At 60.9% G+C, this 56,641-nt stretch carries 50 protein-coding genes (1 of these 50 cut by a window edge); 25 read left to right on the top strand and 25 right to left on the bottom strand.

All coding sequences use genetic code 11. The features are described 5' to 3' along the window. The 7 genes from prmA to HBN63_RS10750 all read right to left on the bottom strand — a co-directional run. Positions 1-629: the 5' portion of a 50S ribosomal protein L11 methyltransferase gene (prmA, locus tag HBN63_RS10780; RefSeq protein WP_170049410.1), read on the bottom strand. 250 nt of this gene lie to the left of the window's left edge; 629 of the gene's 879 nt are visible here — the first part of the coding sequence; it begins with the start codon at positions 627-629; its stop codon lies beyond the left edge, outside the window. Between the two features lie 305 nt (positions 630-934). Next, a complete protein-coding gene (gene accC, locus HBN63_RS10775; RefSeq protein ID WP_160085621.1) occupies positions 935-2,284 on the bottom strand; it encodes an acetyl-CoA carboxylase biotin carboxylase subunit in 1,350 nt (449 codons plus the stop codon). A 17-nt stretch (positions 2,285-2,301) separates the two neighbouring features. Further along, positions 2,302-2,763, bottom strand: coding sequence for an acetyl-CoA carboxylase biotin carboxyl carrier protein (gene accB, locus HBN63_RS10770; protein ID WP_160085620.1), 462 nt, complete (start codon positions 2,761-2,763; stop codon positions 2,302-2,304). A 22-nt stretch (positions 2,764-2,785) separates the two neighbouring features. Next, positions 2,786-3,235, bottom strand: coding sequence for a type II 3-dehydroquinate dehydratase (gene aroQ / locus HBN63_RS10765; RefSeq protein ID WP_160085619.1), 450 nt, complete (start codon positions 3,233-3,235; stop codon positions 2,786-2,788). A gap of 120 nt (positions 3,236-3,355) precedes the next feature. Further along, the gene (locus HBN63_RS10760; RefSeq protein ID WP_170049409.1) at positions 3,356-5,122 is read right to left on the bottom strand and encodes a protein-disulfide reductase DsbD; all 1,767 of its coding nucleotides are present in this window, start codon (positions 5,120-5,122) and stop codon (positions 3,356-3,358) included. 137 nt (positions 5,123-5,259) lie between these two features. Further along, positions 5,260-7,224 carry a methyl-accepting chemotaxis protein gene (locus HBN63_RS10755; RefSeq protein WP_170049408.1) on the bottom strand — a complete coding sequence of 655 codons (1,965 nt, stop codon included), beginning with the start codon at positions 7,222-7,224 and terminating at the stop codon, positions 5,260-5,262. Positions 7,225-7,382: 158 nt separating this feature from the next. Continuing rightward, positions 7,383-9,002, bottom strand: a complete 1,620-nt coding sequence (locus tag HBN63_RS10750; protein ID WP_090249544.1) for a PleD family two-component system response regulator — start codon at positions 9,000-9,002, stop codon at positions 7,383-7,385. Between the two features lie 400 nt (positions 9,003-9,402). Here HBN63_RS10750 and HBN63_RS10745 point away from each other — a divergent pair, with 400 nt between their 5' ends. The 5 genes from HBN63_RS10745 to speA all read left to right on the top strand — a co-directional run bounded on the left by HBN63_RS10745 (position 9,403) and on the right by speA (position 13,604). Continuing rightward, positions 9,403-10,383, top strand: coding sequence for a DUF2333 family protein (locus HBN63_RS10745; RefSeq protein ID WP_262498935.1), 981 nt, complete (start codon positions 9,403-9,405; stop codon positions 10,381-10,383). A 3-nt stretch (positions 10,384-10,386) separates the two neighbouring features. Beyond that, complete coding sequence (locus HBN63_RS10740) at positions 10,387-10,923, top strand: NUDIX hydrolase (protein ID WP_170049406.1); 537 nt, start codon at positions 10,387-10,389, stop codon at positions 10,921-10,923. Between the two features lie 60 nt (positions 10,924-10,983). Next, positions 10,984-11,175 (top strand): hypothetical protein, encoded by a 192-nt coding sequence (locus HBN63_RS21870; RefSeq protein WP_090249535.1) that lies wholly within the window; start codon positions 10,984-10,986, stop codon positions 11,173-11,175. Positions 11,176-11,194: 19 nt separating this feature from the next. Continuing rightward, positions 11,195-11,566, top strand: a complete 372-nt coding sequence (locus HBN63_RS10730; RefSeq protein ID WP_167142876.1) for a translation initiation factor Sui1 — start codon at positions 11,195-11,197, stop codon at positions 11,564-11,566. A 124-nt stretch (positions 11,567-11,690) separates the two neighbouring features. Beyond that, positions 11,691-13,604, top strand: coding sequence for an arginine decarboxylase (speA, locus tag HBN63_RS10725; protein ID WP_170049405.1), 1,914 nt, complete (start codon positions 11,691-11,693; stop codon positions 13,602-13,604). A gap of 60 nt (positions 13,605-13,664) precedes the next feature. On the opposite strand, the gene HBN63_RS10720 is transcribed toward speA, so the two are convergent. Continuing rightward, the gene (locus HBN63_RS10720; RefSeq protein WP_170049404.1) at positions 13,665-15,020 is read right to left on the bottom strand and encodes a 3-oxoacyl-ACP reductase; all 1,356 of its coding nucleotides are present in this window, start codon (positions 15,018-15,020) and stop codon (positions 13,665-13,667) included. Between the two features lie 157 nt (positions 15,021-15,177). Between HBN63_RS10720 and HBN63_RS10715 the strand changes: the two genes are divergently transcribed. After that, positions 15,178-16,458 carry an acetyl-CoA C-acetyltransferase gene (locus tag HBN63_RS10715; protein WP_170049403.1) on the top strand — a complete coding sequence of 427 codons (1,281 nt, stop codon included), beginning with the start codon at positions 15,178-15,180 and terminating at the stop codon, positions 16,456-16,458. Between the two features lie 99 nt (positions 16,459-16,557). Here HBN63_RS10715 and ada read toward each other — a convergent pair whose 3' ends face one another. Beyond that, positions 16,558-17,598 (bottom strand): bifunctional DNA-binding transcriptional regulator/O6-methylguanine-DNA methyltransferase Ada, encoded by a 1,041-nt coding sequence (gene ada, locus HBN63_RS10710; RefSeq protein ID WP_170049507.1) that lies wholly within the window; start codon positions 17,596-17,598, stop codon positions 16,558-16,560. Positions 17,599-17,757: 159 nt separating this feature from the next. On the opposite strand from ada, the gene HBN63_RS10705 reads away from it, so the two are divergent. Further along, the gene (locus HBN63_RS10705; RefSeq protein ID WP_170049402.1) at positions 17,758-18,984 is read left to right on the top strand and encodes a hypothetical protein; all 1,227 of its coding nucleotides are present in this window, start codon (positions 17,758-17,760) and stop codon (positions 18,982-18,984) included. Positions 18,985-19,048: 64 nt separating this feature from the next. On the opposite strand, the gene HBN63_RS10700 is transcribed toward HBN63_RS10705, so the two are convergent. Beyond that, complete coding sequence (locus tag HBN63_RS10700) at positions 19,049-19,330, bottom strand: DUF2218 domain-containing protein (protein WP_170049401.1); 282 nt, start codon at positions 19,328-19,330, stop codon at positions 19,049-19,051. 25 nt (positions 19,331-19,355) lie between these two features. Next, positions 19,356-19,997, bottom strand: a complete 642-nt coding sequence (locus tag HBN63_RS10695; protein ID WP_170049400.1) for an NAD(P)-dependent oxidoreductase — start codon at positions 19,995-19,997, stop codon at positions 19,356-19,358. Positions 19,998-20,097: 100 nt separating this feature from the next. On the opposite strand from HBN63_RS10695, the gene HBN63_RS10690 reads away from it, so the two are divergent. Further along, positions 20,098-20,988, top strand: a complete 891-nt coding sequence (locus HBN63_RS10690) for a LysR family transcriptional regulator (protein ID WP_090249512.1) — start codon at positions 20,098-20,100, stop codon at positions 20,986-20,988. Positions 20,989-21,019: 31 nt separating this feature from the next. Here the strand turns inward: HBN63_RS10690 and HBN63_RS10685 are convergent, their stop codons facing one another. After that, on the bottom strand, positions 21,020-21,424 hold the full coding sequence (locus HBN63_RS10685) for a DUF2218 domain-containing protein (protein ID WP_345940478.1): 405 nt from the start codon (positions 21,422-21,424) through the stop codon (positions 21,020-21,022). Positions 21,425-21,769: 345 nt separating this feature from the next. On the opposite strand from HBN63_RS10685, the gene HBN63_RS10680 reads away from it, so the two are divergent. Continuing rightward, positions 21,770-22,657 carry a PA4780 family RIO1-like protein kinase gene (locus HBN63_RS10680; RefSeq protein ID WP_170049399.1) on the top strand — a complete coding sequence of 296 codons (888 nt, stop codon included), beginning with the start codon at positions 21,770-21,772 and terminating at the stop codon, positions 22,655-22,657. An 88-nt stretch (positions 22,658-22,745) separates the two neighbouring features. Here the strand turns inward: HBN63_RS10680 and HBN63_RS10675 are convergent, their stop codons facing one another. Next, positions 22,746-23,615 (bottom strand): neutral zinc metallopeptidase, encoded by an 870-nt coding sequence (locus HBN63_RS10675; protein WP_167142852.1) that lies wholly within the window; start codon positions 23,613-23,615, stop codon positions 22,746-22,748. A 69-nt stretch (positions 23,616-23,684) separates the two neighbouring features. Next, entirely contained in the window at positions 23,685-24,125 is a 441-nt protein-coding gene (locus HBN63_RS10670) for a DUF411 domain-containing protein (RefSeq protein ID WP_160085604.1), read from the bottom strand. 125 nt (positions 24,126-24,250) lie between these two features. On the opposite strand from HBN63_RS10670, the gene HBN63_RS10665 reads away from it, so the two are divergent. Beyond that, a complete protein-coding gene (locus HBN63_RS10665) occupies positions 24,251-24,637 on the top strand; it encodes a DUF4345 domain-containing protein (RefSeq protein ID WP_170049398.1) in 387 nt (128 codons plus the stop codon). Between the two features lie 2 nt (positions 24,638-24,639). Here the strand turns inward: HBN63_RS10665 and trmA are convergent, their stop codons facing one another. Both trmA and HBN63_RS10655 read right to left on the bottom strand, forming a co-directional pair. Further along, positions 24,640-25,728 carry a tRNA (uridine(54)-C5)-methyltransferase TrmA gene (gene trmA / locus HBN63_RS10660; protein WP_170049397.1) on the bottom strand — a complete coding sequence of 363 codons (1,089 nt, stop codon included), beginning with the start codon at positions 25,726-25,728 and terminating at the stop codon, positions 24,640-24,642. Positions 25,729-25,782: 54 nt separating this feature from the next. Continuing rightward, complete coding sequence (locus tag HBN63_RS10655) at positions 25,783-27,075, bottom strand: NCS2 family permease (RefSeq protein WP_170049396.1); 1,293 nt, start codon at positions 27,073-27,075, stop codon at positions 25,783-25,785. A gap of 185 nt (positions 27,076-27,260) precedes the next feature. On the opposite strand from HBN63_RS10655, the gene HBN63_RS10650 reads away from it, so the two are divergent. Beyond that, positions 27,261-27,815, top strand: coding sequence for a DJ-1 family glyoxalase III (locus tag HBN63_RS10650; protein WP_170049395.1), 555 nt, complete (start codon positions 27,261-27,263; stop codon positions 27,813-27,815). 4 nt (positions 27,816-27,819) lie between these two features. On the opposite strand, the gene HBN63_RS10645 is transcribed toward HBN63_RS10650, so the two are convergent. Further along, a complete protein-coding gene (locus tag HBN63_RS10645) occupies positions 27,820-29,049 on the bottom strand; it encodes an MFS transporter (protein WP_170049394.1) in 1,230 nt (409 codons plus the stop codon). Positions 29,050-29,374: 325 nt separating this feature from the next. Between HBN63_RS10645 and HBN63_RS10640 the strand changes: the two genes are divergently transcribed. The 3 genes from HBN63_RS10640 to HBN63_RS10630 all read left to right on the top strand — a co-directional run bounded on the left by HBN63_RS10640 (position 29,375) and on the right by HBN63_RS10630 (position 32,118). After that, entirely contained in the window at positions 29,375-30,814 is a 1,440-nt protein-coding gene (locus HBN63_RS10640; protein ID WP_170049393.1) for a cytochrome ubiquinol oxidase subunit I, read from the top strand. A gap of 2 nt (positions 30,815-30,816) precedes the next feature. Beyond that, on the top strand, positions 30,817-31,824 hold the full coding sequence (gene cydB, locus HBN63_RS10635) for a cytochrome d ubiquinol oxidase subunit II (RefSeq protein WP_167142834.1): 1,008 nt from the start codon (positions 30,817-30,819) through the stop codon (positions 31,822-31,824). A gap of 150 nt (positions 31,825-31,974) precedes the next feature. Next, a complete protein-coding gene (locus HBN63_RS10630) occupies positions 31,975-32,118 on the top strand; it encodes a DUF2474 domain-containing protein (protein WP_090249480.1) in 144 nt (47 codons plus the stop codon). A gap of 9 nt (positions 32,119-32,127) precedes the next feature. Here the strand turns inward: HBN63_RS10630 and HBN63_RS10625 are convergent, their stop codons facing one another. Then, positions 32,128-33,252: a class I SAM-dependent methyltransferase gene (locus HBN63_RS10625; RefSeq protein ID WP_170049392.1), complete on the bottom strand. Its 1,125-nt coding sequence runs from the start codon at positions 33,250-33,252 to the stop codon at positions 32,128-32,130. Between the two features lie 391 nt (positions 33,253-33,643). Between HBN63_RS10625 and HBN63_RS10620 the strand changes: the two genes are divergently transcribed. Both HBN63_RS10620 and HBN63_RS10615 read left to right on the top strand, forming a co-directional pair. Then, a complete protein-coding gene (locus HBN63_RS10620; RefSeq protein WP_170049391.1) occupies positions 33,644-34,639 on the top strand; it encodes a DctP family TRAP transporter solute-binding subunit in 996 nt (331 codons plus the stop codon). Positions 34,640-34,749: 110 nt separating this feature from the next. After that, entirely contained in the window at positions 34,750-35,523 is a 774-nt protein-coding gene (locus tag HBN63_RS10615; protein WP_170049390.1) for a ferredoxin--NADP reductase, read from the top strand. 3 nt (positions 35,524-35,526) lie between these two features. Here HBN63_RS10615 and HBN63_RS10610 read toward each other — a convergent pair whose 3' ends face one another. The 3 genes from HBN63_RS10610 to HBN63_RS10600 all read right to left on the bottom strand — a co-directional run bounded on the left by HBN63_RS10610 (position 35,527) and on the right by HBN63_RS10600 (position 37,830). Next, entirely contained in the window at positions 35,527-36,552 is a 1,026-nt protein-coding gene (locus tag HBN63_RS10610; RefSeq protein ID WP_170049389.1) for a hemolysin family protein, read from the bottom strand. A 113-nt stretch (positions 36,553-36,665) separates the two neighbouring features. Next, complete coding sequence (mscL, locus tag HBN63_RS10605; protein WP_160085591.1) at positions 36,666-37,079, bottom strand: large-conductance mechanosensitive channel protein MscL; 414 nt, start codon at positions 37,077-37,079, stop codon at positions 36,666-36,668. A gap of 67 nt (positions 37,080-37,146) precedes the next feature. After that, the gene (locus tag HBN63_RS10600; protein ID WP_241693733.1) at positions 37,147-37,830 is read right to left on the bottom strand and encodes an EAL domain-containing protein; all 684 of its coding nucleotides are present in this window, start codon (positions 37,828-37,830) and stop codon (positions 37,147-37,149) included. 200 nt (positions 37,831-38,030) lie between these two features. On the opposite strand from HBN63_RS10600, the gene HBN63_RS10595 reads away from it, so the two are divergent. From HBN63_RS10595 to radA, 3 genes are all read left to right on the top strand, one after another. Continuing rightward, positions 38,031-38,270 carry a DUF465 domain-containing protein gene (locus HBN63_RS10595; protein ID WP_090249465.1) on the top strand — a complete coding sequence of 80 codons (240 nt, stop codon included), beginning with the start codon at positions 38,031-38,033 and terminating at the stop codon, positions 38,268-38,270. 87 nt (positions 38,271-38,357) lie between these two features. Continuing rightward, positions 38,358-38,636 carry a DUF465 domain-containing protein gene (locus HBN63_RS10590; protein WP_160085589.1) on the top strand — a complete coding sequence of 93 codons (279 nt, stop codon included), beginning with the start codon at positions 38,358-38,360 and terminating at the stop codon, positions 38,634-38,636. Between the two features lie 68 nt (positions 38,637-38,704). Next, positions 38,705-40,069, top strand: coding sequence for a DNA repair protein RadA (gene radA, locus HBN63_RS10585; protein ID WP_090249458.1), 1,365 nt, complete (start codon positions 38,705-38,707; stop codon positions 40,067-40,069). A gap of 299 nt (positions 40,070-40,368) precedes the next feature. Here the strand turns inward: radA and HBN63_RS10580 are convergent, their stop codons facing one another. The 3 genes from HBN63_RS10580 to HBN63_RS10570 form a co-directional block, all read right to left on the bottom strand. After that, complete coding sequence (locus HBN63_RS10580; protein WP_090249454.1) at positions 40,369-40,740, bottom strand: PilZ domain-containing protein; 372 nt, start codon at positions 40,738-40,740, stop codon at positions 40,369-40,371. 136 nt (positions 40,741-40,876) lie between these two features. After that, entirely contained in the window at positions 40,877-42,130 is a 1,254-nt protein-coding gene (gene glyA, locus HBN63_RS10575) for a serine hydroxymethyltransferase (protein WP_170049388.1), read from the bottom strand. Between the two features lie 125 nt (positions 42,131-42,255). Continuing rightward, positions 42,256-46,443 (bottom strand): EAL domain-containing protein, encoded by a 4,188-nt coding sequence (locus HBN63_RS10570; RefSeq protein WP_170049387.1) that lies wholly within the window; start codon positions 46,441-46,443, stop codon positions 42,256-42,258. 749 nt (positions 46,444-47,192) lie between these two features. Between HBN63_RS10570 and HBN63_RS10565 the strand changes: the two genes are divergently transcribed. The 3 genes from HBN63_RS10565 to HBN63_RS10555 are packed head-to-tail and all read left to right on the top strand — an operon-like array spanning position 47,193 to position 53,733. Continuing rightward, positions 47,193-49,169 carry a class I SAM-dependent DNA methyltransferase gene (locus HBN63_RS10565; protein WP_170049386.1) on the top strand — a complete coding sequence of 659 codons (1,977 nt, stop codon included), beginning with the start codon at positions 47,193-47,195 and terminating at the stop codon, positions 49,167-49,169. Then, complete coding sequence (locus HBN63_RS10560) at positions 49,166-50,530, top strand: restriction endonuclease subunit S (RefSeq protein ID WP_170049385.1); 1,365 nt, start codon at positions 49,166-49,168, stop codon at positions 50,528-50,530. Before HBN63_RS10565 ends, HBN63_RS10560 begins: the two co-directional genes overlap by 4 nt. Continuing rightward, the gene (locus tag HBN63_RS10555) at positions 50,530-53,733 is read left to right on the top strand and encodes a DEAD/DEAH box helicase family protein (protein ID WP_170049384.1); all 3,204 of its coding nucleotides are present in this window, start codon (positions 50,530-50,532) and stop codon (positions 53,731-53,733) included. The genes HBN63_RS10560 and HBN63_RS10555 overlap by 1 nt, the downstream gene beginning before the upstream one ends. Before the next feature lie 20 nt (positions 53,734-53,753). Here the strand turns inward: HBN63_RS10555 and HBN63_RS10550 are convergent, their stop codons facing one another. Then, positions 53,754-53,975 (bottom strand): helix-turn-helix transcriptional regulator, encoded by a 222-nt coding sequence (locus HBN63_RS10550; RefSeq protein ID WP_170049383.1) that lies wholly within the window; start codon positions 53,973-53,975, stop codon positions 53,754-53,756. Between the two features lie 103 nt (positions 53,976-54,078). Here HBN63_RS10550 and HBN63_RS10545 point away from each other — a divergent pair, with 103 nt between their 5' ends. The 3 genes from HBN63_RS10545 to HBN63_RS10535 all read left to right on the top strand — a co-directional run bounded on the left by HBN63_RS10545 (position 54,079) and on the right by HBN63_RS10535 (position 56,450). Further along, positions 54,079-54,669 carry a hypothetical protein gene (locus HBN63_RS10545; protein WP_170049382.1) on the top strand — a complete coding sequence of 197 codons (591 nt, stop codon included), beginning with the start codon at positions 54,079-54,081 and terminating at the stop codon, positions 54,667-54,669. Beyond that, positions 54,666-56,066, top strand: a complete 1,401-nt coding sequence (locus HBN63_RS10540; protein WP_170049381.1) for a DEAD/DEAH box helicase family protein — start codon at positions 54,666-54,668, stop codon at positions 56,064-56,066. The genes HBN63_RS10545 and HBN63_RS10540 overlap by 4 nt, the downstream gene beginning before the upstream one ends. Before the next feature lie 90 nt (positions 56,067-56,156). Further along, complete coding sequence (locus tag HBN63_RS10535) at positions 56,157-56,450, top strand: hypothetical protein (protein ID WP_170049380.1); 294 nt, start codon at positions 56,157-56,159, stop codon at positions 56,448-56,450. Positions 56,451-56,641: the final 191 nt, after the last annotated feature.

The following is a 56,641-nucleotide window of genomic DNA, read 5'->3' as shown; positions in this document are numbered from 1 at the left end:
AAGCGTGCCGGATCGATGTTGTTGCGCCCAGCGTTATCGCGCGAGGCCTCGATGGCCTGGATATCGATATCGGTGCCCACCGCCTGCGGCGCGCCGAGCAGCAGGGCGGCAATTGCCAGGATGCCCGAGCCGCAACCGAAGTCGATCACGCTGCAATCCTGCAGGTTCTGGCCGTCCAGCCATTCCAGGCATAGTGCGGTGGTCGGATGGGTGCCGGTGCCGAAGGCCAGGCCCGGATCGAGCAGCAGGTTGACCGCGTCCGGCTCCGGCGCGGCGTGCCAGCTCGGCACGATCCACAGGCGCTGACCGAAACGCATCGGCTGGAAGCCATCCATCCAGCTGCGCTCCCAGTCCTGGTCGGCGATCACTTCTGCGTGGTGTTCCGGCAATTCGGCGCCGGTCAGCAGTTGCAGGTGAGCAAATACCGCGTTGGCGTCGGTATCGGCTTCAAACAGGGCGAGCAGGTGGGTGTGCGACCACAGTGGTGTGGTGCCCAGGTCCGGCTCAAAAATCGGCTGGTCTTCGGCGTCCATAAAGGTCACCGATACCGCACCGACTTCCAGCAACGCATCTTCGTAGGTTTCCGCCTGCTCAGGGGTTATGGCGAGACGGACTTGTAACCAGGGCATGGGAAACCTCGTGAACGTTGTGGCGGGATGGCGCAAATTGGCGCGCAGCTTACTTGAAGCGGTGGGGCGGCTGCCACCGCTTGCGGTCGGCAGAAACGACAAGGGCCGCCGAATGGCAGCCCTTGTTTGGCATTTCAGTCATGACATCGCGAGCTAGAGCGGGACAAGGCGCTACGTAGTAACAGCCTTTGGCTGGTCAAAGCGCCGAGGAAGCGGAGTTTACGTCTGTAAATGAGCATTCCTCGGGCATTTTTAACGCCCCTTTCTTTTATCGAGAGGGGCCGACGCGCAGCAGGTCATGGGGCTTAGTGCTTATCCATACCCAGTTTTTTCTCCAGGTAGTGGATATTCACGCCGCCTTTGCAGAAGCCTTTGTCGCGGACCAGATCGCGGTGCAGGGGCACGTTGGTCTTGATGCCATCGACGACGATCTCATCCAGCGCGTTGCGCATACGGGCCAGGGCCTCGTCGCGGGTGGCGCCGTAGGTGATCAGCTTGCCGATCAGCGAGTCATAATGCGGCGGTACGGTGTAGCCGCTGTACAGATGCGAATCGACCCGTACGCCATTACCGCCTGGGGCGTGGAAGTGCTTGACCTTGCCAGGGCAGGGCATGAAGTTGTCCGGGTCTTCGGCGTTGATTCGACATTCCAGCGAATGGCCGCGAATAACCACGTCACTCTGCTTGAACGACAGCTTGTTGCCAGCGGCGATGCTGAGCATCTCCTTGACGATGTCGATGCCGGTGACCATTTCCGAAACCGGATGCTCAACCTGTACGCGGGTGTTCATCTCGATAAAGTAGAAGTGGCCATCTTCGTAGAGGAACTCGAAGGTGCCAGCGCCGCGGTAGCCGATCTCGATGCAGGCATCGACGCAGCGTTGCAGCACTTCGGCGCGGGCTTTTTCATCAATGCCCGGTGCCGGTGCTTCTTCCAGTACCTTCTGGTGGCGGCGCTGCAGCGAGCAGTCGCGGTCACCCAGGTGGATGGCGTTGCCCTGGCCGTCGGAGATCACCTGGACTTCCACGTGACGTGGATTGCCGAGGAACTTCTCCAGATAGACCATCGGATTGCCGAACACCGAACCGGCTTCGCTGCGGGTCAGCTTGGCCGATTTGATCAGGTCTTCTTCCTTGTACACCACGCGCATGCCGCGACCACCACCGCCGCCAGCGGCCTTGATGATCACCGGGTAACCGACTTCGCGAGCAATCTGCAGGGCCGTTTCCTCGTCTTCCGGCAGTGGGCCGTCAGAGCCAGGAACCACCGGTACGCCGGCGCGCTTCATGGCGTCCTTGGCCGACACCTTGTCGCCCATCAGGCGAATGGTCTCGGCTTTCGGGCCGATAAAGGCGAAGCCGGAGTTTTCCACCTGTTCGGCGAAATCAGCGTTTTCCGCCAGGAAGCCGTAGCCAGGGTGGATCGCCGTGGCGCCGGTTACTTCAGCTGCGCTGATGATCGCCGGAATATTCAAATAGGACAGCGCGCCAGAGGCTGGGCCGATGCACACCGACTCGTCGGCCAGGCCCAAGTGCATCAGTTCGCGGTCAGCGGTGGAATGCACCGCGACGGTCTTGATGCCGAGCTCTTTACAGGCGCGCAAGACGCGCAGGGCGATCTCGCCGCGGTTGGCGATCAGAACTTTTTCCAACATCGCTGGCTCTCCGTGGATCAAACGATGGTGAACAGAGGCTGGTCGTATTCCACCGGCTGACCGTTCTCGCCCAGGATGGATTCGATCACGCCGCTGGTTTCGGCCTCGATGTGGTTCATCATCTTCATCGCTTCAACGATGCAGAGAATGTCGCCTTTCTTCACGCTCTGGCCGACTTCTACGAAGTTGGCTGACGTTGGGCCGGATGCGCGGTAGAAGGTGCCGACCATTGGCGAGCGCACCACGGTGCCATTCAGCTTGGCGGCAGCGGGGGCGGCGGCTTCAGCGGCGACTGGTGCAGCGGCCACCGGAGCAGCGGCTGGCGCCGGCGCTGGTGCATACATCGGTTGTTGCATAAAGGCCGGCTGCTTGCTGTGACGGCTGATCCGCACGGACTCTTCGCCTTCGCGAATCTCTAGCTCGTCGATACCGGATTCTTCCAGCAGCTCGATCAGTTTTTTGACTTTACGAATATCCATAGTGGTTCAACTCCCGGTGAGGTCAGGGGCGCTTAAGTTCAAGTTGTTCGAGTGCAGCCTCCAGGGCCAGTCGATAACCGCTGGCGCCAAGGCCGCAGATCACTCCCACCGCGACATCTGAAAAGTAGGAGTGATGGCGGAAAGCTTCGCGTTTGTGCACGTTGGACAAATGCACTTCGATGAATGGGATGCTCACTGCCAGCAATGCGTCACGTAATGCGACGCTGGTGTGAGTAAAAGCGGCAGGATTGATCAGGATAAAGTCGACACCTTCGCCTTTTGCGGCGTGAATACGGTCAATCAGCTCGTACTCGGCATTGCTCTGCAGGTACAGCAGATGGTGGCCTGCCTCACGCGCGCGGCGCTCCAGGTCGAGGTTGATCTGCTCCAGGGTGACGGCGCCGTAAACCCCTGGCTCGCGAGTGCCGAGCAAGTTGAGGTTGGGGCCGTGCAGTACCAATAAGGTCGCCATGATCCTTAATCCTTGTTTTTCTACTGGGCAGGACTATGCCGCGACAGCGCAGGGCTGTCCAGTTCTCAGCAATAGTCGACACGATGACCGCAGATTGCGGCAAATATATGACTCGGGGTGTTAAAAACGTTCCCGCGCCGTGCTCAGGCGCGCAGCAAAGGTCGCCGCATCCACCTCACCTACGACACGCAGATCCAGCCATTCGTCACCCTTGGCGTCGAATAGCAGAATGGCCGGCGGGCCGAACAGCTGGTAGCGGTCGAGCAGGGCGCGCTGGGCGGGGTTGCTTTCGGTGATGTCGAAACGCACCAGTTGATAGTCGCCGAGCTGGCGGCCGACTTCCGGGGCGTTGAGCACTTCGCGTTCGATCACCTTGCAGCTGATGCACCAGTCGGCGTACCAGTCGAGCAGCAGCGGCTTGCCGTTGTTCTGTGCGGCAAGCAAGGCGGCATCCAGTTCGGCGGGGGTGTTGATAGTTTGCCACTGACCGGATTGAACCTGAGTGGCTTCGGCGCTGCTGACCATGCGGCCAAGCGGTCGTAGCGGGTCATCCTGGCCTTGCAGTGCGCCGACCCAGGCCACCAGGGCGTAGACCAGCAGCGGCAGGCCGAGCAGTTGCGCGAGTTTCTGGTGATGGGTTTTCGGCGTCAGTTCCAGCGCGCCGAGCCACAATGCGATGCCTGCGGCCAGCAGGCCCCAGAGCGCCAGGCTGACTGGGCCGGGTACGACGCGCTCAAGCAGCCAGATCGCCACGGCCATCAGCAATGCGCCGAACAGATTGCGCACGGTGAGCATCCACGGCCCGGATTTCGGTAACAGAGCACCACCTCCGACGGCGAACAGCACCAGTGGCGCGCCCATGCCGAGACCCAGTGCCAGCAGTTTGAGGCCGCCGCCGAGGGCGTCACCGCTGGCGCTGATGTACAGCAGCGCGCCGGCCAGTGGCGCGGATACGCAAGGTGAGACCAGGACGCTGGACAGCACGCCGAGCGCTGCGGCGCTGAGAACTGTGCCGCCCTGCAGTTTCTGGCTCAGGCGCTGTAACGGGCCGTCGATGGCAGCCGGCAGGCGCAGTTCAAGAAAGCCCAGGCTGGCCGCGCCGAACAGGGCGAAGAAGATCGCAAACGGCACCAGCACCCAGGGCGATTGCAGGCGTGCCTGCAGGTTGAGTTCTGCGCCGAACAAGCCCATCAATGCGCCGAGGATGGCAAAGCTCAATGCCATCGGCAGCACGTAGGCCAGCGACAGCACCAGGCTGCGCATGCCGCCGGGTTGGCCGCGCAGCACCACGCCGGTGAGGATTGGCAGCATCGGCAGCACGCACGGGGTAAAGGTCAGCGCCAGGCCACCGAGGAAGAACAGCGCCAGATCGGTCCAGCTCCAGGGTGTTGCGGTATCCGGCGTGGCGCTGCTGGTCGCTGCAACGCCGCCAATCGCCAGCACTTCGGTTTCCGGCGGGTAGCACAGGCCTTTGTCAGCGCAGCCCTGGTAGTTGACGCTGAGTTTGAAGGGGCGATTGTCCGGGTTGTCGACCGGCACCTCGACATCCAGCACCTCGTAGTACACCTCGACATCGCCGAAGTACTCATCATGCTTGGCTTTGCCGGCCGGTAACACGGCCTGGCCCAGCTGGATATCGGCTGGCTCGCTGCTGAAACTGAAGCGGTGCCGATACAGGTAATAACCTTCGGCGGCGACAAAGCGCAATTTCACAGACTCGCTGGAGCTGCTGATCAGGCTCAGCTTGAACGCCTCACGGACGGGCAGGAAGTCCGCGCTGTTGTTCAGGGGCGCGCCGAGCTGCGCAGGAGCGGGCGGCTTATCGAACAGGCCGGCGCTGGCCGGCAGTACGACCAGAAGCAGAAGCAGGCTGAGTAGACGGTGCATGGCAGGCTCGTGATGGGGGAATCGCCGCATCATAGCGGAGGCGGGAGGCTCAGGGCACGGCCCAGGCTGTAAGCGGTGTTGTCTACAGGCTGGATGGTGCGCGACAGATTGCCGCGCCTGCGGCCGTTCACCGTCTGTTAGACCCTGAACGCCTGCACGGCGGTATGCAGTTGGCCGCCGAGTTGCAGCAGTTGGTCGCCCTGATTACGGCCCTCGCCGATGCGCTGCAGGTTGTCGCCGCCAAGTTGGTGGATGCGCTCGCTGTGCCCGCGAATTTCTCTGACCGCGCCGCTCTGCTGCGCGGTGGCGTCGGCGATGCGCTCGGCCATGCTGGCGATGGTACGGATCGCCACGACGATTTCATCCAGCGCGCCATCGGCGGCTTCCGCCTGGCTGGCGGTGGCTTCGGCGTGTTCGACCTGAGTGCGCATAGCCTGTACCGATTGCAGTGCGGCCTGTTGCAGGCGGCCGATCAGCTCCTGAATCTGCGCGGTGGCGCCGCTGGTGCGTTGCGACAGCGAACGGACTTCATCGGCGACCACGGCAAAGCCGCGACCCAGCTCGCCGGCCCGTGCCGCTTCGATGGCGGCATTCAGGGCCAGTAGGTTGGTCTGCTCGGCGATGCCGCGAATCACCGTCAGCACATTGCCGATGGTCGCGGTTTCCTCGGCCAGGCGTTCGATGGCCTGGGCGTTGCCTTGCACTTCATCAACCAGTTCATGCAGGCCGGTGAGGCTGTGGCCAATTACCTGCTGGCCTTGTTCCAGGGCGCGGTTGGCGTCGCGGCTGGCATCGGCAGCCTGGCTGGCATCGCCGGCAACCTGCTGGATGGTGGCCTGCAGCTCTCCGAGCGCATCGCGGATCTGCGCGGTGTCGCCGGCCTGGCGTTCGGCGCCGCTGTGCAGACCGCCACTGAGATCAGCCAGGGTGCGACTAGAACCGACTACTTGTTCGGCATGCCGGCGAATGGTGCCGACCAAATCGACCAGATAGGCACGCAGACGGTTTAGTGATTCTTCGATATCGCGCAGTTCTTGAGTGCGTGAGTCCAGGCGGATGTCGGCGGCAAAATCGCCTTGCGCCCAGGCGGACAGTGCGGGGACCAAGTGCGTGAGTACCCGTGTTAGGCGTCGCTGGAGGGTGTCGATGATCAGGGCAATCAACAGAATCAGGCCGATCATCAAGCCGAGTATCAGCTGTACTTCACCCTGGATGCGACCATGTTCGGCGCGCACTTGCGGTTCCAGCGCGGCCAGCGCCTGCTGTACCTGATCGATCTGCATGCGCGTGCTCGTGGCCAGAGCGCCGCGTTGTTCGATCAGATTACGGGTGCGTTGCAGTTCGGCCGGGTAGCGGCTGATCAGGTTGGCCAGATCGCGCTTGAGGGCAATACCACGGTCTTCGGCCTCGCTGCTCTCGCTGCTGGCGTCCAAGCCCAGCATGTCAGCAAACGAATCGCTGGACGACTGGCTGGCGTCGGCCACGCCGAGCAGCGGCAGATCAGTGAGGGTTTGCGCCTGCTTACCCAAGGCTGTCAGTTCACGTTCTACTTCGCTGGCCAGCCCGCTACGGCCGCTGCGCACCAGCTTGTCGCGGGCGTGGGCCAGGCGGGTGAGGTGGCGTGCCGCGCTAAACAGCGGCTTGCGGTAATTGGCGGCGGCATTGGCTTCGCCGCTGTCGGCGTATTGCGCGAGCTGCTCCAGTGCTGCGTCCATCTCGCGCTCGGCTTGTAACAGCAGGCCTTGTGGGTCAGCAGAGAGCTTGCCAGCGGCCAGTAGCTCGTTGGCACTGAAGGCTTTGAGTTCAGCGAGGCTGGGACGCAGGTTATCCGCCAATTGCGTGGGTAAGTCAGCCATAGCCTGTTCGAGGCTGTCCAACGATTGCAGGGCTGCGCTGTGGCGCAGCGCGTCGCCGCTTTCCAGGTAGGCGCTTATGTTCTGCGCGGCTTCGCCCTGGAACTGCTGGGACAGGCTAAGGTAGCGCGCCATCAGCAGGTAAGGGCGCTCCAGGGCTCGCTGTGACCACCAGAGCGTGACGGCAAGGGCCACGCAGACGGTAACCAGCAGCAGGGTATTGAGGTTGGTAAGGGATTTCAGGCGCATAAGGCTCGACCGATGACGAACGGTTCGGCCGCCGACGTGGACGTCAAGGCGGCTGCTAAGCCTCAGAATTTATTGCTTTTTCGTGACCGTAATATGACTACGCCGACTGCGTCACAGTTTTCTGCTGAGCGGCCGATGATCGGCCGTGACGGGTGGGATCAGTCGCCCTGGTAGATCGCCACCTGATTGCGGCCGCCGTGTTTGGCCACGTACAGCGCCAGGTCGGCTTGCTGCGACAGCAGTTTGCCGTCCAGTTGCGGCGCCAGTTGGGCGATGCCGCAGCTGAAGGTGCAAGACAGGTCATGCGGCTGCGCGGAATACTGGATTTCGGCGAAGCGTTGGCGGATCTCATCGAGGACCCGGCGGGCCGATTCGGCGTCGGTGTCGGGCATCACCACGGCGAACTCTTCGCCGCCGTAGCGACCGATATGGTCGCTCTTGCGCAGGCGCTGCTTGAGAAACAGCGCCAGGCTTTTGATCACCCGGTCGCCCATGGGGTGGCCGTAGGTGTCGTTGACCTTCTTAAAGAAGTCGATATCGATCATCGCAAAGCTCAGCGGCAGGCCATCACGTTCGGCGCGGAAGCGCGCATCTTCGAGCAGTTGCAGGGTGTGGGTGTGGTTGTACAGGCCGGTCAGGCTGTCACGCACCATGCGCGCCTTGAGGCTGCGCGCGCGCGCTGCACGGTTGCGTACGGTGGCGATCAGGTGGCGCGGCTTGATCGGTTTGGTGAGGAAGTCGTCGCCGCCTTCGCTCATCGCGTCGAGTTGCTTGTCCAGGTCGTCTTCGGCGGACAGGTAGATGATCGGCACGCTGACATAGCGGTCGTTGTGGCGAATCACCTGTGCCAGTTCCGGGCCGTTGCACTCGGGCATGTACATGTCGAGGATGATCAGGTCGGGCTGGAAATCGGCCAAGTGGCTCATGGCCTGGATGGGTTCGATCAAGGTGCGAGTGACGATCCCGGCGCTGTTGAGGACCCGCTCGGTGTGCGTTGCCTGGGCCCGCGAATCGTCGACGATCAGTACCTTGTAGGGCTCGTATTGCGACACGTTAGTCAGCACTTCAATGCGCTCGAACAGGTTCGAGGCATCCAGGCTGCCGGTGAAGAACTCCTGGCCACCCGCGCGCACAGCCGACAGGCGAGTCATGGTGTCGGTGTCTTCAGGGCTGAAGAACAGCAGTGGGATCGTGTGTTCCAGGCCTTCCTGCACGCTTTTGGCTAATTGCAGGCCGCAACCGGGGCCGGAGAAGTCGACTTCCATCAGGATCGCTGCCGGATGGCGCTCAAGCATGGCATTGCGAAACGCGTTGGCGCTGTCCAGGGCAATCGCATTCATGCCGAAGAACTCCAGGCGTTGTACTAGCTGTTCGGCCCGCTCCAGGTGTTGCAAGGCCAAGTACACCGGCTTGCGCAAGGGTGGCAGCACGGTTTGCTCAAAGCGATCGCCATGCCTCAGGCCCGTGCGTGACAGACGTTGCAGCAGCTGGTTGAGCTGGCTGATCAGCTCGCTGTTGAGGCGGCCGCGGTTGTCGGTCACCAGTTGCAGGCAGCTGTCGATTTCCAGGGCCAGTTGGCTGTGTTCGGCTTGATCGAAGCGCTCGGCATAACGCTGCAACAATTGCGTTGCCTCGCGCAGCTCACCCATGCCGGCGTCATTCCACTCGCTGCGCTGCAGGCGCTGCCAGACTTCCAATACCTGACGCGCCTGATTGATCACGCGCTGGGCAAAGTGCTGCTTGAGGCGGTCGCGGCTAGGGTCTTCTTGCTCGATCATGGCCCGTTTTCAGTAAGGGCAGCGCAGGGCTACGGGTGATGGCTTAGTGCTAGCAATGCTAACACTCGTTTGAATTATTGCGAGTGCCGTCGATCTATTGGCGTCGGCCTTCTGTCTATAGCATCACAGATACACCATTGGCATAACCGGCGCTAAGTTTGCCGTTCGCCGCTGCGCAGTCGGCTGCGCTTCCCTTATAGTGCAAGGCAGTTGCGCAACCCTGCTTGAGGGTTGTGGTCAAACTAACAGCCGCCGGGTGATGCAGCCGGTCGCGAGTTTGCTACTTGGGTAACAAAAGGACATTGCCATGCTGGATTGGAAAAACCGAACGGCCGAAACGCGCACTGGCGCCGCAGACACCGCCACCACCTCACCGAATCAATCGACAGGACGCACGGTTATGCGCTTGGTCGCAGGCCTGCTCGGGCTTTACCTGGTCGTGGCGCTGGTGGTGGGCTGGTACTGGAGCCAGGAGCCCGCGCAATTTTCCGTACAGCAACGCGCCGAAGCTGCGGCTCAGGCTAGCGGGCGCAAGCTGGTGAATGGCTACACCACAGTGGAGACCCTGAAGCAGGTCGCTGGCACTTTGCTCAACAAGCCAGGCGGTTACCTGGCGAACGACCTCGCTCCACCGGGCCTGTGGCTCGACAACATGCCGAGCTGGGAGTTTGGTGTGCTGGTGCAGGTGCGAGACATGTCCCGTGCGCTGCGCAAAGACTTCACCCGCTCGCAGTCGCAGTCGACCGAAGACGCCGACCTGGCCAAGGCCGAACCGCGCTTCCACTTCGACCACAAAAGCTGGGCGTTGCCGGCCTCTGAGGCGGAATACGCTGAAGGTATCAAGTCACTGGATGGTTACCTAGAGCGCTTGGGCGACCCGAGCAAGGGCAATGCCCAGTTCTACACCCGCGCTGACAACCTGAATAACTGGCTGGGCGACGCCGCCACGCGTCTGGGTTCGCTGTCGCAGCGCCTGTCCGCCAGTGTTGGTCAAGTGCGTCTGAATACTGCAGTGGTTGATCCAGCGCTGGCCGATAGCGTGGCCCAGGCCGACTTTATCGAAGGCGTGAATTACGAAACGCCGTGGCTGCAGATCGACAACGTGTTCTACGAAGCCCGTGGGCAGGCCTGGGCGCTGGCGCATTTGCTGCGTGCGATTGAAGTGGATTTCGCCGATGTGCTGGCGAAGAAGAACGCCACCGTCAGCGTGCGCCAGATCATTCGCGAGTTGGAAGCGGCCCAGGAGACTTTGTGGAGTCCGATGATCCTCAATGGCAGCGGTTATGGCCTGCTGGCTAACCATTCGCTGGTGATGGCCAACTACATCTCGCGGGCCAATGCAGGGCTGATTGACCTGCGCCAACTGCTGTCGCAGGGTTAAGCGGTGGCCTGGTCCGAAGCCGAGGTGGCGCACCGCGCCGCCTCTGATGCTGAGCGCATCGCCTGGGTTGACGAGCAGGACCGTCCGCTCGGCGGTGTACTGCGCAGTGAACTGCGCGAGCGGCACTTGCTCGGGCGCGGCACCTACATCCTGTTATTCAACAGTGCCGGCTTGCTGTGCGTGCACCGGCGTACCCTGAGCAAGGCGCTGTACCCTGGTTACTGGGATGTGGCAGCCGGCGGCATGGTGCTCGAAGGCGAGAGCTACGCCGAATCGGCCGCGCGCGAGCTGGCTGAAGAGCTGGGGATCGAAGACGTGCAGTTGGTCGAGCATGCGCATTTCCTCTACGACGCGCCGGAAAGTCGCCTGTGGTGCATGGCCTACTCGGCGGTGTCCGATGCGCCGTTGCGTTTGCAGCCGGAGGAAGTGCTGGAGGCGCGTTTTATCTCCATCGACGAGGTGCTGGCCGAAACCCAGCACCTGCCCTATTGCCCCGATTCGCTGGCCGCCTTGCAGCGCTATCTGGCAGCCACTCGCTAAGCCCTCGATACCGGCCGAACCCCGCGTCAGCCCTGGCTTTGTGCAGGATATCCGGACGTTTTGTTCGGCATCCTGAACAAGGTCGCCAATCCGCCGATTAATGGCGCATTTTTACACTTAGCAGTCGCGGCTTTTGCCGTTACACTGCGCCGCCTTCAAGCCCTGGCCGTGTATCGCCAGGGTGCGCTGCCCCTGCCAGAGTGGGGCTTCGCGGTCGACCCCGAGCACTCAGTCGACCAGTCGCTATCCTGACCCCTTCGAGGACAAACCGGTGGTCAAGAAAGCTTCGTCATTCGCCGCACTCAGCGGCCTGGTGTATTCCACCGACAGCGGCCGGCATTGCCCGGACTGCAGTCAGCCGGTGGATGCCTGCACCTGCAAACAGACCCTGATCCCCGACGGTGATGGCATCGCCCGCGTACGCCGCGAAACCAAAGGTCGCGGCGGCAAGACGGTGACCACCATCAGCGGTGTCCCGCTGGCCGAGGAGCCGCTCAAGGACCTTGCCAGTGCCCTGAAGAAACGCTGCGGTTGCGGCGGTTCGCTCAAGGATGGGGTGATCGAGATTCAGGGTGACCACGTCGAGCTGCTGATGGCCGAGCTGATCAAGCACGGTTTTAAAGCCAAGAAGTCCGGCGGCTGATCCCGTCTTTTCTAAACTTCCTCGGCGGACCTTGGGTCACAGCTGAGTAATCGTCATTTCCAGACTTTAATCTGTACGCGTCTTGGCTGTGCCAAGGCCACTATCGCCAGCAAGGGAGACATCGATGTCTGCACGACGCACACGTAAAGATGACGGCAGCCAGTGGACCGTAGCGGACAGCCGCAGCGTCTATGGTATTCGCCATTGGGGCGCGGGTTACTTCGCGATCAATGACAAGGGCCGTGTCGAGGTGCGCCCGAATGGCCCGCAAAGCACGCCAATTGACCTCTACGAGCAGATTGATGAGCTGCGCTCCAGCGGTTTGTCGCTGCCGCTGCTGGTGCGTTTTCCGGACATTCTGCAAGACCGCGTGCGCCAGCTGACCGGCGCATTTGATGCCAATATCGCGCGTCTGGAATACCAGAGCCCTTACACCGCGCTGTACCCGATCAAGGTCAACCAGCAGGAAGCGGTGGTGGAAAACATCATCGCCACGCAGAACGTCTCCATTGGCCTTGAAGCCGGCTCCAAGCCCGAGCTGATGGCCGTGCTGGCGTTGGCGCCGAAGGGCGGCACCATCGTCTGTAACGGTTACAAGGACCGCGAATTTATCAAGCTGGCGCTGATGGGGCAGAAGCTCGGTCACAACGTATTTATCGTGATCGAGAAAGAATCCGAAGTGCAGCTGGTGATCGACGAAGCGGCCGAGCTCAAGGTCGCGCCGCAGATCGGCCTGCGCGTGCGCCTGTCCTCGCTGGCCTCGAGCAAGTGGGCTGACACCGGTGGCGAGAAGTCCAAGTTCGGCCTCTCAGCGGCGCAGCTGCTATCGGTGGTCGAGCGCTTCCGCGCGGCCAAGCTGGATCAGGGCATCCGCCTGCTGCACTTCCATATGGGTTCGCAGATCGCCAACCTGTCCGACTACCAGCACGGCTTCAAAGAAGCCATCCGCTATTACGGCGAGCTGCGTGGTCTGGGCCTGCCGGTCGATCATATCGACGTCGGCGGTGGCCTGGGTGTGGATTACGATGGCACCCATTCGCGTAACGCCAGCTCGATCAACTACGACATGGACGACTACGCCGGTGTCGTGGTCGGCATGCTCAAAGAGTTCTGCGATGCCCAGGAGCTGCCGCATCCGCACATCTTCTCGGAAAGCGGCCGTTCGCTGACCGCGCACCACGCCATGCTGGTGGTGCAGGTCACTGACGTGGAAAAACACAACGACGAGATCCCCAAGATCGAAGACGTCACCAGTCTGCCGGAAACCGTGCGTTATCTGGTCGAGCTGCTCGGCCCAACCGATATCGAAATGGTCACCGAGACCTACTGGCGCGCCACGCACTATATGAGTGACGTGGCCACTCAGTACGCTGACGGCAAACTTAGCCTGACTGAGAAGGCTTTGGCCGAGCAGTGCTATTTCGCCGTATGCCGCCGCCTGCACAACTCGCTCAAAGCCCGTCAGCGCTCGCACCGTCAGGTGCTGGATGAGCTCAACGACAAGCTGGCCGATAAGTACATCTGCAACTTCTCGGTATTCCAGAGCCTGCCGGACACCTGGGCCATCGGTCAGGTGCTGCCGATTCTGCCGCTCAACCGCCTCGACGAAGAGCCGCTGCGCCGCGCCGTGCTGCAAGACCTGACCTGCGACTCCGACGGCAAGATCCGTCAGTACGTCGATGAGCAGTCGATTGAAACCAGCCTACCGGTGCACGAAGTGCGTGAGGGGGAGGATTACCTGCTGGGGATCTTCCTGGTCGGTGCCTACCAGGAAATTCTCGGTGATATGCACAACCTGTTCGGTGACACCGACTCGGTGAACATTTACCAGAACGCCGATGGCAGCGTGTACCACGCCGGTATCGAGACCCACGACACCATCGAGGACATGCTGCGCTACGTGCACCTGTCGCCGGAGGAGCTTATGAACCACTACCGCGACAAGGTCGCCAGCGCCAAGATCAGCCCGCGCGAGCGCACCCAGTTCCTCGACGCGCTGCGTCTTGGGCTGACCCGTTCGTCCTACCTATCTTCATAAGCTTGCACTGAATACAAAAGGCCCCGCACTGCGGGGTCTTTTGCTATCTGCTGGCGGCGATTAAGCCCCGAGCAGGCTTTGTCCGCATACGCGTAAAACTTGTGCGGTGGCGGCACCCGAGCCGGGCTGGGCGAACCAGGCCACGGCTTCGGCGACGTCCTGCGGCAAGCCGCCTTGGCCCATGGAGTTCATCCGTCGGCCGGCTTCGCGGATGGTCAGTGGGATCGCGGCGGTCATCTGGGTTTCGATAAAACCGGGTGCCACCGCGTTGATGCTGATGCCGCGCTTAGCCAGCGTCGGCGCCCAGGCCTGAGCAAGGCCGATCACGCCGGCCTTGCTCACCGCGTAGTTGGTCTGGCCCATATTGCCGGCGATGCCACTGATCGAGGCGATCAGCACCACGCGGCCGTTGTCGTGCAGCTTGCCAGCGTCCAGCAGGGCTTGGGTCAGCACCTGCGGGGCATTCAGGTTGACGTTGATCACCGAGTTCCAGAAGTCGTCGCTCATCTTCGCCAGGGTCTTGTCACGGGTGATGCCGGCGTTGTGCACGACGATATCGATACCGTCCGGCAGCGCCTCAACAAGCTGCGTGGCAGCATCGGCAGCGCAGATATCCAGGGCCAGGCCGCAGCCACCCAAACGTGCGGCCAGGGCATCCAATGCATCCTTGGCCGGCGGCACATCCAGCAGCACCACCTCGGCGCCGTCGCGGGCCAGGGTTTCGGCGATGGCCGCACCGATGCCGCGCGAGGCTCCGGTGACCAGCGCCTTCTTGCCGGCCAGCGGGCGGGTCCAGTCCTTGACCTGCTCTGCGCAGGCATTTAGGCGCAGCACCTGGCCGGAGACATAGGCGCTTTTCGGCGAAAGGAAGAAGCGCAGCGCGCCTTCCAGCTGCGCCTCGCCACCCTTGCCGACGTAGATCAGCTGCACATTACCGCCACGGCGGATTTCCTTGCCCAGGGAACGGCTGAAACCTTCCAGGGAGCGCTGCACGCTGGCGGCAATCGGGTCTTTCAACGATTCCGGGGCGCGGCCGAGGATTACCACACGCGGGCATTTATCCAGGCCCTTGAACGCTGGCTGGAAGAAGTCGCGCAGCTCGATCAGCTGCTCGAAACGGGTCAGCCCGCTTGCGTCAAACACCAGCGCCTTGAGCTTGGGGCCATGCTCGGCAGTCCAGCGCGGCAAATCAAATTGGCCTTCACGGGCGGCGAACAGGGCGTCGGTCAGCTTGTTGGCAAAGGGCAGCACGGCGCTGGCCAGGCTGCCTTCGCCGCCAATCAGTAGGGCACCGTCGACCGGCCGGCTGCGCCCTGCCATCCAACGCTCCAGCAGCAGCGGCGCGGGCAGACCGAGCGCACTGACCAAACGACGACCTGAGGTGGAGTTGGCAAAGGCGAGATAACGGTCTGACATGAAACGGCTCCTGCGCATGGATCAAAAGTGCGCCCACTCTACGCAGCCCGCAGAAATGCGCAATTGACCGCGCCGCCTGCTGCGCTGGCAAGGCGGCCAATGCCACACTGCGGTAACAAGCTAGCCTGTGCGCCATTCACTTCATCAGGAGTAATCCATGACCCAGCCGCGCCGCGTCGCCATCGTTGGTGGTAACCGTATTCCGTTCGCCCGCTCCAACACCGTCTACGCCACCGCGAGCAACCAGGAGATGCTGACCAGCGCGCTGGATGGCTTGGTCGAGCGCTTCAACCTGCATGGCGAACGCCTCGGCGAAGTGGTGGCCGGTGCGGTACTCAAGCATTCACGCGACTTCAACCTAACCCGCGAATGCGTGCTGGGCTCGCGTCTGGCACCGGAAACCCCGGCCTATGATCTGCAGCAGGCCTGCGGCACCGGGCTGGAAGCAGCACTGCTGGTGGCCAACAAGATTGCGCTTGGGCAGATTGAGTGCGGCATCGCTGGCGGCGTCGACACCACCTCGGATGCGCCAATTGGGGTCAACGAAGGGCTGCGCAAGATCCTGCTGCAGGCCAATCGAGGCAAGAGCACCGGCGAGAAGATCAAGAGCCTGCTGCAGATTCGCCCACGCCACCTGGCTCCGGCCATTCCGCGTAACGGCGAACCGCGCACCGGCCTGTCGATGGGCGAGCACTGCGAGCTGATGGCACAGACCTGGGCGATTCCGCGTGACGAGCAGGACCAGCTGGCCGTGGCCAGCCACCAGAAACTCGCCGCCGCCTACGCAGAAGGCTGGCACGACGATTTGCTTACGCCGTTCCGTGGTCTGACCCGCGACCAGAACCTGCGCGCCGATATCAGCCTGGAAAAACTCGCCACGCTCAAGCCCTGCTTTGAGCGCAGCCCGCGCGGCACCATGACCGCCGCCAACTCGACGCCACTGACCGATGGTGCGTCTCTGGTGCTGTTAGCCAGTGAAGACTGGGCCAAGGCCCGTGGTCTGCCGATCCTGGCTTACTGGAAGGACGGTGAAGCTGCCGCCGTGGACTTTGTCGGCGCGGGCAAGGAAGGCCTGCTGATGGCGCCGGCCTACGCCGTGCCGCGTCTGTTGGCGCGCAACAAGCTGAGCCTGCAGGACTTCGACTACTACGAAATCCACGAAGCCTTCGCCGCCCAGGTGCTGTGCACCCTCAAGGCCTGGGAAGACGCCGACTACTGCAAGACCCGCCTGGGCCTGGATGCGCCACTGGGTTCCATCGACCGGCGCAAGATGAACGTTAAGGGCAGCTCGCTGGCTGCAGGTCACCCGTTTGCAGCCACCGGTGGGCGCATCGTCGCCAACCTGGCCAAGCTGCTCTCAGTGGCGCAGGAAGGCCGTGGATTGATCTCAATTTGCGCCGCTGGCGGTCAAGGTGTGACTGCAATCCTGGAAAAGTAATCAAACAGCGGTACCCGCACGCGGTGCGGGTACTGATGTATGCAACTCCGTGATTTGGAGCGGCCCACGCAGGTGGCGCCGCTCTTTTTTTATGGCTGTTTATTGCTCTCGCGATGGCTCGGCTTCCTGCTTAAGCAGCGCCGCTTTGCGTGCCAGGCCCCAGCGATAGCCGCTGAGGCTGCCGTTGCTGGCGATCACCCGATGGCACGGCACCAGCAGGCCCAGTGGGTTGCTGGCACAGGCGCGTGCCACGGCGCGTGGATGGCTGCCCAGTTGCGCAGCCAGCTCGGCGTAGTTACGCGTCTGCCCCAGCGGAATCTGCTGCAGGGCGCGCCACACCTGCTGCTGAAACGCCGTGCCGCGAATATCCAGTGGCAGCTGGGCGGCGCGCTGCGGTTCGCTGATCTGCGCCAATACCTGGCGCAGGCTATCGCCCAGGCCCGCGTTATCCACATGCAGTTCGGCGGCAGCAAAGCGTTGCTGCAGTTCGCTCAGCAGCGCGGCCGGGTCGTCGCCAAACAGCAGCGCGCAGATGCCTTTAGCGCTGCTGGCCAGCAGCAAGTGGCCGAGCGGGCAGGGTGCGATGCTGTAGCGCAGCCGTTCGCCAGCGGCCTGTTTACGTCTTTGTGCCGGGCTCAGGGATGCGGGCTGCTGATACAACGCGCGGGTGCCGGAGTAGCCGGCGTTTAGCGCGGCATCTAGAACGCTGCCTGCTGCGGGTAACTGTTGCTCCAGACGTGCACGGCGTTGCGCCTCGCTCCAGGCTTTCGGTGTCAGCCCGGTACGCGCCTTGAAGGCGCGCGCTAGGTGCGAAGCGGACAGGCCGATTCGCGCGGCCAACTGTGCGAGGGTCAGCGGCTGCTCACTGTTGTCGAGTAGCTCACAGGCGGCCACCACCAGCGCGTCTAATTGCTCGGCCTGGCTCTGCCCCTGCGGCGAGCAACGTTTGCATGGGCGAAAGCCTGCCGCGGCAGCGGCGTCAGCATCGAGGTGGAAGCTGACGTTCTCCCGCCGGGGCCGCCGTGCCGGGCAACTGGGCCGGCAATAGATACCGGTGCTGTGTACGGCAAACACAAAGCGGCCATCCTGCGTGGCATTGCGGTCGCATATGGCTTGCCAGCAGCGGTCGGCATCGAGCATGGCGCGATCCTCAATAATCATGGGCGGATTGTCGGCTGCGGCTGGCGGTCTGCCAATCCACATCTGACTTTCAAAGCGGCCCAAGCTGCTGCACCGCGACTTAGCCAACCTCGCCTAGACTCTTTGCATCCGCCACGGCGCTCACGCAAGGAGACGGCAATGTTCAGACTGCGCCATATGGGGCTGCTGCTGGTGCTGGCCAGCGTGTGCGCCGCTGCGCAACCGCCGGTGCCCGTGCGGCTCGACACCAGTTTCGAAGAGCCCTACCAAGTAGTGGTCGATGGCCAACTCGGCGGTTTATCGGTCAAGGTGCTGGAATGCATTTTCAACCAACTGCAGCAGCCCTATCAGATTCAGCTGACCTCGCTGCAGCGGGCTCGCCTCAATGTCAGCCGGCAGATTGCCGACGGCTTCTTCAGTTCCGCGCCCAATAGTCTGGTGGATGGCTATGCCGTGCTTTCGGCGCCGCTGCTGATCGAGAAGTGGTACTGGTATGCGCTGGACCCCAGCCTGCTCAACCTGCCCATCTGGGACAAGCAGCTGAGGATCGGCAGCGTACTGGGCAGCAACAGCATGATCTGGCTCGAATCGCGCGGTATTAAAGTTGAACAGAAAGTGCCCCGCCTGGAGCAGCTGGTGGAAATGCTTCGCCATGGCCGTATCAATATGGTGCTGGCTGATAGCAGCGCCATGCACAGCACGCTTGAACAGGCAGAGGGTAAGCAGATGCTGCACGAGCGCTTCGTGCGCTACTCGCCGTTGGGCGTGTATTTTTCCAAGACCTTTCTTGATGGGCACCCGGACTTTCTCAAGGCCTTCAATCGCCAGGTGGAAAGCTGCGCTCCGGCCAGCATAGCGCTCAGTGATGCGGAACAGGCCTATCTGCGCCAGCTGGTCGCACAGCATGTGGCGCGCTGGGGCCTGCATGCTGATCTGCTTGCGGCTTTGCGGGCGGCGAATCAGCGCGAGAACAGCGCGGAGCGGATCCAGGAGCTGGATCGGCAGTGGCGGCGCGAGCGTATTCTTGAAGAAAAACCATTGATCCGGCGCATGCTCAACCTGCAGCCATCCAAGTTGTTAGCCGGTATCGCTCAGCAATATGCCCCGCTGTTTAATGAATTGTTTATCAGTGATGCCAGCGGTCAATTGGTGGCCTTGAGCGAGAGCACCAGTGATTATTGGCAGGCTGATGAGCTGGATTTTCAGCGGGCCGCGTCGCTTCCCCGTGACGAGGTGTATATCGGCGCGATTGAGTATGACGGTTCAACGCAGAGCTTTCAGAGCAAGGTCTCAGCGCCGCTTTACGACCCCGATACCGATGTACTGCTCGGCGTGATCAGCCTGGGCCTGAACATCGAGACGGCTTTCGGTGACAACCTGCCCTGAGCGACAGGATGCCGCGCCGCCGCTATTTGCTGGGCTCAGGCCGTTGTTCCCTACTCAGCAGTGGTTATTGCCAGTCAAGGCTGAGTTCGGCTTGCCAGGCGAAGCGTTCAAAATGCCGACTGACGACCTGTTTCAGGCTTTCCAAGCCTTCGCTGCTGGCGCTTTGCACACTCAGGCGCAAACCGTCGGTCTCGGCATGCAGCAAGGCGAGGCCGCTGTCGAACTCGATACGGCCGTGGTGTTCATCGAAACTTACCGGAATCTTGTGCGCGAAGTGTTTGCATAGCCGGCTGATATAGCGGGCCGGTGCATCCGTGGCGACATAGGCGCTGGCGTTCAGTGGCATCGGGTTCTCCTGATCAAGTGACGGCTTAATAGCCAACGGTAAAGCGTTGGCGCAGGTGATGTGGGCGCTCCAGCTCATCAATGATGGCCACGGCCAAATCGGCGACCGAGATCTGCGCCGGGGCGTCGCCATTCATCAGCAACTGATCGCCGCCGATGCGGAACTGCCCGCTGCGCGCGCCGGGCTGCAGCAGCGCCGGTGGTGAGATAAAGCTCCAGGCCAGTGTGGTTTCACTTTTCAGCAGGTTGAGGGCCTGCCGCGCGCCTTCGGCACCTTCCCTGTATTCGGCGGGGAAGTCCGGGGTGTCGATCAATTGCAGGCCCGGTGCGACATACAGGCTACCTGCGCCGCCGACCACCAGCAGCCGCTGCACATCGGCCTGTTTGCTGGCTGCGATGATCGCCTGGCTGCCCTGGATAAAGCGTTCGCGAATATCCGCCGTGCCCCAGCCGGGATTAAAGGCGTGGATCACTGCGTCATGGCCTTTGAGTTGCTCGGCCAAGGCGTCGGCGTTGTAGGCATCGCCAGCGACGGCATTAAGCGCCGGGTGCTGTGGCAGTTTCGCGGGATTACGAACGATGCCGGTGACCTGATGGCCACGGCCCAGGGCTTCTTGCAGAACAGCTGCGCCAACAAAGCCGCTGGCGCCGATCAGGGCGAGTTTCATGGGGTTCTCCAGGTGCGATTAGGTGAGAGCAATAATCGCAGCTGGGTAAATGGCAGAAAAATAGGCTAAAAAGGCTTTAACTATTAAGCAGGGCTTACGAATGGAGCAGTTAAAGCGCATGGCGGTGTTCGCCACCGTGGTTGATCGAGGCTCCATGGTGGCGGCGGCCGAGGTGTTGGGCATGACCGCATCGGCGGTCAGTCAGCAGATTCGTAAGCTGGAGGACAGCACTCAGGTCAGCCTGCTGCACCGCACCACGCGCAAGCTGACCCTGACCGAAGCGGGTGCGACCTTCTACCAGAGCTGCGCTCAGGTGCTGGCACTGGCGCAGCAGGCCGAACAGCGCCTGGCCGAGTTACGCGATGCCCCGGTCGGCGAGCTGCGTATTGCCGCGCCGGTGGGGTTTTCCGGGCGGCGGCTCAGCGCGGCACTGGCGCCGCTGTTGCAGGCGCATAGCGGGCTGAGCCTCAAGCTGTTTTTTCAGGATGAGCAGGTCGACCTGGTCGAACAGCGCATCGACCTGGCCATTCGTGTCGGCCATCTGGAAGACTCCAGCCTGGTGGCGCGGCATATCGGTGATACACGCATGTTGCTGTGCGCTGCTCCGGCCTATCTGCTGCGCAAACCGCCTATCACTCAGCCTCAGGACCTGATCGGCCTGGACTGGCTGATTTTGCACAGTGACAGTGCGTTCAACTTGCTGGAGCTGCATGGGCCACACGCCCAGGTCGAGAAGCTGCGTGTGGAAAGCCGGGTGGGCTGCAACAACATCCTCGCCGTGCGCCATTTCACCTTGGCCGGTATGGGTGTGTCGCTGCAACCGGAGCAGGAAGTGCTCGAAGAGTTGGCCAATGGCAGCTTGCGTGAGCTACTGCCGCACTGGCGCATGCCGCCGTTTGGTATTTATTTGGTGACACCGCGCCGCGATGCACAACCGGCCAAAGTGCGTTATGCCATCGAGGCGCTGCGGCAGCAGTTATTGGCACCCTGAGGTGCTCACCTGCGTGGTGGGGTGTCGTGGGCTACTGCCACGCGAGGTCCAACTCGCCTTGCCAGGCAAAGCGCTCGAAGTGTGTGGCTATCAGGTGCTTGAGCTTGTTCAGGTCCTGCGGGTTATTACTCAGGACCGTGATATGCAGGCCGGTGCGATCCGCATGCAGATGCGAGAGGCCGAAGGCAAATTCGATGCGCCCGTGGTGGTCACCGAAACTGACGGGCAGCTTGTGCGCAAACTGCGCACACAGGCGGCTGATGTAGCGTGCAGGCGTATCGGTGACGACATGGCTGGAGGCGATGTGCAGCGCGGCGATGCCATTGCAGCGTTTAGGATGCGCGTGGCGCTTGGCGGCCAGACTGCCCACTGCGTTGAGCGCCTGAAGATGTGGCTGCTGGGGCAGGGTGCTGCTGCCAGATTGGGCATGTTTCACAGTTGTTTCCCCCAATCATGCAGGCTCAGGCGAGGCGCCTTCGCGGGGTGGCGGTAAGGGGCCTTGCGCGTGGCATGACCGGCTGGCGAATATACAGCGAATGGGACAGTGTTAAATCCCTTTTGGTTGCATGGCGCGTGTGTTTGTAACACCGGGTTTGCTGCATGTGCACCACTTAACACACCGCCAGGCGGCATGATTGAGCGATTTACTCAGCCTTCGATCGGTCTGGCTGGCGCCAGGTAACGCGGGGTGTGCTGACAGGAGGGTGGGCGCTGCGTAAAGATTGCCGTATAACGGGCGGCAGAGTCGACTTGGGCAACACAGGACCCCTGATTAAAGCTGATGAAGACGCCAAAACGTATTGAGCCCCTGGTCGAAGCCGGGCTGGTCGATGAAGTGATACGCCCGCTGATGAGCGGTAAAGAAGCCGCGGTCTACGTGGTGCGCTGCGGTGAGGAACTGCGCGTCGCCAAGGTCTACAAGGAAGCCAATAAGCGCAGTTTTCGCCAAGCCGCCGAGTACCAGGAAGGCCGCAAGGTACGCAACAGCCGTGATGCCCGGGCCATGGCCAAAGGTTCGAAGTACGGCCGTAAGGGCCAGGAAGATGCCTGGCAGAATGCCGAGGTTGCCGCCTTGTTCCGCTTGGCCAACGCCGGGGTGCGGGTGCCCAAGCCGTATGACTTCCTTGAAGGCGTGTTGCTCATGGAACTGGTCGATGACGGTGAGGGCGACGCGGCTCCGCGCCTCAATGATGTCGACCTGCACCCGGACGATGCCCGCGAATTCCACGCTTTTATGATTCATGAAGTGGTGAAAATGCTCTGCGCTGGCCTGGTGCATGGTGACCTGTCGGAATTCAACGTGCTGCTTGATCCGGGTGGCCCGGTGATTATCGACTTGCCGCAAGCGGTGGATGCGGCCGGCAACAACCATGCGTTCAAGATGCTTGAGCGCGATGTGCGCAACATGGCTGAGTATTTCGGTCAGTTTGCCCCGGAATTGAAATTCACCAAGTACGCCAAGGAAATGTGGGCGCTCTATGAGGCCGGTGAACTGACCCCAGATAGCCCGCTGACGGGTGAATTCGATGACCCGGAAGAAGAAGCCGATATCGATGCGGTGATGCGCGAGATCAAGGCCGCCTTGGCCGACGAAGCGCGCCGTCAGGCGCTGCTGAATGCCGAAGACGAACCCAAAGGCGAAGAGCCACCACCGCCTTGGGCGCAATAGACAGGGCGTGCCGCTGATAAAAAATGCCGCTTACCTGATCAGGTAAGCGGCATTTTTTTGCGCTGAATATCTTGGGCGTTTGTCTGGTTTACAGCCGCGTGGCTTTGAACGTATCGCAGCGGCCGACATCGCCGCCGTCGAAACCGGTCTTGAACCAGCGCACGCGCTGCTCTGAGGTGCCGTGGGTGAAGGAGTCAGGCACCACCTGGCCACGGGCCTGCTTCTGCAAGCGGTCATCGCCGATGGCATTGGCGGCGTTCAGCGCCTCTTCAATGTCGCCTGGCTCCAGCCAGTCATGGCGCTGCTGACCGTGATAGGCCCACACCCCGGCCAGGCAGTCGGCCTGCAACTCCTGGCGTACCAGTAGCCCGTTCGCACCCTCCACCCGTTCGCCGCGTTGGCGGGCCGCGTTGACCTTGGCTGAGACGCCGAGCAGGGTCTGCACGTGGTGGCCGACTTCATGGGCAATCACATAGGCCTGGGCAAAGTCGCCGGCGGCGCCAAAGCGTTGTTCCAGCTCGCGGAAGAACGCCAGGTCGATGTACACCCGCTGATCGCCTGGACAATAGAACGGCCCGACTGCCGAGTTGGCAAAGCCACAGGCGGAATTCACCCCGCCGCGAAACAGCACCAGGGTCGGGTCCTTGTACTGCCGGTTGGCGCCCTGGAAGATTTCCCGCCAGGTGTCCTCGGTATCGCCGAGTACGGCGCGGACGAATTCCGACTGCTCGTCATTGGCGGCAGGCGTTGAGCGTTGCGGCGCGCTGACCGAACCGCCCTGCATGGCTTGCCCGGCCAGCTGGCCGAGGATCTGCATCGGGTCCTGGCCGCTGAGCAGGCCGACGATCACCACGATGGCCACTCCGCCCAGGGTCAGCCCTTTGCCGCCGCCCATGCGTGAGCCGCTGCCGCGCGCATCCACCACGTTGTCACTGCGTCTTCCGCGTTTCCAGCGCATCGCTATCGTCCTGTGTCTGTCGAGCGTGAGTGTCGTCCGCTGCTGTGAGCGGCGCCAATGCAGTGTCACTTATTCAATGGTGGGGTATTCGCTGATCACCCGCTCTGCGCCTTGCTTATCCAGGCCGATGACTTGATAGGCATCGCGCACATTACCGTATTCCATACCTGGTGAGCCGGCTGGCATGCCGGGCACGGCTGCGCCGAGCAGGTCGGGCTGTTTGCGCATTTTGAGAATGTCGGCGGCCGGTACATGGCCTTCAACAAACTGGCCGTTGATCACTCCGGTATGGCAGGACGATAGGCGCGGCGGCACGCCCAGGCGCTGTTTGACCGCACTCATATCGGTTTCTACATGATCAACAACCTTAAAGCCGTTGTCCTGCAGGTGGCTGATCCAGGCCTTGCAGCAACCGCAGTTGGCATCGCGATGCACGTCGATGGTCAGGGGTTCGGCGGCGAAACTCAGGCTGCTGACAAACAGCCCGGCGAGAACAAGCAGCTGGCGCATCGGGTAACTCCTGGCAGGTGAAAGGCTGAGCATAGCGCCGGGCGGCCTTGGGCAACCACCGGCGATTTCCGAATCGGACGGGCGCAGCTTATGCTGCGTGCTCGATTTCAGGGGGAGGGGTGTCCATGTTGTTTGCACGCGCAGTACAGGTGATTCAATTGTTGGCATTGGCGGGGCTGGGGCTGGCCTATTTTGTCCGTCCCCATGAAATGGCCAACCTCAGCGGTATGTTGCTGATGTCGCCAGCGGCCGCCACGGATATGCGGGCGTTCTATGGTGGCTTGCAACTGGGGCTGGCGGCGTTCCTCGGCTTGTCGCTGAGTCGGCTGGACCTGACGCGCGCTGCGCTGACTCTGCTGGTGCTGCTCTACAGCGCGCTGGCATTGGCACGCATTGGCGGGCTGTGGCTGGATGGTGGCGCGCAGCAGACCTTCAATCTCTACGCGCTGCTGTTGGAAGTGGTATCGGCGGGGCTGAGCTATTGGGCGCTGCGCGGCTTGCAGCGCCTGTAGGCTTAACGGCGCTCCAGCAGCACACCCGACTCCATATGGTGGGTGTAGGGGAACTGGTCGAACAGCGCGCAGCGCGTCACCTTGTGGGTGTCATTCAGCTGGGCGATGTTGGCGGCCAGGGTTTCCGGGTTGCAGGAGATATACAGAATGCGCTCGAAGCGCCGGGTCAGTTCGCAGGTGTCCGGGTCCATGCCGGCGCGCGGCGGGTCGACGAATACGCAGCCGAAGTCGTAGCTCTTCAGGTCGATGCCGGCCAGGCGACGGAACGGCCGCACCTCATTCAGTGCCTCGGTCAGCTCTTCGGCGGACAGACGCACCAGGCTGATGTTGTCCACGCCGTTGTCGGCCAGGTTAGCCAGCGCTGCATTCACCGATGACTTGCTGATTTCGGTGGCCAGTACCTTGCGTACGCGGGTGGCCAGCGGCAGGGTGAAGTTGCCATTGCCGCAGTACAGCTCCAGCAGGTCATCCTGGCGTTCGCCAAGCGCGTCATAGGCCCAGGCGAGCATCTTCTGGTTCACTTCGCCGTTGGGCTGAGTAAACGCGCCCTCTGGCTGGCGATAGCTGAAGGTACGGCCGGCGACCTGCAGTTTTTCCTCGACATAGTCTTTGCCGATCACAATGCGCTTGCCCTTGGAGCGGCCGATGATGCTCGCCTGCAAATCGGCCGCCAGCTTTTCGGCTTCGGCTTGCCAGGCTGCATCCAGCGGGCGGTGGTAACACAGGGTGATCAGGCCATCGCCGGCCAGGGTGGTGAGAAACTCGACCTGAAACAGCTTGAAGCTCAGGGCGCTACTGGCTTGCCAGGAGGCCTTCAGGCGCGGCATCAGCGTATTGATCTGCGCGCTGGCGATGGGGAAGTCTTCGAAGAAGATCGGGTTGAGGTTATCGCCGGCCTCGAACATGGCGTAGTGGCGGTCCTCACCCTCGCGCCACAGGCGGAATTCGGCGCGCAGACGATAGCGCTCGCGCGGCGACTCAAATACCTCGGGGGCGGGTGCATTGAACGGCGCCAGCAGCTCGATCAGGCGCTGCTGCTTGTCAGCAAGCTGGGCGGCGTAGGTGGCGGGATCGAACTGGGAACGGCTCATGCGGGACTCTTTTCAAATTAGAGGCGGGTGAGCTATTGCCCACCCGCAAGGTCATCAGGCGAAGTACGCCAGTTTGATCGCAAACAGTACCGAGAGCACCACCAGCGCCGGGTTGAGGTCGCGCCAGCGGCCGGCCAGCAGCTTGATCAGGGTCCAGGCGATAAAGCCGAAGGCAATGCCGTTGGCAATCGAGAAGGTCAGCGGCATGGCCAGGGCGGCAACCACCACCGGGGCGGCGACAGTGAGGTCGTCCCAGTCGATCTGCGCCAGGCTGCTCATCATCAGCACGGCTACAAACAGCAGCGCCGGGGCGGTGGCGAAGGCCGGTACGGCGCCGGCCAGCGGGGCGAAGAACAGCGCCAGGAGGAACAGGATTGCCACCACGCAGGCGGTCAGACCGGTGCGCCCGCCGGCGCTGATGCCCGCAGCGGATTCGATATAACTGGTGGTGGTCGAGGTGCCCAGTGCAGCGCCGGCCATGGTCGCGGTGCTGTCAGCCAGCAGGGCGCGGCCGAGCTTGGGCATCTTGCCGTCCTTGTCCAGCAGGTTGGCCTTCTGCGCCACGCCGACCAGGGTGCCGGATGTGTCGAACAGGTCAACGAAGAGGAAGGCGAAAATAACGCTGAGCAGGCCGATGTCCAGGGCGCCCATGATGTCCAGTTGCAGCAGGGTCGGCATCAGCGAGGGCGGCATCGACACCACGCCGCTGAGCTGCGACAGGCCGAACAGGATCGACAGGCCGGTGACCAGCAGAATGCCGATCATCACCGCACCGGTGACCTGGCGGTAGGCCAGGGCCGCGATGACGAAGAAGCCCAGGCAGGCGAGCATGGCGCCGCCCTGGCTCAGGTCGCCGAGGGTCACCAGAGTGGCCGGGTGGTCGACCACGATGCCGGCGTTCTTCAGCGCGATGATCGCCAGGAACAGGCCGATACCGGCGGCGATACCGGCACGCAAGGCCAGCGGGATGCTGTTGATGATCCATTCGCGGATCTTGAAGATCGACAGCGCGAAGAAGATTACCCCGGAGAGAAACACCGCACCCAGCGCCACCTGCCAGGTGTGACCCATGGTCAGCACCACGGTGTAGGTGAAGAAGGCGTTGAGGCCCATGCCCGGCGCCAGGGCAATCGGGTAGTTGGCCAGCAGGCCCATGATGGCCGAGCCAATCGCCGCTGCCAGGCAAGTGGCAACAAAGACCGCGCCCTTGTCCATGCCGGTTTCGGCGAGCATGTTGGGGTTGACGAAGAGAATGTAGGCCATGGTCAGAAAGGTGGTCAGCCCCGCCAGAATCTCGGTGCGCACCGTGGTGTTATGGGCTTTGAGTTGGAACAGTCTTTCCAGCATGCGGAACTCCCCGTAACGGCTTTTTTGCCGTGTTTATGCAAACCGAAAGCAAAGCACATCCACGCGTGGGTGCATGTTTTTGCTGGCGATCTGGAAAAAGGCGCGCATCATATCAGCTCGTCTGGAAGGGGTGAATTTATGACCGCTCGGACAGTTTATGTACCTGATTTGCAAGGAGCGAAATGATGACTGCACGGGCCCTTATCAGCGTTGCCGATGGTGTCGAAGACCTCGAATGCGTAACCCTGATTGATGTACTGCGGCGTGCCGAAGTCGAGGTGGTGGTGGCCAGTATCGAAAGCCGGCGGATGATCACCTGCGCCCGTGGCACGCGCCTGACGGCCGATACCATGCTGGTAGACGTGCTGGCCCAGCCCTTCGACCTGATCGTCTTGCCCGGCGGCATGCCGGGTGCGCAACACCTGGCCGAGCACGAGCCGCTGGCCGAGCGAGTGCGCGAGCAGGCCAAGGCCGGCAAGTTGTTCGCCGCCATCTGCGCCGCCCCGGCCTTGGCGTTGCAGCACTATGGTGTGCTCAAGCAGCGGCGCATGACTTGTTATCCGGCGTTCAGTGATCGCCTGAGCGGTTGTGTATTTGTCGACCAGCCGGTGGTGGTCGATGGCAACTGCATCACCAGCCAGGGCCCCGGTACCGCCCTGGAGTTTGCCCTGACCCTGGTTGAGCAGCTGTGTGGCAAGGCCGTGCGCAAGCAGGTCGCCGAGGCCATGCTGGTCGGATAACCCGTTAGTCGTGGGTTCGCTCAGGGCCTTGCGGGTGCAGATGATCGCGCTTGGCCAGTTCGGGGAACAGGCGGATCCATATCCCGGTAACCAGAATCGCGCCTACACCGCCGATCAGCACTGCTGGCACCGTGCCAAACCAGGCTGCGCTGACCCCGGCGCGGAAGTCCCCAAGTTGATTGGATGCGCCGATAAACAGGCCGTTGACCGCGCCGACGCGGCCGCGCATCTCGTCTGGCGTTTGCAGCTGCACGAAGGCGCCGCGGATCACCATGCTGATCATGTCCGCCGCACCCAGCACCACCAGCGCCGCCAGGCTGAACCAGAGTGAAGTGGACAGGCCGAAGCCGATGGTCGCCACGCCGAAGATCGCCACCGAAGTAAACATCACCGGGCCGACCCGCCGCTCAATGGGGAAGCGCGCCAGCCACAACGACATCAGCAATGCGCCCACCGCCGGCGCCGAGCGCAGCAGGCCGAGGCCCCAGGGGCCGGCGAGCAGAATGTCCTTGGCAAACACCGGCAGCAGCGCGGTGGCGCCGCTAAGCAGCACCGCCAGCATGTCCATCGACACCGCGCCGAACACGGCAGGGCGGCTGCGAATAAAGCGAAAGCCGGCCAGCAGTGAATCCAGCGAGACCTTCTGTTTCAGCGGTAGCTGGCGCGCCGGCAGGCTGAGCATCAGGCTCAGGGCGCAACCATATAGCAGCACGGCCGGACCATAGACCCAGTGCGTACCGAGCGCATAGAGCAAACCGCCCAGCGCCGGCGCGATGATGGTGGCGGCCTGCATGGCCGAGGCCGACGCGGCCACAGCGGCGGGAAACAGCCCCGGCGGCACTATATTCGGTAGCAGAGCTTGGGTGGTCGGCATCTCAAAGGCGCGGGCGGTGCCGAGCAGAAAGGCAATCATGAAGATCATTTCGCGGCTGATGCTGCCGGCGCTGCTACCCAGCAGCAGGCCCAGGGCAATCAGCCCCTGGGCGCTCTGGCAGAGCGCCGCCACCTTGCGCCGATCGAAGCGGTCGGCGACATGCCCGGTGAGCAGGATAAACAGGATCTTCGGCAGAAATTCGATCAGCCCGACCAGGCCGAGGTCCAGCACGTTGCCGGTCAGCGAATACATCTGCCAGCCAATCGCCACGGTAATCATCTGGAAGCCGCTGGCCGTGAACACCCGGGCGAACCAGAACGCTAGGAATGGACGGTGCTGACGGAGCAGAAGCTGGGGCATGGCCGAAAAGGCTCGAGCGATAACTGGGGGAGGTGCAGCCTAGGGGCTTGGTGTGAGCTTGCACAAGCTGCCAGGGGCAGATTGTGTCTGCGCGCAATGCTTGTGGCAGCCGGTCGCGCGACAATCGACCACAGCTGAACTTGCACCTGCAAACGCTACTCTCTGTACATGCAATGACCCGCGTCAACACCTTCGACGCTCGGTTGTGAGGGCTTTGCACAGCTCGCTAGTTGCCTCACCCAGAACAATAATCCCCCGACTGATTGCTTGTGACTGGCATGTGCGCCCGTGGCCGTGCCCCGTATCACCTGACTGAGGAAACGCCATGTTTGGATTGGAGGCTCTCGACCTCGCCCGAATCCAGTTCGCTTTTACCATCTCCTTTCACATCATTTTTCCGGCCATCACCATTGGCCTGGCCAGTTACCTGGCGGTGCTTGAAGGGCTGTGGCTGAAAACCGGGGAAGAGGTATACCGCGACCTGTACCACTTCTGGGCGAAGATCTTTGCGGTCAACTTCGGCATGGGCGTGGTGTCTGGCCTGGTCATGGCCTATCAGTTTGGCACCAACTGGAGCGCCTTCTCCGACTTTGCCGGTGCGGTCACCGGGCCGCTGCTGACTTATGAAGTGCTTACCGCGTTCTTCCTTGAGGCGGGCTTTCTTGGCGTCATGCTGTTCGGCTGGAACCGCGTCGGCCCGGGCCTGCACTTCTTCTCCACGGTGATGGTGGCGGTCGGCACGCTGATCTCAACGTTCTGGATTCTCGCGTCCAACAGCTGGATGCACACCCCGCAGGGCTTCGAGATCATCGACGGGCGGGTGATTCCGGTGGACTGGTTCGCCGTGGTGTTCAATCCGTCGTTCCCTTACCGCCTGGCGCATATGGCGACGGCAGCATTCCTTGCCACTGCGTTCTTTGTTGGCGCGTCGGCGGCCTGGCACCTGCTGCGCGGCCGTGATAACCCGGCGATCCGCAAGATGCTCTCAATGGCCATGTGGATGGCGCTGATCGTGGCGCCGATTCAGGCGGTGATTGGCGACTTCCATGGCTTGAATACGCTCAAGTACCAGCCGGCGAAGATCGCGGCGATCGAAGGCCACTGGGAAAATCATGGTGATGAGCCGACCCCGCTGATCCTGTTCGGCTGGCCGGATATGGAAGCCGAAGAAACCCGCTTCAAGATCGAGATTCCCGCCCTCGGCAGCCTGATCCTGACCCACAGCCTGGACAAGCAGGTGCCGGCGCTCAAGGAGTTCGCCAAGGAAGATCGGCCTAACTCAACCATCGTGTTCTGGACCTTCCGGATCATGGTCGGCCTGGGCATGCTGATGATCCTCACCGGTCTTTGGGGCCTGTGGCTGCGCAGCCGCGGCAAACTGTTTCAAAGCCGGCCGTTCCTCCATCTGGCCGTGTGGATGGGCCCGTCGGGGATCATCGCCATCCTCGCTGGCTGGTACACCACGGAAATCGGTCGTCAGCCCTGGATCATCCAGGGGCTGATGCGCACCGCCGATGCCTCGTCCGGGCACAGTTTTGCGCAGATGAGCCTGACCCTGATTCTGTTTGTGGTGGTGTATTTCGCCCTGTTCGGCGCGGGTATCAGCTACATGATGCGCCTGGTGCGCAAAGGCCCGATCACCGACGAAGGCAAGGAACCCGCTGAAGGCGGCCCAGGCCAGAAACGCACGCCGTCCCGTCCGTTGTCCGCACCCGAAGAGGGCTTGGACGAGGGCGAAACCGACTCACTGGCTGAGAGGAATTGAACATGGGCATTGATCTCTCGCTGATCTGGGCCGTGATCATCGCCTTCGGGGTGATGATGTATGTGGTCATGGACGGCTTCGATCTGGGCATCGGCATCCTCTTCCCCTTTGTCAAAAGCGAAGGCGAGCGCGATGTGATGATGAACACCGTGGCGCCGGTCTGGGACGGTAACGAAACCTGGCTGGTGCTCGGTGGCGCGGCGCTGTTCGGCGCCTTTCCGCTGGCCTACGCGGTGGTGCTCAGCGCGTTGTACCTGCCGCTGATCTTTATGCTGCTGGGGCTGATTTTCCGCGGTGTGGCCTTCGAGTTCCGCTTCAAGGCCAAGGCCGCCAAGCGGCACCTCTGGGACAAAGCATTTATCGGCGGCTCACTGACCGCGACCTTCTTCCAGGGCGTGGCGCTGGGGGCCTATATCGACGGCTTCAAGGTGGTCGATCGGGTCTATGTCGGCGGCGCGCTGGATTGGCTCACGCCGTTCTCACTGTTCTGCGGCCTGGCGTTGATTGCCGCTTACGCTTTGCTCGGCTGCACCTGGCTGATCATGAAGACCGAAGGTCGCCTGCAGCTGCAGATGCACGATATGGCGCGGCCGCTGGTATTCGTGCTGCTCGGCGTCACCGGTATTGTCAGCTTGTGGACGCCACTGGCCCATACGGAAATTGCCGAGCGCTGGTTCAGCCTGCCGAATATCTTCTGGTTTATGCCGGTGCCGCTGCTGGTGCTGCTGTGCACTTGGGCGCTGCTGCGCGCGGTGGCGCGCAACGCCAACTATTCACCGTTTCTGCTGACGCTGACGCTGATCTTCCTCGGCTACAGCGGCCTGGGCATCAGCCTGTGGCCGAATATCATCCCGCCGTCGATCAGCATCTGGGAAGCCGCCGCACCGCCGCAGAGCCAGGGTTTTATTCTGGTTGGGGCGCTGTTCATCATTCCCTTCATCCTGATGTACACCGCCTGGAGTTATTACGTGTTCCGCGGCAAGGTCACTGAAGAAGATGGCTATCACTGAGGCTCGGCTCCGGTCTGCTGCGCGTCGGCCCTGCGGCGTTAAAAACAGGCTCGGAATGCTCATGTACAAAAGTACACTCCGCTTCCTCGCCTGTTTTTGCCTTGCAGGACTCTAGCTCGCGAGACCTCAAGTAAGTTATGAGGGCGCAAGATGAATGACGTAGAAGAGAAAAAGCCGCTGTGGCAACGCCTCGGCTGGTTGGTAGCAATCTGGGCCGGCAGTGTGCTGGCCCTGGGGGCGGTGTCCTATCTGCTGCGCCTGTTTATGCAGGCGGCTGGGATGGGCACGCCGTAACGGCGTGGCTTATTTGATCGCTTTAAGCACCACAAACTTCGGCGTCGCCGCCACCTGTTCGACACCACGGAATAGCCGTTTCAGCTTGGCGTGGTAGCCCAGGTGGCGGTTGCCGACTATCCACAGCTCGCCGCCGGTCACCAGCGCGGCGCGGGACTGCTGGAACATGCGCCAGGCGAGGAAATCGCCGACCACCTGTTGCTGGTGGAACGGCGGGTTGCACAGCACCAGATCCAACGAATCCTCCGCCTGCTCAGCTAAACCATCGCCGGCGCGAATCTCTACCAGGCGCTCACCCAGTGCCGTACGCCAGTTTTCTTCGGCGGATTGCACCGCCATGTAGGACTCATCGACCAACGTCAGCTCGGCCTGCGGGCTGCCCAGTGCATAGGCAATGCCGAGTACGCCGTTGCCGCAGCCGAGATCTGCTACGCGCAAGCGGCTGAGGTGTTTGGGCAGGTGCGGGAGAAAGGCGCGGGTGCCGATATCCAGGTCTTCGCGGCAGAACACATTGGCGTGGTTGAGCAGCTCGATAGCCGGCTTTTCCAGGCGATAACGCGTCGGGTAGGGCGATACGGGTGTGGGTTTGGGCTCTGGTGTGGCAAACAGCAGGCGGGCTTTTTTCACCGCCAGCGAGGCTTGCACCGGGCCGATATATTTCTCCAGCAGATCACCGGCAGCACGCGGCAGGTGCTTGACCATGGCGGCGGCAATCACCTGCGCAGTTGGGGCGAGCTGGCCGTGCAGGCGAATTAGTTGCTCCTCCAGCAGCGCCAGGGTTTTCGGTACGCGAATCAGCACCACATCAAACGGCCCCTGAGCAACTGCGCTGGCCGGTACAAACTTCACGGCATCCGCCGGCAACTGATTGCGCAGCAGGTTGACCTGCAAACCCAGGTGGCCGAGGTGTGAGTCGCCACTGCTGGTCACGTGCGCCTGCCCAGCGAGGCTGGCTGCCATGGCACCGAAGCTGTCATTCAGCACCAATACGCGCGTGCTGCTCGTCAGCCCTTGTTCATGCAGATGGTTGAGCAGGTATTCGTCCGCCGCATCGAACGCCTGCAGCGGCTCGTGGGGCTGGTCGGGTTGGCGAAGGAGGTCGAGTTGGGCGAACGGGGTGCTGAACACAGGCATGGAAAACTCGGGTGGCAGGCCGCAAGGGCGCTATAAAAAGTGCAGTTGGTCGCTATTGTCGGTGCAAGTGGCGGAAAAGTCTCGGAACTGAGAGCTGGTTCAGCAAATCGCAGTTGTGCCGCGCGCGGCTTTACCGAAGAATGCCGCCCCCTTGTGGATCTGCTCAGTCGTGTCTGATACCCGTCAGTCAGCCAGCATGAGTCAGCAAGGTCGGCATTCAAATAATAACCAGGCCCCGAGCACTACGCCCGGCTGCGATCTGGTAGCGCCTGATGATCAGGACCGTGCAGCACTCTGCCGCGTCCACCGAATCATCCATAGCCCACACCCCCACTCAATGAGGCCTGCCCATGCAGGCGTCACGGCGTTCTATTTGCAAAAAGGTATGTCCATGTTCAAGTCCCTGCTGTCTTTAACCTTCAGCGTATTGCTGGTCGCGGCAAGCCCGGCCCTGGCAGAAGGCACGGCGCCCATCGTGATCAAGTTCTCCCATGTGGTGGCCGAGGACACCCCCAAGGGCAAGGGTGCACTGCTGTTCAAAAAATTGGTCGAAGAGCGCCTAGCCGGGCAGGTCGCGGTTGAGGTTTACCCGAACTCGACGCTGTTCGGTGATGGCGAGGAGATCAATGCACTGCGCGAGGGCAAGGTGCAGATGCTGGCGCCGTCGCTGTCCAAGTTCGAGGCGTACACCAAGCAATTGCAGGTGTTCGACCTGCCGTTCCTGTTCGACGACCTGGAGGCGGTCAAACGCTTCCAGAAGCGTGACAAGAGCCGCGAGTTGCTGCACGCCATGTCCAACCAGGGCATCTATGGCCTGGCCTACTGGAACAACGGCATGAAGCAGCTGACCGCTAACCGTGAGCTGCGCAAGCCCGAGGATGCCAAGGATCTGGCCTTCCGTATTCAACCCTCGTCGGTGCTGCAGGCACAATTTGGCCAGCTTGGCGCCAAGACCGTGAAGATGCCGTTCGCCGAGGCGTTCAAAGCGCTGCAGGCCGGCACCATCCAGGGCACCGAAGGCCCCTGGTCGAATATCGCCAGCCAGAAGGTCGACACCGTGCAGCCGTTTATCAGCGAGCTTAATCACGGCTCGCTGAGCTATATGCTGATCAGCAGCAAGGAGTTCTGGACCAGCATCCCCTACAAAACCCGCACCGAGCTGGAAGCGATCATCGATGAAGTGTCCTTCTCGGTGAATAAGGATGCCGAAACGCTGAACAACAATGATCGCGAGCGCATCATCGCCGCCGGCCATGCCCAAGTGGTCACCCTTACGGCCGATGAGCGTGCCGCCTGGCGCACGGCGCTAAGCCCGCTGTGGAAGACCTACGAAGCCGAAATCGGCGCCGATGTGTTGCGCGCCGCGCAGGCAGTCAATCGCCGCTAAGAACCGGTTCTTAGCGGTAAAGGCCAAGAGTCCCCAAGTTTTGCCGGTGTTTGTATGACCGGCGTTGCGTCACACTGGGTTTATGCAATCCGCATAAACCCGGTGTTCGCATGACCAGTGACGACAAGTACACGCGGCAAACCCTTCGCTCTATTCAGGTCTGGTCGCCCAGCCTGTTCAGCCTGCGCTGTACGCGTGATGCGGGCTTTCGCTTCCGGGCCGGACAGTTTGCCCGTCTCGGCGTAGCCAAGGCCGATGGCTCGGTGACCTGGCGGGCCTATTCGATGGCCTCGGCGCCCCATGATGAGTTTCTTGAGTTCTTCTCCATCGTCGTGCCAGGCGGCGAGTTCACCTCCGAGCTGAGTCGGCTAAAGGTCGGCGACAGCCTTTTGGTAGAGAAACAGGCGCTGGGCTTTCTCACCCTCGACCGCTTTGCCGATGGTCGTGACCTCTGGCTGCTGGCCAGCGGCACGGGGCTCGCGCCGTTTCTATCGATTCTGCAGGGCTTGGAAGTGTGGCAGCACTTCCAGCGCGTGGTGTTGGTGTACAGCGCGCGCACGGCCAGTGAGCTGGCTTATCAGTCCCTGATTCATGGGCTGATGCAGCAGGAACATTTGCAGGAATACGCCGATCGTTTCACCTATCAGCCGCTAGTCACCCGCGAGCAGGTGCCCGGCTGCCTGCATGGGCGTATCACCACCTTACTGGACAGTGGCGAGCTGGAGCGGTCGGCGGGGCTGAGCCTGGATCCTGAGCATTCGCGGCTGATGATCTGCGGCAACCCGCAGATGATCGACGACACCCGCGCGCTGCTCAAGCAGCGCGGCTTGCAGCTCAGCCTGACCCGACGGCCGGGGCAGGTGGCGGTGGAGAACTACTGGTAGCGCTTATTCCTCGCGGATGGCCTTGATCCGGTGCTCCCAGCGGCGCTTGGCGAAGCGGCGCATATTCGGGATGTCGTCGGTTTCGTCGAGGATCGGCTTGCCGATGATGGTTTCCATGATGTCCTCCATGGTCACCAGGCCGCGCCAGCTGCCGAACTCGTCATACACCAGGCACATGTGCTGACGCTCATGCATCATCTGCGTCATCAGGTTTTCGACGTTCATGCTGTCGGAAACCACCTTGAGCGGTTTGAGGATGCTGGACACCGGCGCTTCATCCGCCTCGGCGCCCAGGGCGTCATAGCGGAACACCACGCCCAGTGGTGCTTCATCCTCACCGATAACCGGGTAGCGGGAGAACTGGCTTTCCTTCACGCGCGCCTTGAACGCACTGAGCGTGTCATCGGGTGCAGCAAACTCGCAGACAATCCGTGGCGTCATGATGTCGCGAAGCTTGATTTCATGCAGGTCGAGGATGTTGCTGATAACCCGTTGTTCGTCTTCATCGAGCTTGCCCACCTCGCGGCCGAGCAGGGTCAAGGCTTTGATCTCCTGACGTATGTCGTGCTCAGGCTCTTTGCCGCCAAATAGCCGCATGATCATGTCGGACATGAAGATAAACGGCTTGAGCAGCAGGATCATGCCGCCCAGCAGGCTCGGCAGGAATGGCGCCAGGGTTGGCCAGTAACGCGCACCAATGGTCTTGGGCAGGATTTCCGAGAGGACCAGAATCAGCAGCGTCATCACTGCTGAGGCAATGCCCAAGTAGCCGTCGCCAAACACGACTGTGACCTGCGCACCCACGCCGGTAGCGCCAACTGTGTGGGCCACGGTGTTCAGCGTAAGAATGGCGGCCAGAGGCTGGTCGATCTTGTCTTTAAGCCCCTTCAAACGCTCGTAGAGCTTAGGCCTGGTCGCTTTTTGCTGGGCGATATAGCTAGGCGTCAGGGACAGCAGCGCCGCTTCAAGAATCGAACAGATAAAGGATACGAGGATGGATAGAACTGCAAACGCAATCAGGAGGGTCATTGAGGGGGAAAAGTAGCCAAGGGGAGGCTAATTTACACGAACGTGCGTTAGCCCAACGTTCTGTCCTGCAACAAATCATGTACGGGAGGGCCCTCGGCCCTCCACACGGGGCGTCAGTCTCGGCTTTGTTGCGACTTGAGCAAGTCGCGGATCTCGCTCAGCAGTTCCTGATCCTTGGTCGGTGGGGCCGGTGCTGCGGGTGCCGCTTCTTCTTCGCGCTTGAGTTTGTTGAGCACCTTGATGCCCATGAAAATGGCGAATGCGACGATCAGAAAATCGAGCACGGTCTGGATAAATTTGCCGTAGGCCAACACCACAGCAGGCAGATCGCCTTCGGCAGCCTTCAGGGTGATGGCCAGATCAGTGAAGTCCACGCCGCCAATCAGCACGCCCAGCGGTGGCATCACCACGTCACCAACAAAGGACGAGACGATCTTGCCAAAGGCCGCGCCGATGATGATGCCTACGGCCATGTCGACCACGTTGCCCTTGACCGCAAAGGCTTTGAATTCACTGATTATGCTCATGCTGCGTTCTCTGGTAGGTGAGGTTGCGCTGAGTGTAATCCAGCACGCTCCGCTTGCCAGCTACTTATCAGCCCGGGTAATGGACTTCGGGCAGCGACTCGAACGCAGGTTTAGCCAGCAGGTAGCCTTGGAACAGTTCCACCCCCATGTCGCGTAATGCGTGCAGTTCACCGATGCTTTCGATGCCCTCGGCAATCACCCGGATATTCAGTTTGCGGCACATCTGCAGGGTCGCTTCGACCAGAATCTGCCGCACGCTGTCTTGCTCGATATTGCGGATCAGCTGCATGTCCAGCTTGATCAGGTCAGGCTGAAAGTCGGCCAGCAGATTGAGCCCGGCATAACCGGCGCCGAAGTCATCAATCGCCGTCATAAAGCCCTGTTTGCGGTACGCGCGCAGAATGCCGGTGAGGTGATCGATATCCAGCACCTGCTCCTGTTCGGTGACCTCGAAGATGATCCGCTCCAGCGGGAAGTTGAATCGCGAAGCGGCCTCCAGCGTGGCGCGGATGCAGGTCTCGGGTTTGTACACCGCGTTGGGCATGAAGTTGATCGAGACCATGGCAGGCACTTGCAGCTTGGCTGCCCATTCCAGGGCCGTAATTCGGCAGGCTTGGTCGAACGGATACAAATTATCCGCGTTGAGCTTGCTCAGCAGGCTGCCAGCGGACTCACCGTTTTTGCCGCGCACCAGCGCCTCGTGGGCGAAAATGGCGCCCGTACTCAGGTTGATAATGGGCTGAAAGGCCATGCTGATGGGGAAATCCAAGCTTTGGCCGTCACGGCAAGCCGAACATCCTGATGTCGTACTCATAACCTGTTCTCGTAAGTGGTTCCTGATGCTTGGGCAAAGATAGCAGAAGTAGCTCTCCATCCGTGCAGCTGGACCGTTTCGGCAGAGCCCGCGCTACTGGGCTAGGCTCAAGGGGAATCCGCCACGAGGATGCCGTTATGCCACTGGAACATCATCCGCTGCACCGCGAGTTTCCCGAGTTCAAGACGCAGCTGCATACCTTGCTGTCCAGCAATGGCCATTTCGCTCGCTTGGTCGAGGAGTATGAAGAGCTGGATAAGCGCATCTATGAGGCGGAGAGTGGGCGGGTGGCCATGGATGAGATGCTGCTGCTGGGCCTGAAGATGCAGCGCGTCAGCCTCAAGGATGAATTGGCCGATTTTCTTAGCAGCGCGTAATAACGGTATTGCTTTGATCCGGGTCAAGTGCGGGGCCCGGTTCGAGGGATAGTCTGCAAACAGTGACTATCTCAGAGGGCTACCCGCATGCACGTTGAACACCATCCGCTGATCAAGGATTTCCCCGAACTGCGCGGCGCGCTGCATGAGCTGCGTCTTGGTGATGCCAACTTCGCCCGCCTGGCGGACACCTACGAAACCCTGGATAAACGCATCTGCCGGATCGAGGCGGGCAGCGAACTGCTGGCTGATGAGGCGCTGCTGGCCCTCAAGCAGGAGCGGGTTGGCCTCAAGGATGATCTCGCGCGCCGGCTGAAACGCGCTGCCGGGCAATGTTGTGGCTGTGGTAACGGTTGCAAGGGATAGCTGTGCGGGACTGTAAATATATCCAGCTATTTCGTATGATCCGGGCTCAGCGTTTATAGGAGTCCGGCATGGCCAAGGCCAAGCGCATGTATGGCTGCACCGAGTGCGGCGCCACCTTCCCGAAATGGGCCGGCCAGTGCGGCGAATGCGGGGCCTGGAATACCCTGGTGGAAACCCTGCTTGAAGCCAACGCAGCCACCCCCAGCGGCCGCGCCGGTTGGGCGGGTGATCAGGTGCAGATCAAGACCCTGGCCGAGGTCAGCGTCGAGGAGGTACCGCGTTTCTCCACGGCCTCTGGTGAGCTGGATCGCGTGCTGGGCGGCGGTCTGGTGGACGGGTCGGTGGTGCTGATTGGCGGCGACCCTGGCATCGGCAAGTCGACCATCCTGCTGCAGACCCTGTGCAATATCGCCACGCGCTTCCCCGCGCTGTATGTCACCGGTGAGGAATCCCAGCAGCAGGTAGCCATGCGCGCCCGCCGCCTGGGCTTGCCGGAAGACAAGCTCAAGGTGATGACTGAAACCTGCATTGAAAGCATCATCGCCACCGCGCGGGTGGAAAAGCCCAAGGTGATGGTGATCGACTCGATCCAGACCATCTTTACCGAGCAGCTGCAGTCGGCTCCTGGCGGTGTCGCCCAGGTGCGCGAAAGTGCGGCGTTGCTGGTGCGCTTTGCCAAGCAGAGCGGCACGGCGATTTTTCTGGTCGGCCACGTGACCAAGGAAGGCGCACTGGCCGGGCCGCGTGTGCTCGAGCATATGGTCGATACTGTGCTGTATTTCGAAGGTGAGTCCGATGGCCGTCTGCGCCTGCTGCGCGCGGTGAAGAATCGCTTTGGCGCGATCAACGAGCTGGGCGTGTTCGGCATGACCGACAAGGGCCTGAAAGAGGTCACCAATCCTTCGGCGATCTTCCTCACCCGGGCCCAGGAAGAAGTGCCCGGCAGCGTGGTGATGGCCACCTGGGAAGGCACCCGGCCGATGCTCGTGGAGGTGCAGGCGCTGGTCGACACCAGCCATATGGCCAACCCGCGCCGCGTCACCCTGGGCCTGGATCAGAACCGCTTGGCTATGCTGCTGGCCGTATTGCACCGGCATGGCGGTATCCCGACCTATGACCAGGACGTGTTTCTTAACGTGGTGGGCGGGGTCAAGGTGCTGGAAACCGCATCCGACCTGGCGCTGATGGCGGCAGTCATTTCCAGCCTGCGCAACAAGCCGCTGCCGCATGACCTGTTGGTGTTTGGCGAGGTCGGCCTGTCTGGCGAGATTCGCCCAGTGCCGAGCGGCCAGGAACGTCTGAAAGAGGCGGCCAAACACGGCTTCAAGCGCGCCATCGTGCCCAAGGGCAATGCGCCGAAAGATCCGCCGCCAGGGTTGCAGGTGATTGCTGTGACGCGCCTGGAGCAAGCGCTGGATGCGTTGTTCGAGTAAGAACCTGTTTACGATCTGCTGCGCGTTGGCCATCCGGCGTTAAAAACAGCCTCGGAGCCGCTTGCGGCTAACGCGCTTTAGCGCGACCCGAAGGGCGAGTGAAACGAGTCATGCTCATTTACAGCTCGTAAACTGCGCGTGATTCGCTTCGCTCACCCTGCGGGTCAGCCGTTGGCTGTTACTCCGCTGCGCTGCGTTTCTCGGCTGTTTTTGCCTTGTCTGGCTCTAGCTCGCGAAATCGTAAACACGTTCTAAATCTGCTCAGGCAGGATGAAAAAAGGAGGCCGAGGCCTCCTTTTTTATTCGTCTTCGCCAAGCGCGGCGAGTTCGCGTTCCAGCAGGCTGTCGTCGCCGAGATTGAGCTCCACCAGGCGGCGCAGGTGGCTGATCGAGTCGAGGTCGATATGCCGGCAGACAAAACCGAGCAGGTCAGACTGAGTACGTGTCAGCACCACTTCCATCCGCACACGGGTGTCATCGGCCAGTTGGATATTGGCCTCGAATGGCTGATTAGGGTCGCCATTCCAACCGTTAGGGCGCTTGATTAGCAGACCTTTCAGCGACACGTCATGCAGTTCGACCGCCCAGCGTCGTTCCCCTTGCACGATCTCGGTGGGGGCGTCGAAAGCGATGCGATGAAAGCGCCGACGCTCATTGGCTGTTTCGCTCATGCAAAGAAACTCCTGCGAGGTTTTATCCACTATAGCCAAGGCTGCTGTCGCTGGCTTGGTTTTATCTCTGCTGAGGGTGGTTCGGCAGTTATAAAAAAGCCCGCCAGGAGGCGGGCTTTTCAGCAGCAGCCGATGTTTAGTTGCCGTAAACCGGGAACTTGGCGCAGACCGCTTTGACTTGCTCGCGCACGCGCGCTTCGACCGCTTCGTCGCCCAGGTTTGCGAGGATCTCGCAGATCCAGCCAGCCAGTGCGCGGCACTCGTCTTCCTTGAAGCCGCGGGTGGTCACGGCTGGGGTGCCGATGCGCAGGCCGGAGGTGACGAACGGCGAACGTGGATCGTTCGGCACGCTGTTCTTGTTCACGGTGATAAAGGCACGACCCAGAGCGGCGTCGGCATCTTTACCAGTGATGTCCTGCTTGATCAGGCTGAGCAGGAACAGGTGGTTCTCAGTACCGCCGGAAACCACGTCGTAGCCGTTCTCGATAAACACGCTGGCCATAGCCTGGGCGTTCTTGATCACTTGCTGCTGGTAGGTCTTGAACTCAGGCTGCAGGGCTTCCTTGAAGCACACGGCCTTGGCGGCGATGACGTGCTCCAGCGGGCCGCCTTGGCCGCCTGGGAATACCGCGGAGTTGAATTTCTTCTCCAGCGCTTCGTTGGCGCGAGCCAGTATCAGACCGCCGCGCGGGCCGCGCAGAGTTTTGTGAGTGGTGGTGGTAACCACGTCGGCGAACGGCACCGGGTTCGGGTAAACGCCAGCGGCGACCAGACCGGCCACGTGTGCCATGTCGACAAACAGGTAAGCGCCCACTTTATCGGCAATGGCGCGGAAACGTGGGAAGTCCAGTACCTGCGAGTAGGCGCTGAAGCCGGCAATGATCATCTTCGGTTTGTGTTCAACAGCCAGGCGCTCAACTTCGTCATAGTCGATCAGGCCGGCATCGGTGATGCCGTACTGCACGGCGTTGTACATTTTGCCGGAGAAGCTGACGCTGGCGCCGTGGGTCAGGTGGCCGCCGTGTGCCAGGCTCATGCCCAGTACGGTGTCACCGGTTTCCAGCAGGGCCAAATACACGGCGCTGTTGGCTTGCGAGCCGGAGTGCGGCTGGACGTTGGCGTAATCGGCGCCGAACAGCTCCTTGGCGCGGTCGATGGCCAGCTGCTCAACGATGTCGACGTATTCGCAACCGCCGTAGTAACGCTTGCCTGGATAGCCTTCAGCGTACTTGTTGGTCAGTACCGAACCCTGGGCTTCCATCACTGCTGGGCTGGTGTAGTTCTCCGAGGCGATCAGCTCGATGTGATGTTCCTGGCGCTGGGCTTCTTGCTCCATCGCGGCAAACAATTCGGCGTCATAACGGGCGATAGTCAAATCACGGCTGAACATAGCATTCCCCTGAGAAAATCAGCTGGGCGGTAGAAAGAGGGGGCGAATTCTACCTCATCCGCACTAAACAGGCATATGAAGCGTGGTCATCTGACGGACAAGCGGGGCTCATGTACGCCGGCGATTCAGCTCAGCATAAACAGGGCGGTGCCGGTAAACAGCGCGGTGAACTGGTGGGCCGGCATTGGCCTGCCCAGCAGGAAGCCCTGCACTTCGTCGCAGTCGTGGCCACGCAGGAAATCCAGCTGGGCCAGGGTTTCCACACCTTCGGCGATTACCGTGAGGTTCAGGCTATGGGCCATGGCGATGATCGCGCGCGCGATTTGTCCGTCCTGTTCGCCATGCGGCAGGCCGTCGACAAAGCTGCGGTCGATCTTCAGCACGTCGATCGGGAATTGTTTGAGGTAGTTCAGTGAGCTGTAGCCGGTGCCGAAATCGTCGATGGCGATAAACACCCCCAGCTGCTTCAAGCTGCTCAGGGTTTGCATGGCATTGGCCACATCTTCCATCAGGATGCTTTCGGTCAGTTCCAGCTCCAGGCAGGCGGCGGGAACACCGCTCTGTTCAAGAATCTGCGCAATCCGCTGATGCAGGTCGCCTTCGGCAAACTGGCGTGCTGAGAGGTTGACCGAAATCTTCGGCACACGAATCTTCGCCTCGTGCCATTCGGCCAGTTGCCTACACGACTCGCGCAGCACCCAGTCGCCAACCTGGACCACCAGGCTCAGTTCTTCGAGTACCGGAATAAAGTCACTCGGCGGCACCAGGCCGCGCTGTGGATGCTGCCAGCGCAACAGCGCTTCGGCGCCGGTCAGGCGTTTGCCATCGCCGGAGAACTGCGGTTGGTAGAACAGCTTGAACTCGCCCTGTTCGAGGGCGTGGCGCAGGTCGCTTTCCAGCTCCAGGCGCTGCAGGGCGCTGGCGTTCATGTCGGCCTGGTAGAACTGGAAGTTGTTCTTGCCGCGTTCCTTGGCGTGGTACATCGCCGTATCGGCGTTCTTCATCAGCTGGCTCAGCTCGTTGCCATCCTGCGGACTCAGGGCGATACCGATACTGGCGGTAACGAAGAACTCGCGGCCTTCGAGGATAAACGGCTGCGCCAGGCTGGCGAGAATCTGCTCGCCAACGTGGATTGCGCGGGTCAGTGCGCCTTCACGCTGCGCCTGGGATTGCAGCAGCAGGGTGAACTCGTCGCCGCCCATGCGCGCCACGGTGTCGTCGCTGTCCACGCAGGCGCGCAGGCGCACGGCGACTTCCTTGAGCATGCGGTCGCCGGCGGCATGGCCGAGGGAGTCGTTGATCGGCTTGAAACGGTCGAGATCGAGGAACATCAGCACCACCCACTCCTGATGCCGTTCACCGTGCTGCAATGCACTGTGCAGGCGATCCTGGAACAGGGTGCGGTTGGGCAGCTGGGTCAGGGCGTCGTAATACGCCAGGCGGTGGATACGCTGCTCGCTAGCCTTGCGCTCGCTGATATCGCTGAAGAAGCACACGTAGCTGACCAGGTCGCCTTCATCGTCCTTGACCGCAGTGATACCGACCCAGGCCGGGAATTTCTCACCGTTCTTGCGCTTGAGCCACACCTCGCCCTCCCAGCTGCCTTGCTGGTTGAGCTGTTTGATCACATAGGCCAGATGGCTGGCTTGCTGAGTGTCTGCAGTCAATACGCTCGGCAGCTGGTCAAGAATCTGCTTGGAGCTGTAGCCGCTGACCCGGCTGAAGGCGTTGTTGACCTGGACGATATAGCCCGCCGGGTCAGTGACCAGAATGGCCGCCGTGGAGTGCTCGAATACCGTGGCGGCCATGCGCAGGTCTTTTTCGGCGCGGCGCTGCAGGCTGATGTCGCGACCAACACCTAGCAAGCCTTCGAAACGGCCGCTGTCATCCCACATTGGCACCAAGCGCAGTTCCACGGGGATTTTCTGGCCATCCGCACGCAAGGCGTCAAAGACGAACAGTTGCGGCAGAAATTCGGCGCGCAGTTCGGCTAGGCGCTGCGGGTCACCGAGGGCGTTGCGCACACGGTCGAGCAGGGCGTAGAAACCGCTGAGCTGACGCGGGTTGGTAGCCAAACTCTGGAAGCCGTTGGCCAGCGCCCACTCGCTGTCATAGCCAAGCACCGGCATCACCGATGGGCTGACATAGTTGAGTTGCAGCTGGGCATCGGTGGAGAAGATCACGTCGCTGATGCTTTCCGCCAGCAGGCGATAGCGTTGCTCGCTGGTGCGCAGAGACTCGCTGTGGGTGATCTGTTCGGTGATGTCCTTGGCCACGCCAATCAATCGGCTGACCCGGCCCTTGGCATCGCGCGCCAGGGCCTGCTCGCGGATATCGAACCAGTGCCAGCTGCCATCGCGGTGCCTCCAGCGCAGCTCGAACTGCATCAACAGGCCATTGCCCAATACCTGCTGGATATTGCGCATGCGTTGGTACAGCTCGACATCGTCGGGATGCAGAATTTTTTCCCACAGCCGATCACCGAGGGCACGCATTTCCGCCTTGCTGTAGCCCAGCTGCGGGCCGAGGTGGTTGTTGCTGTACATCACCCGCTTGCCGGCGATGTCGTGCACATAGATGGTGTCAGGTACTGCGTTGACCACATCGGACCAGAAGCGCTCACGCTCGATCAGTGACGTTTCGATGCGTTTGCGGTTGGTGATATCGCTGATGCTGAGGGTCACGGCCTGCAGGTCGTCGATACTCTCCGGCAGGCGCATCAATAACCACAAGTGGCGCTCATACCCTTGTGGCGTGGTGATCTGGCGCTCCATTTCCAGCTGACCGCTACCGCTGAGCAGAACACTGAGCAGCTGCATGCGGAAGCCTTCCGGGCGCAGCGGGCCGCTATTGAACAAGTGTTGCCAGGCCTGCTGGTTTGAGTCGACACCGAGCAGTTGCAGGGCCACCTGGTTGGTTTCCGTCAGGCGCAGGCGCTGGCACAGCTCAATATGGTGCTGCGGGTCTTCGTCCAGCCAGCGTTGCAGGCCGGTCATGCTGCGCAGTTGCTGTTGTTGCAGGTAGCGCTGTAACTCAGCCAGGTCGAGCACGCAAAGGGCGGTGCCGGTGCCGTCGAAGATGTCCTGATAGCGTCGGCGGGTTTCCTGCAGCACGTGCGAGGCGTGCTGTTCTTCGGTGACATCGCGCAGCACCCAGACAAAACCGGTGCGCTTGTTGTCTTCGCTCAAGTCGCTGCGGCTGATGTCATACAGATGAGTGACGCCGTTCTGCTGAATTTCTACCAGGTCCGGGCCAAGGTCGTTGTGCAGCGCGGTGTCGTGCAGCAGCAGCGGGTCGAGGCGTGGCAGCAGTTTCAGTAGGTGCCAATCACGCGCCTCATCGTTGCTCAACCCGAACATCGCTTCCGCTTGCGGGTTGAGGTACTGCAATTGGCCGCTGCTGTCGGTGACCAGCACGCGTTCTTCGATGGCGCCGAGTACGCTGGCTGCTTGCTGCAATGAGCGTCGTGAAGCGGTATTCAGTGCGTGCAGGTTGCGTTGTTCATTTAGCAGGCGGTACAGCGCCAACAGCGTGAGGGTGGCGCAGAGAATAAACAGCAGCAACTTGCTGGCCTGTTGCGGCAGCTGTTGGGCGCGCACCTTGCGCTCGTTGAACAGTGCACGCAGTTGCCAGTCGCTGCCTTTGAGTGGGGTTTCCAACATGCTCTGGTCGAGGTTTTCCGCCGTCACGGGCGGTGCGACGGCTGCATTTTGAATGCCTTGTGCCACGTTGCTGGCAATCACCCGCTGAGCATTGCGGTCTTCCAGTAGCCAGTGATGTTGGCTTTGATGGTGTTCATTCAGCCAACCGGTCAGTGCCTGGTTGGTCAGGCGCAATATCCAGAACCCGCTGGCCGTGCTGTCGGGGTTATGCCGCAGCAGCAGGTAGATACGCCCATGCTCGTTGGCACTGAAGGTATAAAAGAAACTGTCACGGCCACCCCGTTGCAGCAACTCTTCGAGGTACAACGTATCGTCGGTGGGCGCATGGCTGTCAGCGATGATGCGGCCCTCGGCATTCAGCCAGGCCAGGCTGCGCAGCGTCGGGAATACGCCGCGCAGCGTGTGCAGCAGTTCTTCCAGCTCATCTGGGTTGTTTGGCGGCAGCACATGGGGCTGCAGCAGCGCCTGGCCGGCACTGGCTTTCAGCGCCATATTCAAATTGAGGTGGTTGGCCAATTGCGAACTGTAGGCCAGGCCCAGTTGCCGCTGGTTGTCGAGCAGTTGCTGGGACTCCTGGCGCAGTTGCCAGAGCAGCAGCACCAACATGCTCAGCACCAACACCACCAGTGCGCCACGGGTCGGCCCACGCATCGTCGCAGCCGGCGGCGCGCCGGGAGTACGCGGTGTGATTGGGGGCGTGACTGTTGGCAAAGACCTACATCCTGGGGGCTGGGCGACGATGACGGTTCCTGGGGGCGCAGAACGGCCGGCAGGCAGGGGGCGGCTAGCATGCCATAACCGTGGCAAAGTGCCAGCGCCGCCGACGAGCGTCGTTTGCCCTGTTCGGCGCATTCCGGTAGCTTTGCCGCACGCGCGCGTGACTGTGCAAAGTCCCGTGCGCAGGTAGCGCCTGGCGGCTCCGTCCCCGCCGTTTAGCCTCAGGCTACACGCATCAGTTGGCGGCTTCTCTTTCGTTTCAACCCAGAACCAAGGTCATCATGGCTCAATAAATGCATCTGCCCTATTAGATTTTAGTCACGTTTTGCTATCTGTGGTCGAGCCCTCATCACCATTGGCTTTCCAGCCTCTTCAGCATGGTTTTTCCTCTCGATCCTGTGTCGTGGCAGAGCTTTTAGTTAGCTTTCGCTGATTTTGGGTCAAATTTAGGCTCCAAAACCTAACTTTTTTCGAAGCGCTCTTGTGATCGCTCCGGCCAGGAATCGCCAGCAGATTTCCTCTCGTGAAACAGCAGATAAAGTCCCTCTTATATATGAGGCTCATTACTTCTCAGGGCATCCACAAGCTGGAGACGCCATTGAGAAATTCTCGCGTGCAGGTGAAGTGATCACGGACGTCTAGGTTAGACTCGCGCCTTTGCATGCCTTTCTAGGAGCAGTTGCGTGAACACGGAAAACCATTCCCAGACGGCCGCTTTTCTTTGGTCCATTGCCGATCTGTTGCGCGGTGACTTCAAGCAGTCCCAGTACGGCCGCATCATCCTGCCGTTCACCTTGTTGCGGCGTATGGAGTGCGTGCTCGCGCCGACCAAGGATGAGGTGATCAAGCAGACCTTCGCCCAGGAAGGCCGCCCCGATACCGTGCGCGAGATGATTCTCCTGCGCGCGGCTGGCCAGCAGTTCTTCAACGGCTCGCCGCTGACCCTCGGCACGCTGTCCGACACCCAAACCGCCGCCGACCTGATGAGCTATGTGCAAGCCTTCAGCAAGGACGCACGCGAGATTTTCGAGCACTTCCACTTTGAAGATTTCGTTCAGCAATTGGAAACCGCCAACCTGCTGTATCAGGTGGTGCAGCGCTTCGCCGCCACCGACCTGAGCCCCGAGTTCATCAGCAACTTTGGCATGGGCATCATCTTCGAGGAGCTGATCCGCAAGTTCGCGGAAAGCTCCAACGAAACGGCCGGGGAGCACTTTACCCCACGCGATATCGTGCACCTCACCACATCCTTGGTGATCACCGATCAGGACCACAAGCTCGCACCCAACAGCATCGTCACCATCTATGACCCAACCGCCGGCACCGGCGGCTTTCTGTCTGAGGGTGATGAGTACATCCAGTCCATCAGCGAAAAGGTCAGCGTGTCGCTGCACGGCCAGGAGCTCAACCCCGAGTCCTATGCCATCTGCAAGGCAGACATGCTGATCAAGGGCCAGGACGTGGCCAGCATCAAGCTCGGCAACACCCTGTCCAACGACCAGCTTGCCGACAAGCGCTTCGACTTTATGCTCAGCAACCCGCCGTTTGGCGTGGAGTGGAAGAAGGTACAAAAGCAGATCACTGACGAGCACAGCCACAAGGGCTTCGACGGCCGCTTCGGCCCGGGCCTGCCACGGGTGTCCGACGGCTCGCTGCTGTTTCTGCTGCACCTGGTCAGCAAGATGCGTGACCCGCGCGACGGTGGCTCGCGCATTGGCATCATCCTTAACGGCTCGCCGCTGTTTACCGGCGGCGCGGGTTCGGGTGAGTCGGAGATACGCCGCTACCTGCTGCAGAACGATCTGGTCGAAGCCATAGTCGCGTTGCCCACCGACATGTTCTACAACACCGGCATCGCCACCTATGTGTGGATTCTCTCCAACCACAAGGCCGCTGCGCGCCAGGGCAAGGTGCAGTTGATCGACGGCAGCCAGCACTACGCCAAAATGCGCAAATCGCTGGGCAGCAAGCGCCAGTACATCACCGAGGATCAAATCAGCGAGCTGGTGCGCCTGTATGGCAGCTTCGAGCAAACCGCCCACAGCAAAATCTTCCCCATCGACGCCTTCGGCTACCGCCGTATCACCGTCGAGCGCCCGCTGCGCCTGAACTTCCAGACCAGCGCAGAGCGCATCGCGAAAGTGCTGGAAGAGAAAACCCTGCAGAAGCTCGACAGCGCCGCCCAGCAGCAACTGATGAGCGCCCTGCAAGCGATGGATGCCAGCGTGTTGCACCGCAACCGCGAGCAGTTCAGCAAGCTGCTGAAAAAAGCCCTCACCGCGCGTAGCGTCAGCCTCAGCACGCCGGAACTCAAAGCCCTGATGAGCGCCTTAAGCGAGCGCGACCCCGAGGCGGATATCTGCATGACCAAAGGCCAGCCAGAAGCCGACGCCGGCCTGCGCGATAACGAGAACGTGCCGTTGGGCGAATCGGTGCACGACTACTTCCAGCGCGAAGTCATCCCCCATGTGCCGGATGCCTGGATCGACGAAAGCAAAACCGATGCGCTGGACGGCGAAGTCGGCATTGTCGGCTTCGAGATTCCCTTTAACCGCCACTTCTATGTATTCCAGCCACCGCGCCCATTGACCGATATCGACCGCGACCTAAAAGCCTGCACCGACCGCATCAAGCAGATGATTGAGGGGCTGTCGGCATGAGCTTTCCTGCGTATCCGGCGTACAAAAGCTCTGGCGTGGAATGGTTGGGGGAAGTGCCGGAGCATTGGACTGTAATTGCCTTAAAGTGGCTTTCTCCAGTGTTCAGGGGAGCGTCTCCGAGACCTATTGATGACCCGATTTATTTTGATGATGACGGTGAATTTGGCTGGGTCAGAATCGCGGATGTAACGGCGTCGCCTGATGGCTATTTATACGAAACAACTCAGAGGCTTTCCGCTCTTGGATCTTCTTTGAGTGTAAAGCTTGAGCCGGGCGAGCTGTTCTTGAGTATCGCGGGCTCTGTTGGTAAACCATGTATTACTGCGGTTAAGGCGTGCATTCACGATGGATTTGTTTATTTCCCATGGTTGTCTATAGATCAACGCCTTTTGTACAGAGTCTTTGAGTCTGGCCTCTGCTTTGGCGGCCTTGGAAAAATGGGTACTCAACTCAATTTAAACACCGATACCGTTGGTGGGATTTGTATCGCTGTTCCTCCTGCGGCTGAGTTGACTCGGGCACTCGCATTCCTCGACCACGAAACCGCCCGCATCGACGCGCTGATCGACGAGCAGCAGCGCCTGATCGAACTGCTCAAGGAAAAGCGCCAGGCCTTGATCTCCCAAGCCGTCACCAAAGGCCTCGACCCGACGGTGCCGATGAAAGACTCCGGCGTTGAGTGGCTAGGCGAGGTGCCGGCGCATTGGGAGGTGTGCAAACTAAGTTTTCGCTATTCGGTTGAGCTTGGAAAAATGCTCGATGAAAAGAAAAACATTGGAGCTAATCCTCTGCCATATCTGAGGAATCAAGATGTTCAGTGGGGAGTCATCAATATCGATAGCCTTCCACTGATCGATATTGAGCCAAGTGAATATGAGCGATACACAGTTAGGCTTGGTGATCTACTTGTTTGTGAAGGAGGAGATGTAGGGCGTGCTGCAATCTGGCGGTATAAGGACAGCATAATTGGCTACCAGAAGGCATTGCATCGACTTCGTCCAGAATCACCAAACAGAGATACCGCAGAGTTTTTTTTCTATAGTTTGATGGCTGCAAAAGCACAGGGTGTCTTTGACGAATCTGATACAAAAGCAACTATTTCTCACCTGCCCGCAGAGAAATTCAGGCAGTACAGATTTGCGTTTCCGCCTATCGACGATCAACAAGAAATTGCTTCTGTACTTGGCGGCAGGCTCAAGCGTTCAAGCGAGACCATTTCTTATGCTGAAAACACGATAGCTATTCTCCAAGAACGCCGCTCTGCCCTAATCTCCGCCGCCGTCACCGGCAAAATCGACGTACGCGGCTGGCAGCCCCCGGCTAGCGCGCCAACTCCCGAATTAGCACAAGAGGCCGTGTAATGGCGGACAGCAAGGAAGCTCAGTTTCAGCAGGACATTATCGACGCCCTGGCCGCCCAAGGCTGGCAGGTCGGCACGGCCAGCGGCTATGACCGGCGCACGGCGCTGTATACCGAAGACGTGCTGGGTTACTTCAAAGATGCCTGGCCGGAGCGTTGGGACAAGTTCGCCAAGGCCAACCCGAACAACCCGGACGATGTACTGGTGCAGAAGCTGGTGCGCGAGCTGGAGCAGAGCGGCACTCTGGATGTGCTGCGCCATGGCTTCAAGCTGCCGGCGGTGAAGGTAGAGCTGTGCAGCTTTCAGCCCGACCACGGCATGAACCCGGACACCCTCAAACGTTACCAGTGCAACCGTCTGCGCGTGGTGCCGGAGGTGTCTTATTCGCCCCATGCGCGTGATGCCGCTAGCGGCGGGCAGAGCTACAACCCACGGCTGGATCTGGTGCTATTCGTCAACGGCATCCCCACTGCCACGCTGGAGCTGAAAAGCGAGTTCAAGCAGTCGGTGGAAAACGCCAAGCGCCAGTATCGCCAAGACCGCCCAGTAAAAGATCCACTGACGCGCAAGCCCGAACCGCTACTGACCTTTAAGCGCGGCGCGCTGGTGCACTTTGCCGTGGGCCAGAACGAAGTGGCGATGACCACCAAGCTGGCGGGTAAAGACACCTTCTTCCTGCCGTTTAACCTCGGCAGTGCGGAAGGCGGCGCGGGCAACCCGATGCCTGAGGATGACAGCCAGTACGCCACCAGCTACCTGTGGCAACGCCTGATGCAGCCGGATGCCTGGCTCAAGGTGCTGGGGCGCTTTCTGCACCTGGACAAAAAAACCAGCGAAGGCTTCGACGGCACGCCGGTAACCAAGGAGACCATGATCTTCCCGCGTTACCACCAGTGGGAAGTGGTCAACCAACTGATCAACACCACCCGCGCCGAAGGGCCGGGTAAGCGCTATTTGATCCAGCACAGCGCCGGCTCGGGCAAGTCCAACTCCATCGCCTGGACGGCCCATCAACTGGCCTCGCTGTACGACGATGCCGGTCAGCGCCTGTTCAATTCAGTGATCGTGATTACCGACCGCACGGTGTTGGACAAGCAGCTGCAGGACACCATCTACCAGTTCGAGCATGCCCAGGGCGTGGTCAAGCAGATCAACCGTGAAACCAGCAGCCAGAGCAAATCCGAGCAACTGGCCGAAGCTTTGGCCGAGCAGACGCGCATCATCATCGTCACCATCCAGACCTTCCCAGCACTGTTCGATGCCCTGGACAAATACCCCAAGCTGGCCAGCGGGCGCTATGCGGTGATCGCCGACGAGGCGCATTCCTCGCAGACCGGCTCGTCGGCCAGCAAGCTGAAACAGATTCTCGGCAGCGATGCCCTCGATGCTGAAGAAGTCAGCGCCGAAGAGCTGCTGGACGCCGCCGTGCAGGCGCGCCAACCGAATGAGCGCATCAGCTACTACGCCTTTACCGCCACGCCCAAGGCCAAGACCTTGGAGCTGTTCGGTCGCCCGGCCGACCCAACGCTGCCGGCCAGTGCCAGCAACAAGCCGGAGGCGTTTCACCTGTACTCCATGCGCCAGGCCATTGAGGAGGGTTTTATCCTCGACGTGCTGCGCAACTACACCACCTACAGCACTGCCTGGAAGATCGCCCACCCGGATGGCGAAGACGACGAGGTGGACAGCAAGAAGGCGCGCATCAAGCTGGCACGTTGGGTGCGCCTGCACCCGTACAACATCAGCCAGAAGGTCGAGGTGATCGTCGAGCACTTCCGCGCCAATATCCGTGGCCTGCTGAATGGCCAGGCCAAGGCCATGGTCGTCACCAGCAGCCGTCAGGAGGCGGTGCGTTACCAGTTGGCATTGAAGGCCTACGTGCAGCAGATGGGTTACCGCGACGTGCACCCGCTGGTGGCGTTCTCCGGCAGCGTGTTGCCGGATGGGGTGATCCCCGAAGAGGTGACGGAAAGCAGCAGCCTGCTCAACGCCGGCCTGAATGGCCGTGACCTGGCGCAGGCGTTCGACACCCAGGACTTCAACGTGATGATCGCGGCCAACAAGTACCAGACCGGCTTCGATCAACCCAAGCTGTGCGCCATGTACGTGGACAAAAAGCTGCAAGGCGTGGACTGCGTGCAGACCCTGTCGCGGCTGAACCGTACCTTCGGTGACAGCAAGGAAACCTTCATCCTCGACTTTTTCAACGAGCCGCAGGACATTCTCGACGCCTTCTTGCCGTACTACACCAAGGCCGAGCTGACCGATGTGACCGACCCGCAGATCATCTATGACCTGCAGAAGAAACTGGATGCTGAGGGTATCTATCACTGGCAGGAGGTCGAGGCGTTCGCCATGGCCTTCTTCGATCCCAAGGCGGCGGCCAGCAAGCTCAGCTACTACTGCACTCCGGCCAAGGAGCGCTTTGCCAAGCGTTATGCCTTCTCGCTGGATTCGCGCCAGCATGCGCTGGATTACAAGCGTACAGCCGAAGCCAACGGTGACAGCGCCGGCCTGAAAAAAGCTGAGCACGCACTGAAAGAAGCCGGCGAGCAGGTGGACCAGCTCGACCTGTTCCGCAAGAACCTGCAGAGCTTTGTGCGCCTGTACGAGTTCCTCTCGCAAATCGTGCCGTATGAGGACCGTGAGCTGGAGCAACTCTGCGTGTTCGCCAAACACCTGCACCCGCTGCTGCGCGTGGATCGCCTGCAACAAGACGACGTGGACGTGGGCGAGCTGCAACTGAGCCACTACCGCCTGAGCAAGCGCGCCGAGCACCAACTGCGCTTGAGCGAAGAAGACGGCGAATACACCCTCAAGCCCGGTAGCGACGTAGGCAGCGGTAAACCGCATGACCCGGAGAAAAAGCGTCTCTCGGAAATCATCGAAGCACTGAACGACATCTTCGGTGCCGAGGTGAGCGATGACGACCAACTGCAGTTCCTCACCGGCATCGCCCAGCGCATCAGCCGTCAGGAAGATGTAATGGCCCAGGTGAACAACCACTCGGTGGAGCAAGTGATGCACGGCCTGTTCCCCAAGCGCGTACTCGACACCGTGTTGGACGCCATGACTGACCACGAGAAACTATCGCTGGAAGTGCTGGATAACGAGACCAAGAGCCGGGCGTTTGCGCTGGTGATTTTGAAGATGCTGACGGCCGCTGGGGGCTTGGGACAAGGTAACCGCAGTGGGGGTGCCTGATTTTTTCGGGCGCTGTTAGATTAGATTTCAGAGGGCTTAGGCAGAAGGCTTGAAGGGTCGCAGGCGAGCTCGCCTGCGATGCGATAGAGCTTCTCGACGGTGATGTTGACCTCACCACGCTCGATCCGTCCTACGTAGCTGCGGTCGATGCTGCACGCCAGCGCCAATGCATCCTGGGATATCCGGCAGGCCTTCCTCTGCACTCGGATGCGTTCCCCTAACGCTTTCGCCAACTTATCCATGACCGTCTCAATTCAACTTGAGGCGGCACTATCGTGCGTTTGCGGATGCACAGGCCACGGATTATAATCCGCATTTCTTTGCGTTAATTCTTCTGGTGCCTCAATGAAATCGGCCTCGTTTATCTTCGACAGGCGTCTGTATGAGCTGCTTCAGGAGCCAGGGCGTGCAACCTTTACGACCCGTGAACTGCGCGATGCCTATGCCGCTCGCCTGAGTGGCACACCTTTCCGTATCGCCGATGTGCGCCGCTATGTGTATGAGCAGATCCGTCGATTAGTGCGCGCAGGCTGGGTTGTGCTGGATGAGGATCGTCGTGTTCGAGGACAGGTCTACCACCTGCAGCCGATTCCGGTACATCTGCAACTGGAACTGATCGACAGCGGTTTTGAGAACAGCCTGATGGCTGCCGGAGTGCCCGAACTAGAGACGGCAGTACGCGACGTGGAAACTTTGCCGCTTAAGTCGTCAGCCAATACGGATTTGCAGTTGGAGGCGCTCCACAAGGAAATCCGCTTGGACTTTCTCACTTCAATGGGCGAGGCAGAGCGATTCAAACTGCTTCTCGACGAGATGCCGCATTTGCGGGACAAGGTTGAAGGTGACTACCTAGAAGCAAGGGATCGCAGTTCTCGCCTCTTGGGTCATCTGCGCGCTATCGAAAAGACCCTCAAAACGCTCGCTACACCACGATGAGCAGATCGCTACGCAGTTGGCAGAACAGCTGCATCACCAAGGCGTTGGAGCACTTCACCGTAACGCCGCACTTCTTTTGCCAGGCAACGCCTGGAGCCGGAAAGACGCGCATGGCTGCAGAACTGGCCAGCCGACTGCTTGAGCAGGACAGAATCGATTTGGTGCTGTGCTTTGCGCCGTCCTGCCAGGTCGTGGAGGGTTTTCGTTCGACCTTTGCGGCTGTGCTAGGCAGGCGTCTCGACGGCCAGATAGGTGCCGTGGGCGCGGCTTATACCTATCAGGCCATGGAGTACCGTGATGAGGGATTCTGGCAGCTTCTTGATGACTACCGGGTGTTTGTGGTCTTCGATGAGATCCACCATTGCGCCGGCCACGATCCGCTGCTAAGCAATGCCTGGGGGCAGCAGATACTGCATCGGATACAGGATCGGGCTGCCTTCACGTTGGCCCTGTCTGGCACGCCCTGGCGTTCGGACGACAAGGCCATCGCATTGGCGCGGTATTCGTCGCCCGAGGGGCATTTGATCTGTGATTACCGTTATGGCTTGAAAGATGCCGTTGTCGACGGTGTGTGCCGATCACCTCGCATTGTGTTGCTCGACAACCAGAAGGTGAAACTTACGGAAGAGCTTGGCGCGGATAGCTCCGTGAGGCTGTTTCCCAGCATCGCCAAGCTTTTGGGGGAGTCACCTGTCACCTATGAGGAACTGCTGCGTCATGACGAGGTGATCAATCCAATCCTCGACCTTGGCTGCAGTAAGCTGAACGAGCTACGCCAGATCAAACCTGATGCCGCTGGTTTGGTGGTGGCCACCGACATCGAACACGCCCAGCAAGTTGCACTGGCTCTAGAAGCAATGGGTGAAGAGTGCCGCATCGTGACCAACAAAACCCCGGATGCGCAGCAGGTGATCAATGCATTCCGGAGCAGCGCCTGCCGCTGGATTGTCGCCGTCGGAATGATCAGTGAAGGCACCGACATTCCCCGCCTGCAAGTGTGCTGCTATCTCAGTCGTATCCGCACCGAACTGCACTACCGGCAAGTGCTGGGGCGAGTGCTGCGGCGTACAGGTGAGTCCGACGACCAGGCCTGGCTATTTATGCTGGCGGAGCCAACACTTCAGGGCTTTGCGGAGCGAATTGCGGATGACTTACCGGATGATCTGGCTGTTTTAAGCGATGCCCATATGCCTGGTTTAACCCCAGGCTCCCGGCCAGAGCCGGTGGGGGTTTTGGGGCATGTCGAAAGTATCGGCGATGTAGGGTTTGGTGGTGCAGAACCTGGTATTGGGTCGCAAGCTACAAACATCATTTCACTGGGTGGCTTTGCAACTGCGCCCGCTTACCAGGTCAGCTTTTCTCAGCATTACCGGCAGCAGCTACTGGCTTGTTTTTGATGTGCAGTAAGTCGAGGCTGCTCGAATGATATCGGTGTGCATGAATCCATAACCGGCCGGTGCAGCGTGGATCGTAATCTTGAGGTGCGTATGGAGATTAAGTCGCAGGATATCGTTGAGGATGTGATCTGCGACGTGTGCCGTTCTAGTACACGTATTCCGGGCTATGGTCTCCAATACGGCAAGCTTGAAGCCCAATGGGGATATGGCTCGCAGCATGATGGCGAGAACTACAGGGTGCATCTCTGTGAGCCCTGTTTTTTCAGGGTGCTGAGTGGATTGCGTCGGGAGCGCATGGTCAATGGCATGCTCGATGATGATCAGCCATTTTCCTCTGAGGATTTTGGTTTGGTCAGCAAGGGAAACTACTGGGAAAAGAGCTGATGTCTGAATCAGGGGTTGCTGAGCGCCTTAAGCAGGTCGAGACGCTAGCCATACAGGTCTTCGGTGCGGATTCCACGCCATCCGGCCACCCAGTCCGCTCTCATCTGGCCAGGCATTCCAGGGCCATCTGGCCACCTGTTCCACGGCCATCCGGCCGGGCAGTCGGAGCGCAGCGACGCAGGGGTGGCATT

The organism is Pseudomonas sp. WS 5011 (assembly GCF_012985775.1).
Lineage (GTDB): Bacteria > Pseudomonadota > Gammaproteobacteria > Pseudomonadales > Pseudomonadaceae > Aquipseudomonas > Aquipseudomonas peli.
The sequence above is the reverse complement of the archived record's forward strand: the minus strand, read 5'-3'. Positions and strand labels throughout refer to the sequence as shown.

Bases quoted from the DNA above. Each gene is read 5' to 3' on its own strand.
- accC (WP_160085621.1), bottom strand. From the start codon at position 2,284: ATGTTGGAAAAAGTTCTGATCGCCAACCGCGGCGAGATCGCCCTGCGC.
- accB (WP_160085620.1), bottom strand. From the start codon at position 2,763: ATGGATATTCGTAAAGTCAAAAAACTGATCGAGCTGCTGGAAGAATCC.
- aroQ (WP_160085619.1), bottom strand. From the start codon at position 3,235: ATGGCGACCTTATTGGTACTGCACGGCCCCAACCTCAACTTGCTCGGC.
- HBN63_RS10760 (WP_170049409.1), bottom strand. From the start codon at position 5,122: ATGCACCGTCTACTCAGCCTGCTTCTGCTTCTGGTCGTACTGCCGGCC.
- HBN63_RS10755 (WP_170049408.1), bottom strand. From the start codon at position 7,224: ATGCGCCTGAAATCCCTTACCAACCTCAATACCCTGCTGCTGGTTACC.
- HBN63_RS10750 (WP_090249544.1), bottom strand. From the start codon at position 9,002: ATGATCGAGCAAGAAGACCCTAGCCGCGACCGCCTCAAGCAGCACTTT.
- HBN63_RS10745 (WP_262498935.1), top strand. From the start codon at position 9,403: ATGCGCTTGGTCGCAGGCCTGCTCGGGCTTTACCTGGTCGTGGCGCTG.
- speA (WP_170049405.1), top strand. From the start codon at position 11,691: ATGTCTGCACGACGCACACGTAAAGATGACGGCAGCCAGTGGACCGTA.
- HBN63_RS10720 (WP_170049404.1), bottom strand. From the start codon at position 15,020: ATGTCAGACCGTTATCTCGCCTTTGCCAACTCCACCTCAGGTCGTCGT.
- HBN63_RS10715 (WP_170049403.1), top strand. From the start codon at position 15,178: ATGACCCAGCCGCGCCGCGTCGCCATCGTTGGTGGTAACCGTATTCCG.
- ada (WP_170049507.1), bottom strand. From the start codon at position 17,598: ATGCTCGATGCCGACCGCTGCTGGCAAGCCATATGCGACCGCAATGCC.
- HBN63_RS10705 (WP_170049402.1), top strand. From the start codon at position 17,758: ATGTTCAGACTGCGCCATATGGGGCTGCTGCTGGTGCTGGCCAGCGTG.
- HBN63_RS10700 (WP_170049401.1), bottom strand. From the start codon at position 19,330: ATGCCACTGAACGCCAGCGCCTATGTCGCCACGGATGCACCGGCCCGC.
- HBN63_RS10695 (WP_170049400.1), bottom strand. From the start codon at position 19,997: ATGAAACTCGCCCTGATCGGCGCCAGCGGCTTTGTTGGCGCAGCTGTT.
- HBN63_RS10690 (WP_090249512.1), top strand. From the start codon at position 20,098: ATGGAGCAGTTAAAGCGCATGGCGGTGTTCGCCACCGTGGTTGATCGA.
- HBN63_RS10680 (WP_170049399.1), top strand. From the start codon at position 21,770: ATGAAGACGCCAAAACGTATTGAGCCCCTGGTCGAAGCCGGGCTGGTC.
- HBN63_RS10675 (WP_167142852.1), bottom strand. From the start codon at position 23,615: ATGCGCTGGAAACGCGGAAGACGCAGTGACAACGTGGTGGATGCGCGC.
- HBN63_RS10670 (WP_160085604.1), bottom strand. From the start codon at position 24,125: ATGCGCCAGCTGCTTGTTCTCGCCGGGCTGTTTGTCAGCAGCCTGAGT.
- HBN63_RS10665 (WP_170049398.1), top strand. From the start codon at position 24,251: ATGTTGTTTGCACGCGCAGTACAGGTGATTCAATTGTTGGCATTGGCG.
- trmA (WP_170049397.1), bottom strand. From the start codon at position 25,728: ATGAGCCGTTCCCAGTTCGATCCCGCCACCTACGCCGCCCAGCTTGCT.
- HBN63_RS10655 (WP_170049396.1), bottom strand. From the start codon at position 27,075: ATGCTGGAAAGACTGTTCCAACTCAAAGCCCATAACACCACGGTGCGC.
- HBN63_RS10650 (WP_170049395.1), top strand. From the start codon at position 27,261: ATGACTGCACGGGCCCTTATCAGCGTTGCCGATGGTGTCGAAGACCTC.
- HBN63_RS10645 (WP_170049394.1), bottom strand. From the start codon at position 29,049: ATGCCCCAGCTTCTGCTCCGTCAGCACCGTCCATTCCTAGCGTTCTGG.
- HBN63_RS10640 (WP_170049393.1), top strand. From the start codon at position 29,375: ATGTTTGGATTGGAGGCTCTCGACCTCGCCCGAATCCAGTTCGCTTTT.
- cydB (WP_167142834.1), top strand. From the start codon at position 30,817: ATGGGCATTGATCTCTCGCTGATCTGGGCCGTGATCATCGCCTTCGGG.
- HBN63_RS10630 (WP_090249480.1), top strand. From the start codon at position 31,975: ATGAATGACGTAGAAGAGAAAAAGCCGCTGTGGCAACGCCTCGGCTGG.
- HBN63_RS10625 (WP_170049392.1), bottom strand. From the start codon at position 33,252: ATGCCTGTGTTCAGCACCCCGTTCGCCCAACTCGACCTCCTTCGCCAA.
- HBN63_RS10620 (WP_170049391.1), top strand. From the start codon at position 33,644: ATGTTCAAGTCCCTGCTGTCTTTAACCTTCAGCGTATTGCTGGTCGCG.
- HBN63_RS10615 (WP_170049390.1), top strand. From the start codon at position 34,750: ATGACCAGTGACGACAAGTACACGCGGCAAACCCTTCGCTCTATTCAG.
- HBN63_RS10610 (WP_170049389.1), bottom strand. From the start codon at position 36,552: ATGACCCTCCTGATTGCGTTTGCAGTTCTATCCATCCTCGTATCCTTT.
- mscL (WP_160085591.1), bottom strand. From the start codon at position 37,079: ATGAGCATAATCAGTGAATTCAAAGCCTTTGCGGTCAAGGGCAACGTG.
- HBN63_RS10600 (WP_241693733.1), bottom strand. From the start codon at position 37,830: ATGGCCTTTCAGCCCATTATCAACCTGAGTACGGGCGCCATTTTCGCC.
- HBN63_RS10595 (WP_090249465.1), top strand. From the start codon at position 38,031: ATGCCACTGGAACATCATCCGCTGCACCGCGAGTTTCCCGAGTTCAAG.
- HBN63_RS10590 (WP_160085589.1), top strand. From the start codon at position 38,358: ATGCACGTTGAACACCATCCGCTGATCAAGGATTTCCCCGAACTGCGC.
- radA (WP_090249458.1), top strand. From the start codon at position 38,705: ATGGCCAAGGCCAAGCGCATGTATGGCTGCACCGAGTGCGGCGCCACC.
- HBN63_RS10580 (WP_090249454.1), bottom strand. From the start codon at position 40,740: ATGAGCGAAACAGCCAATGAGCGTCGGCGCTTTCATCGCATCGCTTTC.
- glyA (WP_170049388.1), bottom strand. From the start codon at position 42,130: ATGTTCAGCCGTGATTTGACTATCGCCCGTTATGACGCCGAATTGTTT.
- HBN63_RS10570 (WP_170049387.1), bottom strand. From the start codon at position 46,443: ATGCGTGGGCCGACCCGTGGCGCACTGGTGGTGTTGGTGCTGAGCATG.
- HBN63_RS10560 (WP_170049385.1), top strand. From the start codon at position 49,166: ATGAGCTTTCCTGCGTATCCGGCGTACAAAAGCTCTGGCGTGGAATGG.
- HBN63_RS10555 (WP_170049384.1), top strand. From the start codon at position 50,530: ATGGCGGACAGCAAGGAAGCTCAGTTTCAGCAGGACATTATCGACGCC.
- HBN63_RS10550 (WP_170049383.1), bottom strand. From the start codon at position 53,975: ATGGATAAGTTGGCGAAAGCGTTAGGGGAACGCATCCGAGTGCAGAGG.
- HBN63_RS10545 (WP_170049382.1), top strand. From the start codon at position 54,079: ATGAAATCGGCCTCGTTTATCTTCGACAGGCGTCTGTATGAGCTGCTT.
- HBN63_RS10540 (WP_170049381.1), top strand. From the start codon at position 54,666: ATGAGCAGATCGCTACGCAGTTGGCAGAACAGCTGCATCACCAAGGCG.
- HBN63_RS10535 (WP_170049380.1), top strand. From the start codon at position 56,157: ATGGAGATTAAGTCGCAGGATATCGTTGAGGATGTGATCTGCGACGTG.